This is a genomic window from Gordonia sesuvii (assembly GCF_036350415.1).
GTDB classification, from domain to species: Bacteria; Actinomycetota; Actinomycetes; order Mycobacteriales; family Mycobacteriaceae; genus Gordonia; species Gordonia sesuvii.
The window spans coordinates 225,687-281,228 of record NZ_JAZDUF010000007.1 but is presented as its reverse complement, the minus strand read 5'-3'; the positions used below and the strand labels follow the sequence as shown (position 1 = coordinate 281,228).

Annotated in this window: 60 protein-coding genes, 2 tRNA genes and 1 other RNA gene (2 of these 63 running past the window's edge); 41 read left to right on the top strand and 22 right to left on the bottom strand. The window is 66.9% G+C overall.

Annotated features, from left to right (window positions below; all coding sequences use genetic code 11):
- The 3 genes from VZC37_RS21345 to VZC37_RS21335 all read right to left on the bottom strand — a co-directional run.
- A protein-coding gene (locus tag VZC37_RS21345) for an ABC1 kinase family protein (protein WP_330435495.1) crosses the window boundary here: on the bottom strand, positions 1–435 show its 5' end (the start). 882 nt of this gene lie to the left of the window's left edge; only the first 435 of its 1,317 coding nucleotides appear in the window; its start codon is at positions 433–435; its stop codon lies beyond the left edge, outside the window.
- Between the two features lie 84 nt (positions 436–519).
- Entirely contained in the window at positions 520–1,461 is a 942-nt protein-coding gene (locus VZC37_RS21340; RefSeq protein ID WP_330435494.1) for a hypothetical protein, read from the bottom strand.
- Between the two features lie 84 nt (positions 1,462–1,545).
- Entirely contained in the window at positions 1,546–3,024 is a 1,479-nt protein-coding gene (locus VZC37_RS21335) for a zinc-dependent metalloprotease (protein ID WP_330435492.1), read from the bottom strand.
- Between the two features lie 155 nt (positions 3,025–3,179).
- On the opposite strand from VZC37_RS21335, the gene VZC37_RS21330 reads away from it, so the two are divergent.
- Positions 3,180–4,220 carry a YlbL family protein gene (locus VZC37_RS21330; RefSeq protein WP_330435490.1) on the top strand — a complete coding sequence of 347 codons (1,041 nt, stop codon included), beginning with the start codon at positions 3,180–3,182 and terminating at the stop codon, positions 4,218–4,220.
- A gap of 60 nt (positions 4,221–4,280) precedes the next feature.
- On the opposite strand, the gene VZC37_RS21325 is transcribed toward VZC37_RS21330, so the two are convergent.
- A complete protein-coding gene (locus tag VZC37_RS21325; protein WP_330435489.1) occupies positions 4,281–4,901 on the bottom strand; it encodes a PPA1309 family protein in 621 nt (206 codons plus the stop codon).
- 232 nt (positions 4,902–5,133) lie between these two features.
- Here VZC37_RS21325 and VZC37_RS21320 point away from each other — a divergent pair, with 232 nt between their 5' ends.
- The gene (locus tag VZC37_RS21320) at positions 5,134–8,094 is read left to right on the top strand and encodes a UPF0182 family protein (RefSeq protein WP_431309472.1); all 2,961 of its coding nucleotides are present in this window, start codon (positions 5,134–5,136) and stop codon (positions 8,092–8,094) included.
- 55 nt (positions 8,095–8,149) lie between these two features.
- Here the strand turns inward: VZC37_RS21320 and VZC37_RS21315 are convergent, their stop codons facing one another.
- Positions 8,150–8,443: a hypothetical protein gene (locus VZC37_RS21315; protein WP_330435485.1), complete on the bottom strand. Its 294-nt coding sequence runs from the start codon at positions 8,441–8,443 to the stop codon at positions 8,150–8,152.
- Between the two features lie 291 nt (positions 8,444–8,734).
- Here VZC37_RS21315 and VZC37_RS21310 point away from each other — a divergent pair.
- A tRNA-Met gene (locus VZC37_RS21310) sits at positions 8,735–8,811 on the top strand.
- 154 nt (positions 8,812–8,965) lie between these two features.
- Here VZC37_RS21310 and VZC37_RS21305 read toward each other — a convergent pair.
- A complete protein-coding gene (locus VZC37_RS21305) occupies positions 8,966–9,235 on the bottom strand; it encodes a DUF4235 domain-containing protein (protein ID WP_330435484.1) in 270 nt (89 codons plus the stop codon).
- Positions 9,236–9,369: 134 nt separating this feature from the next.
- Here VZC37_RS21305 and VZC37_RS21300 point away from each other — a divergent pair, with 134 nt between their 5' ends.
- The 4 genes from VZC37_RS21300 (at position 9,370) to crcB (VZC37_RS21285) (ending at position 12,867) form a co-directional block, all read left to right on the top strand.
- Positions 9,370–9,981 carry an MSMEG_1061 family FMN-dependent PPOX-type flavoprotein gene (locus tag VZC37_RS21300; RefSeq protein ID WP_330435482.1) on the top strand — a complete coding sequence of 204 codons (612 nt, stop codon included), beginning with the start codon at positions 9,370–9,372 and terminating at the stop codon, positions 9,979–9,981.
- Between the two features lie 119 nt (positions 9,982–10,100).
- Positions 10,101–11,981 carry a propionyl-CoA synthetase gene (locus VZC37_RS21295; RefSeq protein WP_330435570.1) on the top strand — a complete coding sequence of 627 codons (1,881 nt, stop codon included), beginning with the start codon at positions 10,101–10,103 and terminating at the stop codon, positions 11,979–11,981.
- Positions 11,982–11,998: 17 nt separating this feature from the next.
- The gene (gene crcB / locus VZC37_RS21290) at positions 11,999–12,502 is read left to right on the top strand and encodes a fluoride efflux transporter CrcB (protein ID WP_330435479.1); all 504 of its coding nucleotides are present in this window, start codon (positions 11,999–12,001) and stop codon (positions 12,500–12,502) included.
- Positions 12,499–12,867 (top strand): fluoride efflux transporter CrcB, encoded by a 369-nt coding sequence (gene crcB, locus VZC37_RS21285; RefSeq protein WP_330435478.1) that lies wholly within the window; start codon positions 12,499–12,501, stop codon positions 12,865–12,867. The genes crcB (VZC37_RS21290) and crcB (VZC37_RS21285) overlap by 4 nt, the downstream gene beginning before the upstream one ends.
- Before the next feature lie 47 nt (positions 12,868–12,914).
- Here crcB (VZC37_RS21285) and VZC37_RS21280 read toward each other — a convergent pair whose 3' ends face one another.
- Positions 12,915–14,138, bottom strand: a complete 1,224-nt coding sequence (locus tag VZC37_RS21280) for an acyl-CoA dehydrogenase family protein (protein ID WP_330435476.1) — start codon at positions 14,136–14,138, stop codon at positions 12,915–12,917.
- 29 nt (positions 14,139–14,167) lie between these two features.
- The gene (locus tag VZC37_RS21275; RefSeq protein WP_431309471.1) at positions 14,168–15,559 is read right to left on the bottom strand and encodes an acyl-CoA dehydrogenase family protein; all 1,392 of its coding nucleotides are present in this window, start codon (positions 15,557–15,559) and stop codon (positions 14,168–14,170) included.
- A gap of 145 nt (positions 15,560–15,704) precedes the next feature.
- On the opposite strand from VZC37_RS21275, the gene VZC37_RS21270 reads away from it, so the two are divergent.
- Together VZC37_RS21270 and VZC37_RS21265 are read left to right on the top strand one after the other, a co-directional pair.
- On the top strand, positions 15,705–16,181 hold the full coding sequence (locus VZC37_RS21270; RefSeq protein WP_330435473.1) for a DUF2752 domain-containing protein: 477 nt from the start codon (positions 15,705–15,707) through the stop codon (positions 16,179–16,181).
- A gap of 82 nt (positions 16,182–16,263) precedes the next feature.
- Entirely contained in the window at positions 16,264–16,923 is a 660-nt protein-coding gene (locus tag VZC37_RS21265; protein ID WP_330435472.1) for an MBL fold metallo-hydrolase, read from the top strand.
- A 57-nt stretch (positions 16,924–16,980) separates the two neighbouring features.
- Here the strand turns inward: VZC37_RS21265 and hisN are convergent, their stop codons facing one another.
- A complete protein-coding gene (gene hisN / locus VZC37_RS21260; protein WP_330435470.1) occupies positions 16,981–17,811 on the bottom strand; it encodes a histidinol-phosphatase in 831 nt (276 codons plus the stop codon).
- Positions 17,812–17,922: 111 nt separating this feature from the next.
- On the opposite strand from hisN, the gene VZC37_RS21255 reads away from it, so the two are divergent.
- From VZC37_RS21255 to ssrA, 9 genes are all read left to right on the top strand, one after another.
- Positions 17,923–18,324 (top strand): hypothetical protein, encoded by a 402-nt coding sequence (locus VZC37_RS21255; RefSeq protein ID WP_330435468.1) that lies wholly within the window; start codon positions 17,923–17,925, stop codon positions 18,322–18,324.
- A gap of 64 nt (positions 18,325–18,388) precedes the next feature.
- The gene (gene prfB, locus VZC37_RS21250; RefSeq protein WP_330435466.1) at positions 18,389–19,504 is read left to right on the top strand and encodes a peptide chain release factor 2; all 1,116 of its coding nucleotides are present in this window, start codon (positions 18,389–18,391) and stop codon (positions 19,502–19,504) included.
- Between the two features lie 13 nt (positions 19,505–19,517).
- Positions 19,518–20,459, top strand: a complete 942-nt coding sequence (locus VZC37_RS21245) for a mechanosensitive ion channel family protein (protein WP_330435465.1) — start codon at positions 19,518–19,520, stop codon at positions 20,457–20,459.
- Positions 20,459–21,031, top strand: coding sequence for an Rv3103c transmembrane domain-containing protein (locus tag VZC37_RS21240; RefSeq protein ID WP_330435464.1), 573 nt, complete (start codon positions 20,459–20,461; stop codon positions 21,029–21,031). Before VZC37_RS21245 ends, VZC37_RS21240 begins: the two co-directional genes overlap by 1 nt.
- Positions 21,032–21,098: 67 nt before the next feature.
- Positions 21,099–21,785 (top strand): cell division ATP-binding protein FtsE, encoded by a 687-nt coding sequence (gene ftsE / locus VZC37_RS21235; protein ID WP_330435462.1) that lies wholly within the window; start codon positions 21,099–21,101, stop codon positions 21,783–21,785.
- Positions 21,786–21,878: 93 nt separating this feature from the next.
- On the top strand, positions 21,879–22,787 hold the full coding sequence (gene ftsX / locus VZC37_RS21230; RefSeq protein WP_330435460.1) for a permease-like cell division protein FtsX: 909 nt from the start codon (positions 21,879–21,881) through the stop codon (positions 22,785–22,787).
- A 72-nt stretch (positions 22,788–22,859) separates the two neighbouring features.
- Complete coding sequence (gene smpB, locus VZC37_RS21225) at positions 22,860–23,333, top strand: SsrA-binding protein SmpB (protein ID WP_330435458.1); 474 nt, start codon at positions 22,860–22,862, stop codon at positions 23,331–23,333.
- Between the two features lie 46 nt (positions 23,334–23,379).
- A complete protein-coding gene (locus VZC37_RS21220) occupies positions 23,380–24,606 on the top strand; it encodes a glycoside hydrolase family 27 protein (RefSeq protein WP_330435569.1) in 1,227 nt (408 codons plus the stop codon).
- 128 nt (positions 24,607–24,734) lie between these two features.
- Positions 24,735–25,107: a transfer-messenger RNA gene (ssrA, locus tag VZC37_RS21215) on the top strand.
- 24 nt (positions 25,108–25,131) lie between these two features.
- On the opposite strand, the gene VZC37_RS21210 is transcribed toward ssrA, so the two are convergent.
- Positions 25,132–25,752: an alpha/beta hydrolase gene (locus VZC37_RS21210; RefSeq protein ID WP_330435456.1), complete on the bottom strand. Its 621-nt coding sequence runs from the start codon at positions 25,750–25,752 to the stop codon at positions 25,132–25,134.
- Between the two features lie 101 nt (positions 25,753–25,853).
- On the opposite strand from VZC37_RS21210, the gene pgm reads away from it, so the two are divergent.
- The 3 genes from pgm to VZC37_RS21195 all read left to right on the top strand — a co-directional run bounded on the left by pgm (position 25,854) and on the right by VZC37_RS21195 (position 28,449).
- Positions 25,854–27,494: a phosphoglucomutase (alpha-D-glucose-1,6-bisphosphate-dependent) gene (pgm, locus tag VZC37_RS21205; protein WP_330435453.1), complete on the top strand. Its 1,641-nt coding sequence runs from the start codon at positions 25,854–25,856 to the stop codon at positions 27,492–27,494.
- A gap of 58 nt (positions 27,495–27,552) precedes the next feature.
- The gene (locus VZC37_RS21200; protein WP_330435452.1) at positions 27,553–28,266 is read left to right on the top strand and encodes a DsbA family protein; all 714 of its coding nucleotides are present in this window, start codon (positions 27,553–27,555) and stop codon (positions 28,264–28,266) included.
- A 107-nt stretch (positions 28,267–28,373) separates the two neighbouring features.
- Positions 28,374–28,449: transfer RNA gene (locus tag VZC37_RS21195), tRNA-Ala, on the top strand.
- A 66-nt stretch (positions 28,450–28,515) separates the two neighbouring features.
- Here the strand turns inward: VZC37_RS21195 and VZC37_RS21190 are convergent.
- Entirely contained in the window at positions 28,516–29,106 is a 591-nt protein-coding gene (locus VZC37_RS21190; RefSeq protein ID WP_330435451.1) for a TetR/AcrR family transcriptional regulator, read from the bottom strand.
- A 60-nt stretch (positions 29,107–29,166) separates the two neighbouring features.
- Here VZC37_RS21190 and VZC37_RS21185 point away from each other — a divergent pair, with 60 nt between their 5' ends.
- Together VZC37_RS21185 and VZC37_RS21180 are read left to right on the top strand one after the other, a co-directional pair.
- Positions 29,167–31,026 (top strand): multicopper oxidase family protein, encoded by a 1,860-nt coding sequence (locus VZC37_RS21185; RefSeq protein ID WP_330435449.1) that lies wholly within the window; start codon positions 29,167–29,169, stop codon positions 31,024–31,026.
- 162 nt (positions 31,027–31,188) lie between these two features.
- On the top strand, positions 31,189–31,755 hold the full coding sequence (locus tag VZC37_RS21180) for a dihydrofolate reductase family protein (RefSeq protein WP_330435447.1): 567 nt from the start codon (positions 31,189–31,191) through the stop codon (positions 31,753–31,755).
- Between the two features lie 59 nt (positions 31,756–31,814).
- Here the strand turns inward: VZC37_RS21180 and VZC37_RS21175 are convergent, their stop codons facing one another.
- On the bottom strand, positions 31,815–32,036 hold the full coding sequence (locus tag VZC37_RS21175) for an amphi-Trp domain-containing protein (protein WP_330435446.1): 222 nt from the start codon (positions 32,034–32,036) through the stop codon (positions 31,815–31,817).
- 55 nt (positions 32,037–32,091) lie between these two features.
- Entirely contained in the window at positions 32,092–32,469 is a 378-nt protein-coding gene (locus VZC37_RS21170) for a VOC family protein (RefSeq protein WP_330435444.1), read from the bottom strand.
- 187 nt (positions 32,470–32,656) lie between these two features.
- Here VZC37_RS21170 and VZC37_RS21165 point away from each other — a divergent pair, with 187 nt between their 5' ends.
- The gene (locus tag VZC37_RS21165) at positions 32,657–33,529 is read left to right on the top strand and encodes an oxidoreductase (RefSeq protein WP_330435443.1); all 873 of its coding nucleotides are present in this window, start codon (positions 32,657–32,659) and stop codon (positions 33,527–33,529) included.
- Positions 33,530–33,555: 26 nt separating this feature from the next.
- Here the strand turns inward: VZC37_RS21165 and VZC37_RS21160 are convergent, their stop codons facing one another.
- A complete protein-coding gene (locus tag VZC37_RS21160) occupies positions 33,556–34,128 on the bottom strand; it encodes a dihydrofolate reductase family protein (RefSeq protein ID WP_330435441.1) in 573 nt (190 codons plus the stop codon).
- A 93-nt stretch (positions 34,129–34,221) separates the two neighbouring features.
- On the opposite strand from VZC37_RS21160, the gene VZC37_RS21155 reads away from it, so the two are divergent.
- Positions 34,222–34,683: a TIGR03667 family PPOX class F420-dependent oxidoreductase gene (locus VZC37_RS21155; protein WP_330435439.1), complete on the top strand. Its 462-nt coding sequence runs from the start codon at positions 34,222–34,224 to the stop codon at positions 34,681–34,683.
- Between the two features lie 27 nt (positions 34,684–34,710).
- Here the strand turns inward: VZC37_RS21155 and VZC37_RS21150 are convergent, their stop codons facing one another.
- Positions 34,711–35,622 (bottom strand): PaaI family thioesterase, encoded by a 912-nt coding sequence (locus VZC37_RS21150; protein WP_330435437.1) that lies wholly within the window; start codon positions 35,620–35,622, stop codon positions 34,711–34,713.
- A 100-nt stretch (positions 35,623–35,722) separates the two neighbouring features.
- Here VZC37_RS21150 and VZC37_RS21145 point away from each other — a divergent pair, with 100 nt between their 5' ends.
- Positions 35,723–36,325, top strand: coding sequence for a DUF1707 SHOCT-like domain-containing protein (locus VZC37_RS21145; protein ID WP_330435435.1), 603 nt, complete (start codon positions 35,723–35,725; stop codon positions 36,323–36,325).
- Positions 36,326–36,327: 2 nt separating this feature from the next.
- Here VZC37_RS21145 and VZC37_RS21140 read toward each other — a convergent pair whose 3' ends face one another.
- The 3 genes from VZC37_RS21140 to VZC37_RS21130 form a co-directional block, all read right to left on the bottom strand.
- The gene (locus VZC37_RS21140; protein WP_330435434.1) at positions 36,328–37,038 is read right to left on the bottom strand and encodes an alpha/beta fold hydrolase; all 711 of its coding nucleotides are present in this window, start codon (positions 37,036–37,038) and stop codon (positions 36,328–36,330) included.
- 48 nt (positions 37,039–37,086) lie between these two features.
- Entirely contained in the window at positions 37,087–37,425 is a 339-nt protein-coding gene (locus tag VZC37_RS21135) for a histone-like nucleoid-structuring protein Lsr2 (RefSeq protein ID WP_330435432.1), read from the bottom strand.
- A gap of 201 nt (positions 37,426–37,626) precedes the next feature.
- On the bottom strand, positions 37,627–38,442 hold the full coding sequence (locus VZC37_RS21130; RefSeq protein ID WP_330435431.1) for a hypothetical protein: 816 nt from the start codon (positions 38,440–38,442) through the stop codon (positions 37,627–37,629).
- Between VZC37_RS21130 and trhO the strand changes: the two genes are divergently transcribed.
- From trhO to VZC37_RS21105, 5 genes are all read left to right on the top strand, one after another.
- Positions 38,429–39,313 carry an oxygen-dependent tRNA uridine(34) hydroxylase TrhO gene (gene trhO / locus VZC37_RS21125; protein WP_330435429.1) on the top strand — a complete coding sequence of 295 codons (885 nt, stop codon included), beginning with the start codon at positions 38,429–38,431 and terminating at the stop codon, positions 39,311–39,313. The genes VZC37_RS21130 and trhO overlap by 14 nt on opposite strands.
- On the top strand, positions 39,310–40,398 hold the full coding sequence (locus tag VZC37_RS21120) for a CobW family GTP-binding protein (protein ID WP_330435427.1): 1,089 nt from the start codon (positions 39,310–39,312) through the stop codon (positions 40,396–40,398). Before trhO ends, VZC37_RS21120 begins: the two co-directional genes overlap by 4 nt.
- 162 nt (positions 40,399–40,560) lie before the next feature.
- Positions 40,561–41,730 carry an N-acetylmuramoyl-L-alanine amidase gene (locus VZC37_RS21115; protein WP_330435425.1) on the top strand — a complete coding sequence of 390 codons (1,170 nt, stop codon included), beginning with the start codon at positions 40,561–40,563 and terminating at the stop codon, positions 41,728–41,730.
- A 51-nt stretch (positions 41,731–41,781) separates the two neighbouring features.
- A complete protein-coding gene (locus VZC37_RS21110; RefSeq protein ID WP_330435423.1) occupies positions 41,782–42,714 on the top strand; it encodes an SDR family oxidoreductase in 933 nt (310 codons plus the stop codon).
- Positions 42,714–43,484 (top strand): fructosamine kinase family protein, encoded by a 771-nt coding sequence (locus tag VZC37_RS21105; protein WP_330435421.1) that lies wholly within the window; start codon positions 42,714–42,716, stop codon positions 43,482–43,484. The genes VZC37_RS21110 and VZC37_RS21105 overlap by 1 nt, the downstream gene beginning before the upstream one ends.
- A 58-nt stretch (positions 43,485–43,542) precedes the next feature.
- Here VZC37_RS21105 and VZC37_RS21100 read toward each other — a convergent pair whose 3' ends face one another.
- The 4 genes from VZC37_RS21100 to VZC37_RS21085 all read right to left on the bottom strand — a co-directional run bounded on the left by VZC37_RS21100 (position 43,543) and on the right by VZC37_RS21085 (position 48,131).
- The gene (locus VZC37_RS21100) at positions 43,543–44,613 is read right to left on the bottom strand and encodes a DUF6542 domain-containing protein (RefSeq protein ID WP_330435419.1); all 1,071 of its coding nucleotides are present in this window, start codon (positions 44,611–44,613) and stop codon (positions 43,543–43,545) included.
- A gap of 34 nt (positions 44,614–44,647) precedes the next feature.
- A complete protein-coding gene (locus tag VZC37_RS21095) occupies positions 44,648–45,853 on the bottom strand; it encodes a DNA recombination protein RmuC (protein ID WP_330435417.1) in 1,206 nt (401 codons plus the stop codon).
- Positions 45,854–45,891: 38 nt separating this feature from the next.
- Positions 45,892–46,452 carry a methylated-DNA--[protein]-cysteine S-methyltransferase gene (locus VZC37_RS21090; protein WP_330435416.1) on the bottom strand — a complete coding sequence of 187 codons (561 nt, stop codon included), beginning with the start codon at positions 46,450–46,452 and terminating at the stop codon, positions 45,892–45,894.
- 74 nt (positions 46,453–46,526) lie between these two features.
- Positions 46,527–48,131, bottom strand: coding sequence for a DNA-3-methyladenine glycosylase 2 family protein (locus VZC37_RS21085; protein WP_330435414.1), 1,605 nt, complete (start codon positions 48,129–48,131; stop codon positions 46,527–46,529).
- A 118-nt stretch (positions 48,132–48,249) separates the two neighbouring features.
- Between VZC37_RS21085 and VZC37_RS21080 the strand changes: the two genes are divergently transcribed.
- From VZC37_RS21080 to VZC37_RS21035, 10 genes are all read left to right on the top strand, one after another.
- On the top strand, positions 48,250–48,645 hold the full coding sequence (locus VZC37_RS21080) for a hypothetical protein (RefSeq protein WP_330435412.1): 396 nt from the start codon (positions 48,250–48,252) through the stop codon (positions 48,643–48,645).
- Positions 48,646–48,766: 121 nt separating this feature from the next.
- A complete protein-coding gene (locus VZC37_RS21075) occupies positions 48,767–49,975 on the top strand; it encodes an AI-2E family transporter (RefSeq protein WP_330435567.1) in 1,209 nt (402 codons plus the stop codon).
- Positions 49,976–50,192: 217 nt separating this feature from the next.
- The gene (gene ychF / locus VZC37_RS21070; RefSeq protein WP_330435409.1) at positions 50,193–51,272 is read left to right on the top strand and encodes a redox-regulated ATPase YchF; all 1,080 of its coding nucleotides are present in this window, start codon (positions 50,193–50,195) and stop codon (positions 51,270–51,272) included.
- Positions 51,273–51,490: 218 nt separating this feature from the next.
- Complete coding sequence (locus VZC37_RS21065; protein WP_330435408.1) at positions 51,491–51,730, top strand: putative quinol monooxygenase; 240 nt, start codon at positions 51,491–51,493, stop codon at positions 51,728–51,730.
- Positions 51,731–51,874: 144 nt separating this feature from the next.
- Positions 51,875–52,093 carry a type II toxin-antitoxin system VapB family antitoxin gene (locus tag VZC37_RS21060; protein ID WP_330435407.1) on the top strand — a complete coding sequence of 73 codons (219 nt, stop codon included), beginning with the start codon at positions 51,875–51,877 and terminating at the stop codon, positions 52,091–52,093.
- Positions 52,090–52,503, top strand: a complete 414-nt coding sequence (locus VZC37_RS21055) for a PIN domain-containing protein (RefSeq protein ID WP_330435405.1) — start codon at positions 52,090–52,092, stop codon at positions 52,501–52,503. Before VZC37_RS21060 ends, VZC37_RS21055 begins: the two co-directional genes overlap by 4 nt.
- 304 nt (positions 52,504–52,807) lie before the next feature.
- The gene (locus VZC37_RS21050; RefSeq protein ID WP_330435403.1) at positions 52,808–52,993 is read left to right on the top strand and encodes an AbrB/MazE/SpoVT family DNA-binding domain-containing protein; all 186 of its coding nucleotides are present in this window, start codon (positions 52,808–52,810) and stop codon (positions 52,991–52,993) included.
- 147 nt (positions 52,994–53,140) lie between these two features.
- Positions 53,141–53,578 carry a VOC family protein gene (locus VZC37_RS21045; RefSeq protein WP_330435400.1) on the top strand — a complete coding sequence of 146 codons (438 nt, stop codon included), beginning with the start codon at positions 53,141–53,143 and terminating at the stop codon, positions 53,576–53,578.
- A gap of 63 nt (positions 53,579–53,641) precedes the next feature.
- Positions 53,642–54,622, top strand: coding sequence for a glycoside hydrolase family protein (locus tag VZC37_RS21040; protein ID WP_330435397.1), 981 nt, complete (start codon positions 53,642–53,644; stop codon positions 54,620–54,622).
- Between the two features lie 103 nt (positions 54,623–54,725).
- Positions 54,726–55,542 carry the 5' portion of an acyl-CoA thioesterase gene (locus tag VZC37_RS21035; RefSeq protein WP_330435395.1) on the top strand. It continues 65 nt past the right edge of the window, so 817 of the gene's 882 nt are visible here — the first part of the coding sequence; it begins with the start codon at positions 54,726–54,728; its stop codon lies beyond the right edge, outside the window.

The following is a 55,542-nucleotide window of genomic DNA, read 5'->3' as shown; positions in this document are numbered from 1 at the left end:
ATCGGACCAGATGCCCTTGTGGACCTGCCCGATACTCGCCGAGGCGGCGGGTTCGTCGGAGAATTCGCGGAAGCGCTCACGCCATTTCGTCCCGAGCTGCTGGTCGAGAACCTTGTGCACCTTCGGCGCGGGCAGTGGCGGTGCTTCGGCCTGCAGCTTGGTCAGCGCCTCGCGGAACGGTTCGCCGAACTCGTCCGGGATCGCGGCCTCCATGATGGACATGGCCTGCCCGACCTTCATGGCCCCGCCCTTGAGTTCCCCGAGGACGGCGAACAGCTGTTCGGCGGCCCGCTCCAGCATCTCCTGCTGGACCTCGTCCTTGTCCCGGCCGACCATTCGTTTGCCGAGCCCGGCCGCAGCTCGTCCTGCCATTCCGATCGGCAGCGACGCGAGTCTCGCGTTCCGTCGTCCCTGCCCCCGAGCGATGTCACTCATAGCGTCCTTTCCCCACAACAGAATAGAGGACCGGCCGATCCGGTCGGCCACACACACTCCACGGATGCGTCCGGTCGGGATCGGTCAACCGGCACGAGCAGCGGCGGGCCGACACTCACACAACGGATGCGGCGGCCATTCGGTGGCCACCAACTCGGCCGGTCCCGGTCGGAACTCCAGTGCGCGGTTGAGCAGCTGCGGTGGTCGCCGGGTCGTACCCGACCCCAATGCCGCCGCGAGATCCTCGATCTGCACCTGCGCGATGGCCGCGGTCCCGCGTACGGTTCCCGCGGCCGCATGGCCACGTTGCTCGACCATCTGGGCGGCCAACAACGGCCAGTCCGGCTCCATCGTCGCGCGGTGGTGGTCGGCGCAGCGCAGGCAACTCGACAGGCCGGGCAGCACCAACGGGCCGACGACCCCCACTCCGTCCCGTACCCGGACCTGGAGGTGCGGGACACGAGCGGCGTTGAGTGCCTTGATGTTCGACGGGTCGTGCACCAGGTAGTCGGTGAGCACCACCAGGTTCGACGTCCAGCCGTCGGTGCTCGCGGCCAGCGACAGCCGGCGAATCGAGCGTCGAGGTGCCATGCCGGCGTCGGTGAGCGAGATGGACAGCAGATCGGTGATGGGGCCTCGTCCATGGAGTCGGATCCGCAGTGGTCTCACCGGCGACGGTGCCTCGACGGCGAGACCCGCGTCCGTGAGTTGCGCGAGGATCGCGCCGAGATCGGCCGCGGCGAGCCCGATCAGCTCCGCGCGGCGGACGATGTCGGCGCCCGACCGTGGTCGGGTCAGACCACGCAAGAGCGCCGCGACATCATCGGCCCGCAGCGGCGACATGAGGTCGACGACCAGACTGCGACGCGGATCGCTACCCACGTGCACGCGATTGCCGGGCCGCACCATCACTGGCGTGCCGGGGCGGATCAGCGGAAATGCGCTCCGATCGTCCGTCGGCGGCGCAGTCGCGTCCCGGGACCGGCTGTGGTCGGGAACGACATGCGGCACACCTCGATCGGACATGGCGTCACTGTGCCACCTCTCGGCGCAGGCGCCGCAGAGTTGTCCACAGGCCGGACGGCCGGTGGACAACTCTGCGTGAGCCGATCAGTCGTCGCGCTTGTCGGTGTCGGGACGATCGGGGCCGGAATCGTTGTCGTCAGCCGTGTCGTCGGATGACTTCTCGGCAGCACGTTCCTGGGCCAGCGTCGCCTCGAGTTGCGCGATCGGGTCGTCGAACGAACTCACCGCGCCGCCGATGACGCCGTCGATGAACCCGGCCGGGTTGTCGAGGTCCTCGGCGTCGGGCATCAGATCGGGGTGTGCCCACACACCGTCGCGGGTGGCGATGTCGCCGGCCTCGAGCAGCTGACGCCACAGCGCCGACGCCTCGCGGACCTTGCGCGGTCGCAACTCCATACCGACCAGGGTCGCGAAGGTCTGTTCGGCCGGTCCGCCCGACGCGCGGCGACGACGCATCGTCTCGGTCAAGGCGCCGACGCTGGGGATGCGGTCGGACAGCGCGGCGGAGACCGTCTGCTCCACCCAGCCCTCGACGAGCGCGAGCAACGTCTCGAGACGCGCCAGCGCGGCTTGCTGTTCCGGCGTGGTGGTCGGCTCGAACGACGCCGACGACCCGATCAACTCCTCCAGCTTCGACGGGTTCGACAACAGCTCCTGCGGGTCGACGTCGGAGGTCATGTCGGCGATGCCACTGAAGTCGATGCTGATGCCGCGTGCGTACTCCTCGACCGTGGACAGCAGCCGCTGCCGAAGCCACGGGACATGGGTGAACAGCCGCACATGCGCAGCCTCACGCGCCGCAAGGAAGACGATGATCTCCTGTGCGGGCTGCTCGAGTCCGTCGGCGAAGGTGGCGATGGCCTCCGGTAGCAGGACCGCCACACCTTCCGGTGCCAACGGCAGTCCGACGTCGGTGGAGGTCAGCACCTCCTTGGCCAGATGGCCCAGGCCCTGGCCCAGCTGGGTGCCGAACGCCATACCGCTCATCTGGGTGAGCATGCCCATCATCGGGCCGGCGAACTGTGCGGCCTCAGCGGGCAGGTTCTGTTCCCAGGTGCGCGACAACTGTTCGGCGACGGGGTCGCAGAGGCGCTTCCACGTCGGCATCGACTCCTCGAGCCAGGTCACCGGAGTCCACGCCACCGACTGCCGCACTCCGCTGGGGAACGTGGTGACGTCGTCGAGCCAGACCTCGGCCAGCCGCACCGCATCGGTGACCGCGTTGGTCTCCTTGTCCAGGACCGGCGTGAAGTTGCCGATCTGCTGACGCGCCAGGTTGGTCGCCACCTGATAGTTCACCGCGCCGCCACCGGAGCCGGAGGTCATCCCGGCGCCCATCCCGCTGAGCATGTTCCCGAGCTGCGAGAACATCTGCCCCAACTGGGACGGATCGAAGGACGACGGGTCGAAACCCCCACTGCCGGGCGTGAAGCCGAACGGATTCTGCGCGCCGCCGGGGGTCTCGCCGCCCGAAGATCCCTCATTCTTGCGGCGATCGTTGTCACCGCGGCGGTCGTCGTCGCCGTCGCCGGATGGGGAGAACCCGAAGGGCAGATCATTCATATCTCCACGGTACCGCCCGGTCTCGCGCTCGGCGTTCGCCTTGAGCGTACGCCGCTCAATGCCTCCGAACAGGGTGGATTGCATCCCCGCGCGGGCGTAGGGGCGCGCCCGGGCGTCGGGCTGATCAGCCGGTGAGGTCAACTACTGTGAGCGGAATGAGTCTCCAGCCCGGCCATCGTCGGATAGCGACAGTCGCCGTGACGGCGCTGGTGTTCGTGGCCCTGTTGTTCGTCGGCACCTCGGTGCAGGTCCCGTTCGTGGCCCTCGGCCCCGGACCGACGGTCAACACGCTGGGGGAACTCGACGACAAGCCGGTGGTCGACATCGCCGGGGTGCCCACCGACCCGACCACCGGCAATCTGAACCTGACGACCGTGTCGGTCACCGACGGGATGTCGCTGTTCCAGGCACTCGGGATGTGGATGTCGGGCACCTACAGCATCGAGCCACGCGACCGCCTCTTCCCGCCGGACCAGACGCCCGACCAGGTGCGGGAACGCAATCAACAGGAGATGACCGGGTCGGAGGAGAGCGCGACGGCGGCGGCCCTGCGCTACCTGGATCGGCCGACCAAGCTGGTGCTCGTTTCGGTGGCCGACGACGGTCCGGCCGCGGGGGAGCTGGAACCGGGGGACCAGGTGCTGAGCGTCGCCGGGAGTCCGGTGTCGACGACCGCCGAGATGCAGGACGCGGTGATGTCCCAGGCGCCGGGCGACCCGGTGCCCGTCGAGATCGATCGCGGCGGAGCACGCCAGACCGTGTCGGTGACCCTCGCCGCCCGACCCGACGACACCGAGGCCGGCTACCTTGGGGTCACCCCCGAGGTGGTCAATGCCGATCCCGCCCTGGAGATCTCCTACAACGTCGGCGACATCGGCGGGCCGTCCGCGGGCATGATGCTGAGCCTGGCCGTCATCGACCGGCTCAGTCCGGGCGAGCTCACCAACGGTGATTTCATCGCGGGTACCGGCACCATCGACGAAGACGGCGCGGTCGGGCCGATCGGCGGGATCACCCACAAGACCCGCGCGGCCCGCGACGCCGGCGCCTCGGTGTTCCTGGTGCCCGAACGCAATTGCGCCGAGGCGGCTTCGGACGTCCCGGACGGTCTGACCCTGGTGCGGGTGGCCGATCTTCAGGGTGCGGTCGACGCGCTCGACGACATCGGCGAAGGTCGAGACGCTCCGCACTGCTGACCTCGACGGCTCATGTCCTCCGTTGTCGTGTCAGCTCCTGATCTCACTCAGCTGTCTATGTCACGGTGTCGGGTCGTCGAAGGTGTGGGCGAGTGCGTTTCGCAGGTCGGTCGCCAGATCGTGACGGGTGAGCAGTTCGATCTCGGCCGAGGCTTCGGAGCCGTTCTCGTCGTGCTGCGCGCTGTCCGGCTGCAGGTGGAGAAGTGCCAGCGTCGTTCGGTTCCCCGGCGTCGTTCGGTTCCCCGGCGTCGTTCGGTTCCGTAGTGCGCCGACGACGAGCCGGGCGGTCCGCCGATCCGGGTGGGTGTGCGCCGCGCCGGGTTCTTCGGCGCCGGGCGGCAGCACGACGATCTCCCGGATGACGGCCGCGCCCGCGACCACCTCCGGCCAGGTCGTCGTCGCGAGCACCTGTTCGAGCGCAGTGCCCGGGTCCTCGTCGTGCCCGGCTGTGGGAATGGGTTCCTGGGCCACCGGACTGAGCACGGAATCGTCGTCCGGGTCGATCAATCCGGGCTGGGTCGCGGCCAGAACGGCGGTCGGCACGAGCGCGAACAGCATCGGTGGCAGGCCCCAGCCCTGCACGTCGACGAACTCCACGATGTCGCGCAGGGCGGCGCCGAGGTCGTCGACGGACGGGGTGGGCTCGGTGGCCGGATCGGGTTCGGTGCTCACGCGTCCCATCTTGCCGTCTCGCAGGCCGTCCCGACCCATCCGGATGTGACGTGGAACTCACCCGCGCAGCCGATCGTTGCATTGACGGTCGCGGGTGTCGCGATATGGCCCGTCGATGCGGGTCGGGACGGACCAGTACAGTTGGGTGCACGAGTCAGGCGGGCACTCATGCCGGTCGGGCCGATGTCCGGAATGAGAACTTTGGAGAGTGGGTCAGGTGGGCGTTCGCGGGCCGGCAGGTATGCCGACACTGTCGCGCAGGAGCAAGATCGCCATCGGGATCGGTGTCGCCATCCTGGTCCTGCTCTTGGTCGGACCTCGACTCGTGGGGCTCGGCACGGACTGGTTGTGGTTCTCCGACCTCGGCTACACCCGGGTCTTCTCGACGGTCATGTGGACCCGGATCATCCTGTTCCTGATCACGACGTTGGTGGTCGGCCTCTTGGTGTTCGGCGCGATCGCCATGGCCTACCGCTCGCGCCCCGTCTTCGTGCCGGCGTCGGGACCGAATGATCCGCTGGCGCGTTACCGCGCCACCGTGATGGGTCGCACCAAGTGGTTCGCGGTGATCCCCGCGATCATCATCGGCCTGCTGGCCGGCCTCGTCACCCAGGGCTCGTGGGCCACGGTGCAGATGTTCCTGCACGGCGAGACCTTCGGCGTCACCGATCCGCAGTTCGGCATGGACGTGAGCTTCTACGCGTTCGACCTCCCGTTCATCCGGTTGGTGCTGAACCTGCTGTTCGTCGTCGTGGTGATCGCCTTCCTGGCGAATCTGCTGACGCACTACCTCTTCGGCGGTATCCGCCTCGGCGGCGGTGGCGCGAACGGCAATGGCCCGTCGATCTCGACGGCCGCACGTATCCAGCTGGCCGCCCTCGCCGGGACCTTCCTGCTGTTGAAGGCGGCCGCCTACTGGCTCGACCGGTACTCGCTGCTGTCCAGCCAGCGCAAGCAGGAGATCTTCACCGGTGCCAGCTACACCGACATCAACGCGGTGCTGCCGTCGAAGCTGATCCTGATGTCGATCGCGATCATCTGCGCGGTCGCGTTCTTCGCGGGCATCGTGCTGCGCGACCTGCGCGTGCCTGCGTTGGCGACGGCACTGATGGTGTTGTCGGCGTTGGTGATCGGCGTCGGCTGGCCGCTCGCGATGGAACAGTTCTCGGTCCGGCCGAACGCGGCGCAGAAGGAATCGGAATACATAGCGCGCAACATCACGGCGACCGAGCAGGCCTACGGCATCGGGCCAGAACAGGTCACGACCCAGCCCAACTGGACCGCCGAACCGGTCAATCAGGCGACCGTCGACGCCGACGTCCCGACGCTGTCGAACCTGCGCATCCTGGATCCGAACATCGTGTCGCCGGCGTTCACCCAGCTGCAGCAGCGGCAGAACTTCTACGGATTCCCCACGCAGCTCGCGCTCGATCGGTACGAGATCGACGGCGAGATGCGCGATTTCGTGGTGGCGGTCCGTGAGATCGATCCGGGACGCCTGGTCGGGAACCAGACCAACTGGCTCAACAAGCACCTCGTCTACACCCACGGCAACGGGTTCATCGCCGCCCCCGCCAACCGGGTCAACCAGCCCGCTTCCGACGACGTCGAGGGCGGCGGCTCGCCGGTGTTCTACGTCAGCGACCTGTCGAACTTCCAGACCGACGAGTATCAGGCCGAGGCGCCCATCAAGGTCACGCAGCCGCGCATCTACTTCGGCGAGCTCATCGCCCAGGTCGATCCCGACTACGCGATCGTCGGCTCGAACAACGATCAGTCCCGCGAGTACGACACACAGGACTCCACCTACACCTACGAGGGCGACGCTGGTGTGTCGCTGAGCAACTACTTCAGCCGCCTGCTGTACTCGGTGCGGTTCGCGGAGCGGAACTTCCTGCTCTCCGGTGAGATCAACGAGAACTCGAAACTGCTCTACAACCGCGACCCGCGGGACCGTGTCGAGCAGGTCGCCCCCTGGCTGACCGTCGATTCGAAGACGTATCCGGCGGTGATGGAGGACGGCTCGATCAAGTGGATCGTCGACGGTTACACCACCCTCGACAACTATCCGTACGCGCAGCGGACCTCCCTGCAGGCGGCGACCACCGATGCGCAGGAACTGAATCAGGGGCAGACGGGCCGCACCCAGGTGAACCGCACGGTCTCCTACGTCCGCAACTCGGTGAAGGCCACCGTCGACGCCTACACGGGCGAAGTGACGCTCTACCAGTTCGACGATCAGGACCCCGTCTTGAAGACCTGGATGAACGTCTTCCCGGGCACGGTGAAGTCGCGTTCCGAGTTCGACCAGCAGGAATCACTCGCCCAGCATGTCCGCTACCCGGAGGATCTGTTCAAGATCCAACGGTCGCTGTTGACGAAGTACCACGTCACGAACCCGCAGCAGTTCTTCGAGGGCAGTGACTTCTGGTCGGTGCCGTCGGATCCGACGAACGAAGACGCCGACGCACAGGGTCTCGATCAGCCTCCGTATTACTTCGTGGCGTCGTCGCCGCGTAACGGTGATCCGTCGTTCCAGCTGACCTCGGTGCTGACCCGACTCAACCGTCCGATCCTGGGTTCGTACATGACGGTGTCCTCCGATCCCGGCTCGTACGGCGAGATCACCGTCAAGACGATCCCGACGAACATCCAGCGGGACGGTCCGCGGCAGGCGTTCAACCCGATGCAGCAGGACGACCGGGTTGCCGAGAGTCGACGCAACTTCCAGGGCAACGTCGACGTCATGTTCGGCAATCTGCTGACCCTACCCGTGGGCAACAGCGGAATCCTGTACGTCGTGCCGATGTATGCGCAGGCTCGTGGCGAGGGCACCTACCCGCGCCTGTTCCGTGTCATCACGCGATACGAGAACCGCGTGGGCTATGCGCCGACCACGGCAGGTGCGCTCTCGCAGGTGGGCATCTCCCCGCAGGGTGCCGCGCTGGTACCCGGTGAGGCGGCCCCTCCCGCTGCCGAGCAGCCCGAGGGGGAGCAGCAGCCCGACGGCGAGCAGCAGGCAGCCGTCCCGGCACCGCCTGCGGCGGGTTCCTCCGCGGAACGTGACGCCGCGCTCCAGGCGATCAGCGAGGCGCTCGACGCGCTGAGCGAAGCCCAGAGCTCGGGCAACTTCACCGCCTACGGTGAGGCCCTCGACCAGCTGAACGCGGCCGTGGAGCAGTACGAGTCACTGCCGAACTAGTGAGGATCTCCGGTCGGGTTCCGCTTCGCGATGAAGCGGAACCCGACCGGATCACTCATTCGCGATAGCGGGTGCGGTAGCGGCCGAGCTCGGCATCGGTGTTGTCGGGCAGAACCGGGCTGTGGTGATGACGGTGGCTCAGCGACATGAAGATGGCGGTGGCGCCGGCGAACGCGCCCACCATCATCAGTCCGAAGACGATCGCCAGTGCGACGTGACCGCCGGCCATCGACACCAACCACAGGGCCGCGGATGCGAATCCGACGAGCACCAGCAGATACCCGACAACGCTCATCGGGTGATTTCCGTGGCTCTCGTGATGGGGCATGTGCAGATGATGAGATGCCATCGTTCCTCCTCGATCTGAACGGTGTTCGTGTGTACACCGCCAGAATACCTTCTTGTGATTTTTGTCACAGTTGAATGTGCTCACGGGCGCGTGGTCGAGGCCGTTCTAGGCGCGGTCGTCGACTCGGCGTCCGGGTGGATTCGGGCCCGTTTTCCTGTCGCCCGTGCCCTCGTGGCGGCACCAAAGTGTCTTGCGTCACAGCGGTTTTCGCAGTTCGGCAGGAGTTTCGCGATGGCCGGCGGAGGCGATTTGCCATTGCCGCGAACGTGTGTGTAACGTTGTGTTCACCAACGCGGGGTGGAGCAGCTCGGTAGCTCGCTGGGCTCATAACCCAGAGGTCGCAGGTTCAAATCCTGTCCCCGCTACCACTGGAAGACCCACGGTTCCTGATCGGGACCGTGGGTCTTTTTCATGTGCGACGCGGGTCGTCCGTGTACACGCGGTCCGTCGACAACCCGCGTGAACCGAGGCGACCCGCGCGAGGAGAGACGCCCCGCGTGAGTCAACGGCCGCGCGGCAGGGTCACGTCGGGTCCTCGTGAGTGACCGCCTTGTAGCCGCGGGCCGCGGCACGGTCGATCGCGGCTCGTACGAGTCCGAAGATCAACCCTTGGACGGCCGCGCCGACGAGGACCTCGGTGGTCCCGTGTCGCAGATCCTTGGGATCGGGGACGTCGGGTTCATCCGAGACACGCTTCCAGATCTGACCGAACGCGGCGCCGGCGACGACGCCGCCGAGGACGCTCGTCGCGATCGACAGAGGCTTGTACATCGCCTTGGATACGGTGCTCATCGGCTCCTCCTCATCACGAACTACGCATCTGGTGAGATCGTTTACCCGACCACTTGCCGGGTAAACGAATGCCCCGACGGCGTCTGACCGACGCCGGGTTTCTCGATTCCCGCACCCGGTGCCACCATGGATACGTGGAGATCACCAGCGAGGAGCAATTGCGGGCGGTCATCGGCCATCCGCACGAGACCGTGGCGAACAAGGTCCGACCGACGCTGCAACAGATCCACATCGATTGGTTGGCGGCGACCCCGATGGTCTTCCTCGCGACCGCCGACCGTGCCGGTCGCCTCGACGTCTCGCCGAAAGGGGACCCCGCGGGTCAGGTCGTTCACGTCGTGGACGAAACGACAATTGCGATTCCCGAACGCCCGGGCAACCGGCGCGTCGACGGATTCCTCAACATCCTGCAGAACCCGCAGGTCGGCACCATTGCGGTGATCCCGGGCCGGGGCGACACCCTGCGGGTCAACGGGCGCGCACGCATCGTCGACGACGCCGACTACTTCGACCGCCTGACCGTCAAACGGTCCCGGCCCATCCTCGCCGTGGAGATCGACGTCGAAGAGGTCTTCTTCCACTGCTCCAAGGCCTTCCTGCGGTCGGATCTGTGGCGGCCGGAGACCTGGCGTCCGACCGCGCTGCCCAGCACTGCGCAGATCTCCAAGACCCTCATGCCCGAGCTCGACCTCGACGAACTCGAGAAGGCGTACGCGGAACCCGAGTTCCGCAAGTGGCTGTACTGAACGGCCGTCGGGCGACCTGAGTACGACATCACTGTGGTGAAGTGAGGCCGCGCCCTCGTCGTCGTGGTTAACCTCAGTGCGGACATGGATCGATGACGACCAGCTGTCGAGGGGACATGATGGGCCACTACCGCGAAGCGTTCGACCGGGCACGAGACGACCGCGAGGAGTTCTGGCTGGCAGCCGCCGATGCGGTGGACTGGATCTCCCCGCCGACGCGCGCGCTCGACGACTCCGCGGCTCCCTTCTACCGCTGGTTTCCCGACGGAACGCTCAACACGTCCTACAACGCGCTGGACCGGCACGTGGCCGCGGGGGCCGGCGACCGGACCGCGATGGTCTGGGATTCGGCAATGGTCGGGACGGTACGCAGCTACACCTACGCCGAACTGCTCGACGAGGTGTCGCGCTTCGCGGGAGTGCTGTCGGCGAACGGGGTCGCGGCCGGCGACCGCGTGGTGATCTACCTCCCGATGATTCCTGAAGCCGCGATCGCGATGCTCGCCTGCGCGCGCGTGGGCGCGGTCCATTCGGTGGTGTTCGGCGGGTTCGCCGCACGCGAGCTCGCCACCCGGATCGACGACGCCGAGCCGGTGGCCATCGTGACCGCCTCCGGCGGGTTGGAACCGGGACGCGCGGTGGAGTATCTGCCGATCATCGCCAAGGCCCTCGACCTGGCCGCGTCGCCACCCTCGACGGTGATCGTCAAGAATCGACCCGAGATCACCGGCGACGCATCGGATCACGACGGATGGCTGGATTGGGACGACCTGATGTCGGCCGCGTCGCCGGTCGGCCCGACGCCGGTCGCCGCAACCGACCCGCTCTACATCCTCTACACGTCCGGCACCACCGGCAAACCCAAGGGAGTCGTCCGCGACAACGGTGGCCACGCGGTCGCGCTCACGTGGTCCATGCCGAACATCTATGACATCCGCGCCGGTGATGTGTGGTGGACGGCGTCCGACGTGGGGTGGGTCGTCGGACACTCCTACATCGTCTACGGTCCGCTGCTCGCCGGCGCGACGACAGTGATGTACGAGGGCAAACCCGTCGGTACCCCCGACGCCGGCGCGTTCTGGCGGGTGATCGCCGACCACGGGGTCAACGCCCTGTTCACCGCGCCGACCGCCATCCGCGCCATCCGCAAGGCCGACCCCGAGGCCACCGAACTCGCGAAGTACGACACGTCGACGCTGCGCACTCTGTTCGCCGCCGGGGAACGCCTGGACCCGGACACCTTCGAATGGGCCAGCGCCACACTCGGCGTCCCGGTCGTCGACCACTGGTGGCAGACCGAGACGGGCTGGGCGATCGCCGCGAATCTCCGCGGCCTGGAACCGATGCCGATCAAGGCCGGCTCGCCGACCGTACCGGTGCCGGGCTACCGGGTCGGTGTCGTCGACGCCGAGGGCGCCGCACTGGGCGCGGGGGAGGAGGGCAGCATCGTCATCGAGCTGCCCCTGCCGCCGGGGACACTGACCGGCCTCTGGCGCGACGAGGAGCGCTTCGTGAAGTCGTACCTGTCGGCCTTCTCCGGGTACTACCTCACCGGCGACTCCGGATACCTCGACGACGACGGGTACGTGTTCGTGCTCGGCCGCTCCGACGACGTCATCAACGTCGCCGGGCACCGGCTGTCGACGGGCAGCATCGAGGCCGTCGTCGCGGCCCATCCGGCGGTGGCGGAATGCGCGGTGATCGGCATCCACGACGACCTCAAAGGCCAGCGACCCAGCGGCTACGTGGTCCTCAAGGCCGGCGCGGACATCGATCCGGATACATTGCGCGAAGAGCTGGTCGCCATGGTGCGTAACGAGATCGGCGCGGTCGCGACCTTCCGCGACGTGACCGTCGTGGCCGCCCTGCCGAAGACCCGGTCGGGCAAGATCCTCCGAAAAACCATGCGCCAGATCGCCGATCACGAGGAGTACGCGGTACCGTCGACCATCGAGGATCCGGACGTGCTCGCCGATCTGGCCAAGCAGCTCGGCGGGTAGGGAACGCGGGGGGGACGATGGGGGCAGAAGACCCGCCGGACGCGACATCGCGAGCCGACTCGCATCGGGAACTCCCCACCGATCCCGACGTGCTGCGTCCCCTGCACCTGCGGCCGAGCGCGATCGCGTGGGTGCTCATCGGCGGAGCATGCGGGACCGGACTGCGCTACTGGGTGGAAGAGCTTCTGCCGCACGAGGACACCGCCTGGCCCTGGGGGACATTCCTGGTGAACCTCATCGGCGCCTTCGCGCTCGGCGCCCTCCTCGAGGGACTGGCCCGCTCCGGGGAGGACGCCGGTCCGCGACGTCGGAATCGACTGCTGCTCGGCACCGGACTGTGCGGTTCGTTCACCACCTACAGCAGTTTCGCGCTCGAGATGTCGCTGCTCACCCACCGGGACGCACTCCCCGTCGCGATCGGCTACGGCCTCGCCAGTGTCTGCGCCGGGGCGCTGTGTGCATGGCTGGGGATCGTGACGGCCCAGGCGGCGGTCCCTCGTAGGCCGGAGGCGACCACGTGATCGTCATCCTGGTGATGGTCGCCGGTGCCCTGGGCGCCGGCACCCGGTTCATCCTCGACGGCGCCATCAAGCAATGGCGACCCACGACGTTTCCGTGGGCGACGCTGCTGATCAACATCAGCGGATCGTTGGTCCTCGGCGTGATCGCCGGCTCGGTGATGTTCGCGACCCTCGAACCGGACATACAGACCGTCGTCGGGACCGGATTCTGCGGCGGCTACACGACATTCAGCACGGCAAGCTTCGAAACCGTTCGGCTGCTGGAGCAGCGGCGGTCGATGTTCGCACTGTTCAATGTGCTCGCGTCGGTGCTCGGGAGCGCGGCGGCGTGCGGGTTGGGCCTGTACCTGGCGTGGGCCATGTGAGCCCTCGCCGGTCGGGTGGCGTTTCGCCACCCGACCGGCGGAGCTGCTCACTTCAGTTCGGCGCTGCTCTTGTTCAGCACACGACGCGCGATGATGAGGTTCTGGATCTGCTGGGTCCCCTCGAAGATGTCGAGGATCTTCGAGTCGCGGGCCCACTTCTCCACCAGGAGCCGCTCCGAATAGCCCAGGGTGCCGGTCAGTTCCACCACCTTGTTGGTGATGTCGGTGCCGGTCCGGCCCGCCTTGGCCTTCGACATCGACGCCTCCAGCGAGTTGGGCTCGGAGTTGTCGGCCATCCACGCGGCACGCATGGTGTGTAGGTAGGCGGCCTCGAAGTCCGACTCCATCCGGATGAATTCCGCTGCGGCGGCATGCTGATCGGCCGCGGGACGGTCGTAGTCGATCTCGATACCGGCCTCTTCGAGGATGCGTCGCAGTTCCTCGAGTGCGGCGCGCGCGACACCCACGGCCATGCCGGCGACCATGGGCCGCGTGTTGTCGAAGGTCTGCATGACCCCGCCGAAGCCCTTCTTGGTGTCGACCTCCGGCGAGCCGAGCAGGTTGTCCTTCGGGATGCGGCAGTTCTCGAATCGGATCACCGCGGTGTCGGACACGCGGATGCCGAGCTTGTGCTCGAGCCGCGCCACCTCGACACCCGGATGCTCACGCGGGACGACGAAGCTCTTGATCGCGGCCCGTCCGAGGCTCTTGTCGACCGACGCCCACACCACGATGTGGGTGGCGCGCGAACCCGCGGTGACGAAGATCTTCTCACCGTTGAGGACGTACTCGTCGCCGTCGAGGGTCGCCGTGGTCGACACCGCTGCTGAGTCCGAGCCGAAACTCGGCTCGGTGATGGCCATCGCGGCCCACACCTTGCCGAAGCTCTTGAGTTGGTCGTCGGTGGCGACCGCGGCGATCGCCGCGTTGCCGAGACCCTGATACGGGATCGTCAGCATCAGGCCGACGTCGCCCCACGAGGTCTCCATCGTGTTGATCACCGATTGCATGTTGCCGCCGTTGACCACGGCGCCTTCCGCGCGCGGCTTGTCGGACTTCTTCTGACTGCGTCCGCCGTCGGCGCCCGCGCCGGCCTGACCGGCTTCCGAGAGACCGTCGTACAGGCTCGCCAGGGTGTCGAGTTCGACGGGATAGTCGTGCTCACGCAGGTCGTACTTGCGCGAGATCGGCCGGAAGATCTCGGCGGCGGCCTGATGGGCCTGGTCGATCGTCGCGTTCAGCTTCTTGGGCAGTTCGAGATTGATGCTCATGTCAGATGTTCCTCACCGGATCCAGTCGTCTAGAGGACGACGACGCCCTCGCCGATACCTGCGCCGCGAAGGTCGCGATACCACCGCTCCACCGGATGCTCCTTGGTGAAGCCGTGGCCGCCCAGCAGCTGGATGCCGTCGAGGCCGATCTGCAGACCCTTGTCGATGGTGAGCTTGCGGGCCAGTGCGGCCTCGCGGGCGAACGACAGGCCCTGCTCGGCACGAGCGGCGCCACGCAGCGTCACCAGCCGGATCGAGTCGACCTCGGTGGCGATGTTGGCGACCATGAATGCCACCGCCTGACGGTTGGAGATCGGCTCGCCGAACGCCTCGCGCTCGTTGACGTACGGGATCACGTAGTCGAGGACGGCCTTGGCGGTGCCGGAGGCCAGCGCCGACCAGCCCAGACGCGACAGGCGCACCACGTCGCGGTACGCGGCGAAGGCGGCGTCGCCCTCGGCGCCACCCAGCAGCGCCGACGCCGGGACGGCGACGTCCTGCAGCAGGAGGCGGCCCATGCCCGCGGCCCGCACACCCATGCCGGGGTCGGCCTCGACGATCAGGCCCTTGGTGTCGGATTCGACGATGAAGAGGGCCGGGCGGCCGTCGAGCTGTGCACCGACGATGAACAGCTCCGACGAGCCCGCCGCGGGGACGAACGACTTCACGCCGTTGAGGCGGTAACCGCTGGGTACGCGGGTTGCCTTGGTGCCCAGGGCGAATGCGTCGAACAGTGGCTTGGGTTCGGCGATCACGACTGCCGACTGCGGCACGTCCTCGCCGGCAAAGTCCGGCAGGTAGGTGCGCTGCTGTTCGTCGGTGCCGAAGTTCGTGAGTGTGGTGGCCACGCCGCTCGGCGCCAGCAGCGGGAGGGCCAGGCCCATGTCGCCGTACGCCATGGCCTCGGCGACGAGGGCGTTGGTGACCACGCCGCGCTCGGTCGCCGCGCCGTCGAAGTCCTCGGGGACGTTGATCATCGTGATGCCGAGCTCGGCCGAGCGCTTCACCAGGTCGGTCGGTGCCTCGGCCGCGTTGTCGGCGTCGTAGGCGGCGGGCCGCAGGATCTCGGTGGAGAACTCGCGCACCGTCTCCGCGATCATCTGCTGCTCGTCGTCCGGGTTCAGGTTGAAGTAACCCTTGGGCGAGGTGGTCAGGCGCTTGGCCTGCCCGGATCCGCCCTGGGCGGCCTTGAATGCGCGGTTGGCCGCCCCGAGCGTCTGGAAGCCGGTCTTGGTGCCCTGGTAGGCGATGCGGTTGAGTGGCTCGCGGATCTTGTACTTGTCGGCGAACTCCGACCCGGTGACGCTCGTCAACACGCGCATCGCGGTGCCGATGAAGTTACGGGGGTGCGGGTTCTTGCCGACTGCGGAGGTGTCGCGTGGGTCGGAGTGCCGCGTTTCGGTGTGAGAGGTCATGATCACCAGCAATTCTCGGGCGGGTCGGGTGCGCACCGGGCGGTCGCACCACAATCTTACTCGTTAGTAAGTACAGACCTTACTATTCGGTAAGGAGCTTGTCACGTAGTTGCTCGAGACGATGCCGTGCCCGGCCATCTACGCTGGTCGGGTGATCGTCGACCGCCGTTCCGCCGCGTCGTCCGCGGCCGCGTATCGACGGATCGATGCCGGCTCCCGGGTGACCGCGGCGGCCCTCGGCGCGGCGGGTCTGGCCGCGCTCGCCGCGGCCGTCGTGGTGCGCCCCGACGTCGTCGGTGACGGCCCGGAGCTGTGCCCGTTCGCTCGGATGACCGGACTGCCGTGCCCGGCCTGCGGATTGACGCGCAGCTGGGTGGCCCTCGGGCATGCCGACGTCGAGGCGGCGGTGTCCTTCAATGTGTTCGGCCCGGTGTTCCTGGTGGTGGCCATCGTGGTGACCGTGTGCGCCCTGTGGTCGGCGGCCACCGGCGGGTCGGCGTTGGATCGGGTTCGTGCGGTACTGACGAGTCGCCCGATGCTCGTGGTCGTCGGGGTGTGGGCGGCGTACGGCATGGTGCGCCTCGCCGATGCCGGATTCGGCTGGGGCTGGTTCCCGGCCATCACCTGAACCGCGCACGACAAGGGTGCCGCGACGACACGGAGCCGGTCCGAGACGTGACGCGGGCGCCGATGGATAGCAGAGTGGGCATATGCAGATCACACACTTCGGTCACTCCTGCGTCCTGGTGGAGATCGACGGCACCAGAATCCTCTTCGACCCCGGCAGCTTCTCGCACGGATTCGAGGGCGTCACCGACCTCGACGCGATTCTCATCACCCATCAGCATCCCGACCACTGCGACACCGGACGACTGCCCGATCTCGTCGCGGCCAATCCGCAGGCGATGCGCTACGCCGACCCGCAGACCGCGGCACAGCTCAACGGCGACGACATCGCGGGTCCCTGGACGACCGCCAATGCCGGGTCGCACGCCCAGATCGGGGCGGTCACCGCGCGATTCACCGGGGGCCGGCACGCGGTGATCCATCCGGAGATCCCGGTCATCGACAATGTCGCCTACGTGCTGGACACCAAGTCGATGACCGGACGGTTCATGCATCCGGGCGACTCGTTCTACATCCCGTTCGAGAAGATCGACGTCCTCGCCCTCCCGTCAGCCGCGCCCTGGATGAAGCTCAGCGAATCCGTCGACTACCTGCGTGCCATGGCACCGCGCATCGCGGTCCCCATCCATCAGGCGATCCTGTCCGACGCCGGGTCCGGCGTGCACTACGGACGGCTGGCCGACATGAAGGCGCCCGCCACCGACTTCATGGTGTTGGACAAGGAATCCGCAACCGAGGTCTGACACCACCCCCGAGGTGACGCGGACGAACGCCGTCCGTGCGTCGGCGTGGGGCGGGCGTCAGGGGGCGGTCGGGGAGAGGGCGTCGAGGACCGCGTCGTGCAGTAGTCCATTGGTGGCGACCGCGCTCCCGCCCGCCGGGCCGTCGGCGCCGTCGAGGGCGGTGAACCGTCCACCCGCTTCCCGCACGATGATGTCGAGCGCCGCCAGGTCCCACAGCGACACCTCGGGTTCGGCCGCGATGTCGACCGCGCCCTCGGCGACGAGGCAGTAGTTGTAGAAGTCGCCGTACCCGCGGACCCGCCACACCGCGTCCGACAGCCCGATGAACTCGTCGCGGACTCCGCGATCACGCCACCCGGACAGGCTGGAGAACGCCAGGCTTGCCGACGAGACGTCGGCGACGCCGGACACACCCAGTCGTCGGGGGAACTCCTCGCCGTCGAACACGGCGAATGCGCCGTGGCCTGCGGCGGCCCACCACCGGCGACGCAGCGCCGGGGCGGAGACCACGCCAACCCTCGGCGTGCCGTCGACCAGAAGGGCGATGAGGGTGGCCCAGACCGGCACACCCCGGACGAAGTTCTTGGTGCCGTCGATCGGGTCCACCACCCACTGCCGGCCGGTGAGCACCGCGTCGCCGCCGAACTCCTCGCCCAGTACCGCGTCGTCGGCCCGACGAGCCGCGAGTCGTTGCCGCACCTTGGTCTCGCACGCCAGGTCGGCATCGGACACAGGTGTCAGGTCCGGTTTGTCGTCCACCCGGAGGTCGACGGCCAGGAACCGCTCCATGGTCAACGCATCGGCCGAGTCGGCGAGCGACAACGCCAATTCGAGATCATCGGTGATGGCGTACGGCTCGCTACGGCCTGCGGCGCTGTCGGGAGGCATGCCGGTAGGTTAGGCCACCGCCGTTCGGTCGACTGTGATGACGGGCGATGATGACGCGGACGCGTCGGCGAACGTCCGATTTGCCCCAGACCGACCGGTACGCTGACCGTCATGGATCTGCTCGCGATCGGTTTCACCGTCATCCTTGCGGCAGCTGTCGTCGCGTTCATCGTCCAATGGCAACGTGGTCGCAATCCACGTCCGCTGAGCGGTTCCCGCGCGGCCCAGTTCGTGCAGGGGACCTTCACGGTGACCGGCGTGAGTGAACGCCCGGAACAAGGCGACGCCAAGGGGGAGCGGTTCTGCACCGTGTCCGGCACCATCGTCGGACCGCAGACCGACCCGGCGGAGGTGTACGGCACGCTGATCCTCGGCGACCTGGATCCGTGGCCGCAGATCGGCGCGGACCTGCCGGTTGTCTACAAGCCGGGCAAGGCGACGTCGTCGTGGCGATTCGGCGAGCTGCCTCCGGCGGATCCGACCGTGCCGCCCGGTCAGGTGCCGCCCGCCTGAGGGTTTGTGCCCGAACATCGGGCGGGGAGGCCTGCGGCGTTTCGCGGCGGTAGGCTTGATTACCGTGCATCCCGACGTAGCAGCAGATCTCGAATCCATCGGCGCCACCTTGACCACGGTCGAGAAGGTGCTCGACCTCGATGAGTTGCGTCGTCGGATCGAGGAACTGGAGATGCAGGCCTCCGATCCGGATCTGTGGAACGACCAGGATCACGCTCAGCAGGTGACCAGCGAGTTGTCGCACGCACAGACCGAGTTCCGTCGCGTGTCCGAACTCCGCCAGCGTCTCGACGATCTGCCGGTGCATTACGAACTGGCCGATGCGGAAGAGGGCGACGACCGGACGGCCGCGCTCGCCGATGCGGACTCCGAGCGGGCCTCGCTGAAGGCCGACGTCGAGGCCATGGAGGTCAAGACGATGCTCGCCGGCGAATACGACCAGCGCGATGCGCTCGTCAACATCCGCTCGGGTGCGGGTGGGGTCGACGCCGCCGACTGGGCGCAGATGCTGATGCGGATGTACATCCGGTGGGCCGAGAAGCACAAGTACGGCGTCGAGGTCTACGACACCTCCTACGCCGAAGAGGCCGGGATCAAGAGCGCGACCTTCGCCGTCAAGGCCCCCTACATGTACGGGACGCTGTCGGTCGAGCAAGGCACCCACCGGCTGGTGCGGATCAGCCCGTTCGACAACCAGGGTCGCCGTCAGACGTCGTTCGCCGAGGTGGAGATCCTCCCGGTGGTCGAGACGACCGACCACATCGAGGTCGACGAGAACGAGGTCAAGGTCGACGTCTATCGCTCGTCGGGTCCGGGTGGTCAGTCGGTCAACACCACCGATTCCGCGGTTCGATTGACCCATATGCCGACCGGCATCGTAGTGACCTGCCAGAACGAGAAGAGCCAGCTGCAGAACAAGGCGGCCGCGATGCGCGTCCTGCAGGCCAAGCTGCTCGAACGCAAACGTCAGGAAGAACGCGCCGAGCTCGACGCCCTCAAGGGCGACGGCGGCTCGAGCTGGGGCAACCAGATGCGTTCCTACGTGCTGCACCCGTACCAGATGGTCAAGGACCTGCGCACCAACGTCGAGGACAACAATCCCAGCTCGATCCTCGACGGTGAGATCGACAAGTTCATCGAGGCCGGCATTCGCTGGCGTATGGCCGCTGCAGACGCCTGACATGGGACCGACCATGACGTCGCTCGCCTTCGCGCCCGGCGCGACCCAATCTGTGCTCGGACGCTTCTACGTCTGGCTCGCCACTAACGGCCTGGAGATCCTGATCTGGATTCTCGCCGGCCTGCTCATCATCAGGTTCATCCGATGGGGCGCCGACGGGTACGCCGCACGGCTCAAGACCCAGTTCGACTCCAGCGATCTGATCGTTCAGACCGAGGACGCCAAACATCGCCGTGCGCTGGTCGATGTGGTCGCGTGGACGCTGATCGTGATCGTGGCGATCATCGTCATCGTCCGGATCGCCCTCATCCTGGGCGTACCCGTCACCGGGCTCGCCGGTCCGGGCGCGGTGCTCGGTGCCGCCCTCGGTTTCGGTGCGCAACGGGTGGTGCAGGACATCCTGGCCGGGTTCTTCGTGGTGGCCGAGAAGCAGTACGGGTACGGCGACGTGGTCAACCTGACGACGACCGCGAACGGTACGGCGGAGGGCACCGTCGAGGACGTGACGCTGCGGATGACCAAACTCCGCACCGGCGAGGGCGAGGTGATCACCGTGCCCAACGGGCAGATCATCAAGGCCACCAACCTGTCCAAGGACTGGGCGCGCGCCGTCGTGGACGTACCGGTGCCCGCCGACGCAGACATCGCGCTCGTCAACGAGACGCTCGACCGGATCGGCGACGAGTTCTACGAGCAGAAACGTTGGCACGCCCTGCTGCTCGACTCGCCGTCTCCGCTCGGTGTCATCGACCTCGAACTCGATTCGATCACCGTGCGGATGGTCGCCCGAACCCTGCCCGGCAAACAGTTCGACGTGAGTCGCGCATTGCGCATCGAGATCGTGCGCGCGCTGGCCCGCGAGGGCATCACCGTGGCGCCGGGACGTGAGGTGGACGCGGGTGGCGGCCCGCCCGCGACGCTCGCCGACGAGGCCGGAAAGGCGCGTGATTCCTGATGGCCCCCAAACACAGCACCGACGGCACCCCCGGCGATGAGACTCCCGCCGACGACACGCCGACCCAGGAGCTGAAGATCGATCGCAAACCGGACACTGTGGCCGCGCGGGAGGCGGGCGCCGCCGACCGGAACACCGGCGAGAAGTCGACCGAGCCGGAGGAACGCAAGCCGATCATCCCGGAACGCTTCCGCGACTGGGGCCACGTCTACAAGACCCGCATCCGCACCAGTACCGCCGTACTCGTCATCGCATTCCTCGGCTCGGTGACCCTCTACGGGTACACCTCGCAGCGTTACGGCGTCGTCGAACCGCCGGCCGCGCCGGCGCCGCGGACCACCCAGTCGACGACCACCGAGCCCAGCTGGACTTCCACCCCGTCGAGCACATCGGTCACCTCCACGACCACCACCACGACCGACACGGTGCAGACCGGGACCGACGGTGAACCGCAGACCGGCGACACCGGCCAGGAACAGACGACGACGGAGACGACCGGGCCGCAGCTACCGCAGCTTCCGTTCCCGAATTTCGGTGGCAATCAGGAGACCACCACGGTTCCCGAGCGCTGACCAGGCGGGACACCCCGCCCCGGAACCTGAGCGATCGTCTCAGCGCCCGTGGCTACACTGGCATCTCGTGATCAAGCTGGAGAACGTCACGATGCAGTACAAGGCGTCGAGCCGGCCTGCCCTGGCCGACCTCAGCCTGGAGGTCGACAAAGGAGAGTTCGCGTTCCTGATCGGTCCGTCCGGCTCCGGGAAGTCCACCTTCTTCCGTCTGCTGCTCAAAGAGGACAAACCCACATCGGGTGAGGTGTACGTGGGGGAGTACCACGTCAACACGCTCAAGGGCCGCACGGTTCCGAAGCTGCGCCAGTCGATCGGCTGTGTGTTCCAGGACTTCCGTCTGCTGCAGCAGAAGTCGGTCGCCGACAACGTCGCGTTCGCGTTGGAGGTCATCGGCAAGTCGCCGTCGACGATCCGGCGCATCGTGCCCGAGGTGCTCGACTATGTCGGTCTGTCCGGCAAGGCCGACCGTATGCCGTACGAGTTGTCCGGCGGTGAGATGCAGCGGGTCGCGATCGCACGGGCGATCGTCAACCGGCCGCTGGTGCTGCTCGCCGACGAACCGACCGGCAACCTCGATCCGGAGACCAGCGAGGAGATCGTCGACGTCCTCGATCGGGTCAACCGCCGCGGCACGACGGTCGTCATGGCCACCCATGACCGCCACATCGTCGACGCGATGCGACGTCGCGTCCTCGAGTTCGACAACGGCCGACTGGTCCGCAACGACCCGCAAGGGGTCTACGGCATCGGCTGACCGCCGACGCCACCACGCACGAGACCGACCGCGAGGCGTCGCCTCCCGCGCCACGCTTCCGCCCTCGACTTCTGTTAGGACTGCGCACAACCCATGCGAGCGAACTTCATCATCAGCGAGGTCCTCAACGGTTTCCGCCGCAACGTGACCATGACCGTCGCCATGGTGCTGACCACGGCGATCACCCTCGGCATGTTCGGCGGCGGCCTGTTGGTGATCCAGATGGCCGACAAGAGCCAGCAGATCTTCCTCGACCGGGTCGAGATGCAGTTCTTCATCAACGACGCGGTCTCGGACGCCGACCCGAACTGTCAGGAATCGCCGTGCGCGGAACTACGGGCCGACATCGAGAACGAGCCGGGCGTCGGGTCGGTGACGTTCATCGACCGTGAGGAGGCGTTCGAGGCGGCCAAGCAGACGTTCAAGGACAACCCGGACATCGCCGACAACATCCGGGAGGGCACCATCCCGGCGTCGCTGAAGGTCCGCATGTCCGATCCGACTCAGTTCGGCCCGGTGCTCGACAAGTATTCGGGAGCGCGCGACCGTGGGGTCGACGGCGTGCTCGACCAGCGTGAACTGGTCCAGCGCATCTTCAGCGTGCTCGACGGAACCCGCAACGCGGCGTTCGCGGTGGCACTGGTGTTGGCGGTCGCCGCGATCCTGTTGATCGTGAACACGGTCCAGGTCGCGGCGTTCACCCGGCGGACCGAGGTGTCGATCATGCGGCTCGTGGGCGCCACCCGGTGGTACACGCAATTACCGTTCCTCGTCGAGGCGGTGGTGGCAGCCCTCGTCGGCGCCTTCCTGGCCATCGGTGGGTTGTTCGCGGCCAAGGTCTTCTTCTTCGACAACGCCCTGCGTGATCTGTACGGTGTGAACATTCTCGCCCGCATCGGCGTCTCCGACGTGTTGTTCGTGTCGCCGTGGCTCATCCTGGGCGGAATTCTGTTGTCAGGGATCACCGCATATGTGACGCTGCGGGTCTATGTTCGCGAGTAGCCGCACGCGTTCACAACAGGCGGATTCACGACAGGCAGACTCACGAGGAATGCCGGACAAGGAGGTGGGAACATGGTGAAGGAGAAGGGTCGCAACGTCATCGCGACCAACCGCAAGGCGCGGCACAACTACGCCATCCTCGACACCTTCGAGGCCGGGATCGCCTTGTTGGGCACTGAGGTGAAGAGCCTGCGCGAGGGCAAGGCTTCGCTCGCGGATGCGTTCGCAACGGTCGACGACGGCGAGATCTGGCTGCGTGCAGTGCACATCCCCGAATACGGAAGCGGATCGTGGACCAACCACGCGCCGCGCCGCAACCGAAAGCTGTTGCTGCACCGGCGTGAGATCGACAACCTCATCGGCAAGATCCGCGACGGCAATCTGACCCTGGTTCCGTTGTCGCTGTACTTCAACGACGGCAAGGTGAAGGTCGAACTGGCTCTCGCCCGCGGCAAGCAAGCACACGACAAGCGCCAGGACATCGCACGACGCACCGCGCAACGCGAGGTCGAGCGCGAGATGGGTCGGCGCGTCAAGGGGATGTGAGCCGGTGCACCGACAACGTGATCGTGGGCTCCTCGCCGTCGCCGCGATGATGCTGGCGTTCCTCGGTGTCGTGGCGTGTACGCCCGACCCGGAGGGGCGGATCGGGGGCGACGGGGTCGCGATCGAGGGTCTGCCCGCGGTGCCCCCGATGGGCTGGAACAGTTGGAACACCTTCGGCTGCAACATCACCGAACAGATCGTCCGCGAACAGGCCGATGCACTGGTGGCCACCGGCCTGCGCGATGCCGGATACCGCCACGTGATCGTCGACGACTGCTGGGCGGCGCCGCTACGCGCCGCTGACGGGTCGTTGCAGGCCGAGCCGAGTCGATTCCCCTCCGGTATGGCGGCTCTCGGGCAATACCTGCACGAGCGGGGCCTGAAGTTCGGCCTGTACTCCGGGGCGAGTGACCAGACGTGCACGCAGCTCCTCGGTACCTACCCTGGGTCGACCGGGAGCCGCGGCCATGAGGAACAGGATGCGCGGACGTTCGCCGATTGGCAGGTCGACTATCTCAAGTACGACTGGTGTTCAAGCGATTCCGATCATGGCGAGCAGGTCACGGCATTCACCGCGATGCGCGACGCGATCCGGGACACCGGCCGCCCGATCGTCTACAGCATCAACCCCAACAGCGGTGTCGCCGATATGGTCCCCGGCGCCGAGTTCGACTGGGGTGGCGTGGCGACGATGACCCGGATCACCAACGACATCGCACCGGTGTGGTCCACCAACGCCGACTCCTCGGGTCCGCAGGGCGTCATCGACATCGTCGACGCCGCCCAAGCGTTGGCAGCGCGGGTAGGGCCGTCGGCGTTCAACGATCCGGACATGCTCGTTGTCGGCGTCGACGGCAACCCCGGCCTCACGCTCGCCCAGCAGCGGACCCAGATGTCGATGTGGGCGATGATGGCGGCCCCGCTGATCGCCGGAAACGACCTGACCAGGATGTCGACGCAGACCCTCGACCTGCTCCGCAACCGCGCCGTCATCGCGATCGATCAGGACGAGCGGGTCAGTGCGGGTGCTCCCGTCGACGACGACGCGGAGATCTGGGCGCGCGCCATCGGGGAGAAGGGCCTCGTGGTGTCGTTGACCAACCGCGACGACCACCCGCGTCCGATGTCGGTGTCGCTCAGCAGCCTGGGACTGGTCGGCGACGTCACCGTGAGCGCGATCGACGCGTGGACCGGCCGCCGCTATCAGGCCGAGGCAGGCGAGATCACCGTCGACGTCGGCGTGAACGACACCGTGCTGCTGCAGATCGCGTGATGTCGGGATCGGCTGGGATCGGCTGCGGTCGGGAAGCCGCACAGCGGTGGGCGATCCGGACCGGGATGAAACGAGTTGCGGACGTTGTTAGACTGAAGTGCTCGTCGAAAGTCGGCGGGTGCCACCTCGGGGCTGATCGGTTTCGACTGCGTGCGTCGAGGTAGGGGAAGCGTGTCGGTGCAGGCTAGAGACCACCGTTAAGCGTCGTAGCAACCAATTAAGCGCCGATAAGAATCAGCGCGACTACGCCCTCGCTGCCTGATCAGCGACGGCTAGTCTGTCGGCCCGGGTCTGCTCCCAGCCCGGTCGCCGGCATCATCTCAGGGAGCTCACCGCTGTCGTCGGTCGCGGACGGCAACGGGACAACCAACAGCGACTGGGATCGTCATCTCGGCTTGTTCGCGTGACCGGGAGATCCGAGTAGAGGCATAGCGGACTGCACACGGAGAAGCCCTACCGAAGCGACGGAGGACCCGGGTTCAATTCCCGGCAGCTCCACGACACGGCCCTGACCCGGATCTCGGGTCAGGGCCGTTCGCGTGTGCGCACGACGGCCAGTGCCCGCCCCACGAAGTCCAGCGCGGCCCGCTGCCACAGGCCGATGTGATCGAGCATGCCGTGACCACCGTTCGGCACGGGCACATACGTGGCGTCGACGCCACGCTCGACGAGTTCGCGGACCCCCTTCTCGGTGCGAGGCGCGAGGGTTCGCTGGTCGGCGGTGCCATGGATCGCGACGACGCGGACGGCGTCATGGATGAACCGCCAATCGGCGTGCTGCCACCACGGTGCCAACGCGAGGAGGCCGACGACACGAGGATCGGCAGCCAGATGGGCACCGACGCGCCCACCCATCGAGTGGCCCACGAGAACGACCGGAACTCCCGGGTGTTCGCGAGACAGGTCATCGAGAGCCTTGCGGGCGTAAGGGATCGGGCTGTTCTGTGCCCCGTTCCAGCCGTAGACGCGATACCTCACCTGACGGACCAGGACGCGTCGGCCGAAGCGGGCGCGTAGCGACCAGGTGAACGGATACATCCGCAGTGCCGCGGGCTGCCGGGGGCTGAAGGGCTGATAACTGTGATCGGTCCCACCCGGCAACACCAGGACGATCAGTTCCACCGGGTCAGGTGCGCGTCTCAACATGCCCACTCACTCGCAGTTCCTCGACTCGGCTCGTTCGTGCCCACACTATCGGTTCGTTCGTTGCCGACGTTCGGACTGGTTCCGATGGCAGAATTGCGCTCATGGCACATCCGAGAGCAGGAACACCCGCGCTCCCCGAGGATCTGATCGATGTCGCTGCGGTCGAGCGCGCCTACTACGACACGGTGCCCGATCCCGAGGATCCGATGCAGCAAGTGCTGTTCGGTACGTCCGGTCACCGTGGGTCCAGCCTCGATGGGGCGTTCAACGAGGCGCACATCCTGGCCACCACCCAAGCGATCGTCGAATATCGGCGGTCCGTCGGTATCACCGGGCCCCTGTTCATCGGCTTCGACACCCACGCCCTCTCGAAACCCGCCTGGCGCAGCGCGCTCGAGGTTCTCACGGCCAACGAGGTCACCGTCTACATCGCCGAGAACGAGAAGTTCACGCCGACCCCGGCGGTGAGCTTCGCGATCCTGCGGTTCAACCAGGCCAACCCCGGTGTGCTCGCCGACGGCATCGTCGTGACACCGTCCCACAACCCGCCTCGCGACGGCGGCTTCAAATACAACCCGCCCAGTGGCGGCCCGGCGGACACCAGTATCACCAGCGTGGTCGCTCGCCGAGCCAACGAGCTGCTGGCGGACAAGTTGAACGGCGTCAAGCGAATTCCGTTCGAACAGGCGCGCCGCAGCGAGTACATCCGTGACTTTCCTTACACCGCAACATATGTCGACCACCTGCACGAGGTCGTCGACATGGCGGCGATCCGTGACGCCGGCATCCACATCGGCGCCGACCCGCTCGGCGGGGCCTCGGTCGGTTACTGGGCGGAGGTCGGGTTCCGCTACAACCTGGCCAATCTCACGGTGGTGAACCCGACGGTCGATCCGACCTTCCGCTTCATGACCTTGGACACCGACGGCAAGATCCGGATGGACTGTTCGTCGCCGAACGCGATGGCGTCGCTGATCTCCGCACGCGACAGCTACGACATCGCCACGGGCAACGATGCGGACTCCGATCGGCACGGCATCGTCACCCCGGACGGCGGGCTGATGAATCCGAATCACTATCTGGCGGTGGCGATCGAGTACCTGTTCACCCACCGCCCGGGGTGGCAGGCGCAGGCGGCCGTGGGCAAGACGCTTGTCAGTTCGTCGCTGATCGACCGGGTCGTCGCGGGCATCGATCGCCGGTTGCTCGAGGTGCCGGTCGGTTTCAAATGGTTCGTCGACGGACTGCTCGACGGCAGCATCGCGTTCGGTGGGGAGGAGAGCGCGGGCGCGTCGTTCCTGACCTTCGACGGCCGGCCGTGGTCCACCGACAAGGACGGCATCATCCTGGCGTTGCTGGCCTCGGAGATGCTCGCGAAGACCGGCAAGACGCCGTCGCAGCGCTATCGGGAGCTGGCCGACCGGTACGGCGAGAGTGCGTACGCCCGGATCGATGCGCCGGCGTCGAGGGCGCAGAAGGCGTTGCTCGGCAAGCTCTCCGCGGATCAGGTCAAGGCGACGGAGCTGGCGGGCGAGCCGATCACCGCGGTGCTCACCGAGGCCCCGGGGAACGGCGCGCCGATCGGCGGTCTCAAGGTGACCACGGAGAATGCGTGGTTCGCCGCACGCCCATCGGGCACCGAGGATGTCTACAAGATCTATGCCGAGTCGTTCAAGGGCGCCGACCATCTCGCGACCGTGCAGGCCCAGGCGCAGGAACTGGTGGATTCGGTGCTCGTCTGAGTGCGTTCGCGCCCGACTGCGAGACGTTCGCTTTTCCGGGTGAATTAGAGTCGGCAGGGTGAGCGAGAAGTACCAGCCGCGCGCGACGTCGAGCCGCACCACCTACATCCTCGGCGGCGTCGCCGCACTGATCGTCGTTGCTCTCGTCGTCGGCGGGCTGCTGTGGAACAGCCGCGACGACTCCGGCGGCGGTGTCGACGAGGCGGTGCTCAGCGAGAACGCGGCGCTCATCATCGGGGAGCCGTCCGCACCGCAGACGATCGACGTCTTCGAGGACTTCATGTGTCCGGCCTGCCGCGAGTTCGAACAGCAGTCCGGGACGGCGATCACGCAGGCCATCAACAACGGCTCGCTGCGTGTGCGCTACCACATGCTCACCTTCCTCGATGACAGGTCGGCCTCCGGCGACTACTCCACCCGCGCGGCGGGCGCAGCCCAGTGTGTCGGGGCGGGCGAGGACAAAGAGGTCTTCGAGAGATTCCACGCGGCGTTGTTCGACAACCAGCCCGAAGAAGGCGGCGACAGCGACCCGAGCAACGCCGACATGGCACGGCTGGCGGCGGACCAGGGAGCCTCCGCCCAGACCCGGGAGTGTGTGGCGACCGGCGCGAAGGTGGCCGAAGCGCAGGAAGCCGCGGAGCAGTCGCGTACCCAACTCGAGAAGGCCAGCGGCCAGGTCGGCACTCCGACGGTCCTCTCCGGGGGTCAACCGGTGGACGGGATCATGAACGGCACCGGGTGGCTGGACGCGTTGCTGGCCGACAACGGCTGATCTCGGGGGAACCGGCAGCGGGCGATCGGTCTGCTGGGGATTTGGTCGGAGTCGCAGCGATGGTGTAGTTTTCCCTTTGCCCTTGATGAGGGTGAACAACAGGATACGGGGCTATGGCGCAGCTGGTAGCGCACCACACTGGCAGTGTGGGGGTCAGGGGTTCGAGTCCCCTTAGCTCCACCAGAAAACCCCTCCGAACAGCATCGGAGGGGTTTTTCTATATCGTCCGCATCAATGCTCCGCGTGCCGTCAAGGTGCGTCCTTCGACTGCGGCCGCCCGACGGTGAACGACAACAGCCCGGGAAGAGTGTGCTGCACGTCCTGCGCCGAGATTGCGGGTAGCCCCTCGTGCCCGTGGATGTAGCCGATTCCGGCGTACACCAGCAGGCCCGCCAGCACGCGGGCCTCGCGCGGACTCATCTGGAGTTCTCGCAGTGCGGCGCCGACGGCGTCGAAGATCTCCTCGTCGATGCTGCGGACCGTGTGCGCGATGCTGTCGTTGCTACGCGCCCAACCCCGGATGGCGCGCTCCACCGCCAGGTGATCGTCGCTGATCAGCGTCGTTGACAATGCGGCGAGCCGATCGTCTGGCGGTAGCTCGGACAGACCTTCGAGGTCGGCGACACGTGCGCGGTTCATCCCCTGCCAGCGCACCGCCATCGCCTTCCGCAGGGCGTCGAGATCGGTGAAGTGCCAGTAGAAGCTGCCCTTGGTGACGTTCAGCGTCGTGCACAGCCGGGCGATGGTGACCGCCTGCGCGCCTTCGGAGGTGACGAGTATCAACGCAGCGTCCACCCAGTCGGTGGCGCTGAGTCGTCTGGTGTGGCGGGAGCTGGTCATGCCTCACCATACCGGTGGTATGGTTCACCGGTCTCGAAGTGGCCGAGTAGGGGGAACCGGGTGGGCCAGAACGTGAATCGTCGGCGATTCCTGTGGGGGACGGCGGCAGTCGCCGCCTCGGGTGTGATGGCGGGGCGCCTCGGTGCCGGGTCGGCGGGTGGTGATCCGCCGGCGATCAAGCTGCCGACCATCTTCCATTCGCCGGACATGCGCAAGTATGTCGACGAACTGCCGGTACCGGGCATCATCACCTCGTCGCCGACGCAGCCGATCGAGATCGTCGCGCGCAGCACCAGCACCAGATTCCACCGGGATCAGCCGAAGGTGCCCGCGATGGCCTACAACGACGAGTCCTATCTGGGGCCCACCATCGAGGCGCATGTCGGGGAGCAGACCACCGTGCACTATCGCAGCGAACTCGGTGAGCACACCTTCGCCGCGGATCTGGACACCTCGCTGCACGGAGTGGCCGATCGCTATCGGCGCCAGCCGGTCACCTCCATGCACCTGCATGGCGGCGTCACCCCGCCGGAGTTCGACGGCAACCCGGAGCGCCTGATGCTGCCTCATCACGGGACCGCGTTGTTCGAGTTCCCCAATCGCCAAGAAGCAGGCCACCTCTGGTATCACGACCACGCGATGGCGATCACGCGCGCCAACGTCTACGCGGGCCTGGCCGGGATGTACTTCCTGCGCGACGGCCATGACACCGGAAAGCCCGGCAATCCGCTGGGCCTGCCGGCCGGCGAATACGAGATCCCGCTGATCCTGCAGGAGAAGATCTTCCGCGCGGACGGACACCAGTCATTGCGCTCGACACCGATTGTGCCGCAAGGCATGTGGGAGGGTGGAGCAGTCGGCGACCGCGGTCTGGTCAACGGCAAGGTGTGGCCGACGATGACGGTCGATCGCGGGCTGTACCGGTTCCGGCTGATCAACGCGGCGTCGTTCTCGGTCTGGAATCTGTTCTTCTCCAACCGCATGCCGTTCTGGGTGATCGGCAACGAAGGCGGTCTGCTCAACGCACCGGTCCGAACCCGGTCGTTCGCCGCAGCACCGGCCGAGAGATTCGACCTCCTCGTCGATTTCAGCTCGCTGGCGCCAGGCGAGACGGTGGAACTGTGCAACGACCTGGCACCGCCGTTCCAGGCGGCCATGCTGGGTGAGGTCGCGATGTCCCGGTTCTGCCGGTTCGTCGCCGGCCCCGGTCGCGGTGACCGGCATCCGGTACCGACGACGCTGCGGGGCGGTCGGGGACAACCCGCCCGCATCCCGCCGATTGCGACACCACAGCGGGTCCGGCGGGTCAGTGTGTCGCAGCCTTACGAACTGCGCGTCCCGCCGGCCATCATGTCGCTGAACAACCTCCGCTACGCCGATCCGCAGATCGAGAAGCCGCGCGCCGGCACCACGGAGCGATGGGACATCATCAACATCACACCGGACCCGCATCCGATTCATCTGCACCTCGTCATGTTCCGCATCCTGGGACGCCGGCCGATGCGCACCGTCGAGTATCAAGCGGCAAATCCACAGCCGCCCATCGGAACCCGCTGGGCGCCGGATCCGAGCGACTTCTACGCCGGACCGATGCGCGGCCCGGCCGCGTGGGAGGCCGGATGGAAGGACACGGTGCACGCCGTCGGTGGGCATGTCACCTCGATCGTCGTGCGGTTCCCGACCGCCGACGAACTCGGGTTCGATCCGGACGCGATCTTCTCCTCCGACCCGACGCAAACGTGGACCCGGCCATCGGGTGGTCACGCGGTGGCCCCGTCCCCATCCGGACACCACCACCATGCCGGGGCCACGCCGGTGCACGGCATGGTCACCAAGGATCTCCAGGGGTACGTCTGGCACTGCCACATCCTCGATCACGAGGACCACGACATGATGTTGCGCTACCGAGTGGTGCCGTGACGTTCGGGTGGTGAGACGTCGAATCGCGCCATCGCGCGTGATGCGTCCGAGTATGGTCACGAGTACTCGCGCCCGTGATCGCACACGGCGGCCCAACGCCTCCGGGCCGACCGATCGTGACCAGATGGACCGGAACACACTGCGCGCCCAGGGAGCAATGGGATGAGAACACTTCGGTATTCGATCAACGTCACCCTCGACGGCTGCTGCCATCACGAGGCCGGTCTCCCACCGGACGAGGAGTCGATGCGGTATTGGACCGCCGAAATGGAACGGGCCGACGCTTTGGTGTTCGGCCGAGTCACCTACGAGATGATGGAATCGGCCTGGCGGAAACCGGCCTCGGGCACGTGGCCTGACTGGATGAGTGAGTGGGAGGTTCCGTTCGCCGAGGCCATCGACCGGGCGAAAAAGTATGTCGTGTCCAGCACGCTGAGCGAGGTCGACTGGAACGCCGAGCTGGTGCACGGGGACGTGGGGGACGCGATCGCGCAGCTCAAGCAGCAGCCGGGCGAGAGCCTGTGGGTCGGTGGTGTGTCACTCCCTCGCGCGTTGGCCGATCTGGGACTGATCGACGAATACGAGTTCCTCGTGCAGCCGGTGCTCGCCGGACGCGGACCGACATTGCTCGCCGGTCTGCGGGAGCAGATCCAGCTGGAGCTCGTGGAGCGCACGGAGTTGCGGTCGGGGGTGGTCGCCGTGCGATACCGACCGACTGATCCCGACTGACGTACCCCGGTTGAATGCGGCTTGTCCCCAGGTGTCGCGGGACGTCGGTAACGACGGAGCTACCAGGAGATCTCGACCTCGATCTCGGATTCCTCACCACGTTCGAACTCGATCTTCAGTTGGACCTTCGGCGGGATGTCCACGCGCACTGTCTTGTTGTTCTCCACGTAGGACACCTCGTTGTGACGCGCAATCGCGTCGGCGAGGTCACGGAGCCGCTGCGCGGCCTCTTCCCGGCTCAGCTCGGTCTTGGTCTCGTGTTCGAACAGCTCGTCGCTCATGCGTACATCTGAGCCGATGCGAATCGGCGGGTCAAGGTGTCTACGGGGATATCGCTCAGCTCAGAGCCGGCGGATCGTATTTCGGCTCGTAGATCGTGATCTCGCCTGCGCCCGGAACCTTCACCCCCACGGTGACACCCCACGGCTCCTCGGTCGGCGGGCCGGAGAACTCGGCGCCCTTCGCCGAGAGTTCGTCCATCGTCGCCGTGAGGTCGTCGCACATGAACGACACGTCGAAGCGTTGATCGGTGCCGCCCGAGGTCCCCTGGTACTCCCACGAACTGGGATGCGCGCCCAACTCGCTGGGTCCGGTCTTGAAGATCAGCCATCCGCCACCGGTGTCGACCGACGGCAAGCCGAGGACGTCCCGGAAGAAGGTGCGGGTGGCGTCTGGGTCGTCGCAGTAGATCAACGTGTGAAGTGCGGTGATCATGGGTCAAGGGTAGTCACCCAGGTCGCCGGGCCATCGTCGAAACCACGGAATAATCTCGGGCATGGGGTTGCGCGGTTGTCGAAGCACGCCTGGCCATGATGCTCGTTCTCGGCTGATGACCCAGGCCGGCGCTGAGCCGACGCTGAGGGTCGTCGGCTGGTCGTGTGGATCATCCGATCGCGTTAGCATGGGCGCGACGGAAGGGAGCCCGGATGACGCCGGCGACGCGGTTCTGATCACCGGATGCTCGAGTGGGATAGGTGCGGCCGCTGCCGCCGACCTGGTCCGCCATGGTCATACCGTGTACGCGACTGCCCGAAAGCCCGAGACGCTCCAGGAACTCGCCGAAGCCGGATGTCGAACGTTGGCGCTCGACGTCACCGACGAGGCGTCGATGAGCGCGGCAGTGGCCGCGGTCGAGGCCGAGCATGGTGCAGTGGGCGCGCTGGTCAACAACGCCGGGTATTCGCAATCCGGTGCCGTGGAATCGGTGTCGCTCGACGACATCCGACGGCAGTTCGAGACGAACGTGTTCGGACTGGTCCGCATGAGTCAGCTGGTCCTTCCCGGAATGCGTAAGGCCGGGCGGGGACGCATCGTCAACATCGGCTCCATGGGCGGCAAACTCACCTTCCCCGGCGGCGGCATCTATCACGCGACGAAGTATGCGGTGGAAGCGATCTCGGACGCGATGAGATTCGAGGTACAGGGCTTCGGCGTGCAGGTGATCCTGATCGAGCCGGGGCTGATCACCACCGAGTTCGCGAGCGCGGCGACGTCATCGATGTCGGGCCTCGACGACGGCGGCCCGTACGGGCACTTCAACAACGCCGTCGCAGACACGATGGATTCCATCTACCGCGGCCCGGTCGCCAAGGTTCTCGGTGGTGACCCCGACGACGTGGCCGCCACCATCCGCAAAGCCGTCACCGCCGACAAACCGCGGCCGCGCTACACGGTCACCGCTTCGGCGAAACTCGCCATCACGCAACGCAGGATCACTCCCGACCGGGTGTGGGATCTCGCCATGCGCACCCAGTTCTCGGTGCCGCGTCCCTGAGCCTGGCCGGTCGCACCGGTCGTCGGTCATCCATGCAGGTGCGGTCGGTACACGAGTTCTTGAATCCCGCCGTCGAGTGTCCGCGTCTCGGTGAGTTCGAGATCGAAGTCCTCGGCGCCCGCGAAAATCGGTTCGAGCCCCGATTTCCCGGTGATGACCGGATACAGCGTCACCTGAACACGGTCGACGAGACCGGCCGCCATCAGGGCCCGATTCATCGACAGGCTGCCATGCGACCGCAACGGTACCGGCGACTCCTTCTTGAGGCGTGCCACCACGTCGATCGCGTCACCACGCTCGAGTGTCGCGTCCGGCCAGTCGAGTGGGTCGTCGAGGGTGTTCGACACGACCGTCGCCGGAAGGTGCAGCATCCGTTGCACCCAGGGGTCGCTCAGTTCCGTCAACCCATCGGACAGAAAGTCGACGAAGACACGGTACGTATTGGCTCCGAACACCATTCGTTGTTCGACGTCGTACAGGGACAGTCGGTGTTCGAGCAACTGTGGACCCTGTTTGCCCCAGTACCCGGTCCAGTCGCCGCCCGCTGCGCCGAAGCCGTCGAGGCTGCTGAAAACGTCGAACGTGTAGGTGACGGACATGGCTCAACTCCTTGGTGAGGGACTTCTCATGGAGGCAGACCGTGGGCAGTGATCGAATTCATCGCCAGAGGCCCGTCGCGGAATCCTTTCGTGGTGTCCCGCCGAATCCGGAATGCCGCGTCGCGCGGATGCGTTCTGCAGGACATGGCCGCACTTGACCTGCCGCCCCGGGTTTCCGATCGGCTGGCAGCAGAGGACATCATCTGGCTCAGCACGGTGAACGCCCGGCACGGGCCGGTGCCGACTCCGGTCTGGTTCCTGTGGTTCGACGACAGTTTCCTGCTGTTCAGTCAGCCCGGCACCGCCAAGCTACGCCACATCGACGCCGAGCCCGCCGTGGCGCTCAACCTCAACGCGGACGACCACGGCGGGGACGTCGCGGTGTTCACCGGGCAGGCGCGGGTCGACGACGCTGGTCCCACCGACGAGGAATGGGCCGCCTTCACCACCAAGTACGCGCAGGGCTTCGTCTCCATCGACATGACGCCCGAGGATTTCGCACGGTCATACTCCGTTCTCGTCCGTGTCACACCGGAGCGGCTGCGCGCCTGGTGATCCGGATACGCCGGAGGTGGCGTGTCGTCAGTGTCGGTAACCGGTACGGGCAAGCGTCACCGTCGCCAGGGTGAGTGTCATGTCGTCGGCACCGGCGTCGACCATGCGGATGCTCACCACGCTGTGGTCGGTGCCGTCCCGGACCACCGTGCCATATGTTCGCGCAGGTCCGACCCGGACCTGCGCCAGGAAATGCATCTGCATGTCGATCGGCAGCAGGTCCGGTCGCATCGCCTGCGCGGCGCACTCGATCAGCAGTGCCTGCGCACCACCCATGATCGTGCCGATCTGGTTGGCCACGAACGGCGTTCGATCGAGCTCGAGGACTCCGGACGCCGGTTCCACCTCACGGATGCCGAGGCGAGCGTGGATGGGGTCGGCGATGGGTACGACCGCGCGCTTGCGAACTTGGCCGATCCACTGATCCGGCGTGTACGCGTCCGCTCCGAAAGCCGCGGAGCGGGGAATGCGGGCGAACGTCACCAACCCACGTGCGGCGAGGGTGGGGCCGTCGGGTCGGTCAGGTCCTGCATCGATCTCCGCCGCGATGTCTCGCAGGTCGCTGCGCCCGTGTGCGTCGTAGACGTCGACGGATACGACCACGACCTTCTTTCCCACCCGCGTCAGCCTGCTGTCCATGACGATCGGGCCCTCGGTGATCGGCTCGACCATGTGGAGCGCGAGATCCTGGGTGGCCGTCCAATCCGGTGCCGCGGCGACGAGTGCCGGATCCGATGCCACGAAATCGAGCACGGTCACCAGCATGCCGACGGGGGCCGTCCCGGCATGGGATCGGAGTGGGTCCGTGAGGTCGGCGCGGATGAAGGATCGTTCGGCGGATGGCTGCAGGGACACGAGCCCGAAATCGGAGGTGAAGGTGTTCGTCTCCGTCACCGCTGTCTTCACCTCGTCGGCGGTGGCCGGCGTCGTGGTGCTCATCGCCGCTCAACCGACGGCGGAAATAGTGCATGCATTTTGAGAGAATAGCATTCTCGGCGGCGATGCCCACCGACATCGGCCCGCCGATAGGGTGGCTGGCATGGTCGAGAGCAATCCCGACGACGCGGTGCGTGTCGGACACCCGGAACGTGAGCGGGCCATTTCCCTGCTGAACGACGCGTTTTCGTCCGGTTATCTCGAGATCGTCGAGTTCGAACAACGATCCGACCGAATTCTGCAGGGCCGCACCCGTGGTGAGCTCCGCGCGACCCTGGCCGACCTGCCGAACGCCAGCCTGCTGTTCCCGGTGGAGCCGTCCGGGCCGCCGGCGCAGATCGACGGCTCGGCTGCCGGCCCGGTCGAGTGGGACGCGGACTGGAGCACGGTACGGCGGAAGGGGGTGTGGCAGGTCCCGCGCAGCGTGCTGGTCACCGGGTGGATGGGCACGGTCGATCTGGACTTCACCGACGCCGTCTTCCCCGGACCGTCGGTCGACGTGCACCTGCAGGTCTCCACCGCCACGGTCAAGCTCCGCATCCGCGCCGACGACGAGGTGCACACCTCGAATCTCAAGGCATCCGGGTGGTCGACCATCAAGGACAAGGCCGGTCCGCCGCGCCGTCCCGGTGGTGCAGTGGTGGTGGTCTCCGGGTCCGTGTCGGCGATGACGTCGGTCAAGATCAAGCGCGCCGGTGCGCCATAGCCTCAGTCGCTGTCCCCGGCGACCGCGAGGAGAACGTCGGCCAACTCGACCGGTCGGCTCAAGGCGATCAGGTGCCCGCCGGGCAGGACGGTGATGTCGGCGCCGAGCCGTTCCCGGGCCTGACGACGCTGGAAATCGATGGGGAAGAAGCGATCCTCGGCTCCGCCGACGACGGTGACCGGGGCGGGCCACTCGTCGAACGTGCACACCGAACCCATGACCTCGCCCGCCTGGTCGGGTTCGCCCTGCGCCATGGCGTCCGCGACGACGTCGTCGGGCACGTCATGGAAGAAGTCGTTCATCGGGTCGATGCCGGCGCCGACGTCTCTGCCGTCCCGGACGGCCATCTCCGCCCGCGCCTCGCCTGCACCCGAATTCTCGAACCAATGGCCGGGTGTTTCGTGCGGCAGCGGGAGCATCGCGTTCACGAGGACGATGCGATCGGAGTCGATCTGTTCGGCCACCAGGGGGACGGTGAAACCACCGAGCGATTGTCCGACGACGACGGTCGTGCCCCCGGATGGGGAACCTGCGCACGCGTTGCGATACGCGTCCACGCAGGTTCGGGCGTAGGAATGGAGATCCGCGGCGGGATCGCCTGCCGGCAACTCGACTGCCACGGCGCGATGTCCCCGAGAGCGCAGTTCGGGAACGACGCGATGCCAGTACCACGCGCTGCCGCCCGCCCCGGGAATCAGCAGAAACGTCGCCATGTCGTTCTCCGACCTGCAATCGAGTGAGGCCCAGTGCGCGTGGTGCGCCTAGTGCGCGGCTTCGAACGCCTCGATGACGTTCAGCGGAATCCGGCCACGATCGCTGACCTCGTAGCCGTTCTTGTTCGCCCACTCGCGAATCGCCTTTGTCTGTTCCTTGCTGCGACCGGCCGGCACCGGGGTGGCGCGTTTCGCGGCACGGGACGTGGAGGTGACGCGGGAAACGGAGATGTATTTCGCCAGCGAATCCCGAAACTGTGCGGCGTGCTTTGCGGATGTGTCGAACTCGTAGGTCTTTCCGTCGAGGGACCACCGAACGGTCTCGTAGTCTTCGAGAACCTTTCCGTCGATGTCGTCGATGACCTGAACGATTTCCTTCTTCGCCATAGTGAACTCCGTCTTTCCTCGTCGTGACAATCTGTTCTCGCGTGAATTGGTGCGGGGTCGGCGCACCTGAGCTGTGCCATCCGGCATTTTTTCGTATTCTCGTCGGAGCACATACTACCGGTCAGAAAATGAATTGTTCCTGAGAGACTCACCATTCGTCCGGGTATGCAAAGAATTCGGCGAGTGGTAGTCGTCACCACATCAGTTGGTGGGCGCGACCGTCGTTGTCGGCGGTTGCGGTACGTCCGTACCGGTGCCGGGCGGAACAGAGGTCGACGCGGCGAGTCCGAGGAGCTCGCGCGGTGCCCGGTCGGAAGAATTGATCTCGCGGTAACCCCTTGGGGTGACTGCGAATCCGGCGTCGGAACGTGACTCGAGGCAGTAGAGGCCGGCCGTTTCCACCAGGCAGGAAAACCGTGCAATAGAGATTGTGTGGCCGAAGTCGACGATTGTGCTGCGGTAAAGAACGGGAAACTGTTCGGAACAGACCCCGTCTTCTGTGCCTTGCGTGTCGAGGGTCACGAGATTTCCCTTCCACTCGCACCCTCGTGGCACGTTCGACGGCGTCGGTCCCGACCTTTGTGTGTTGAGGCGGCACGCCAGGGTCCGGCCGTCGGCAGAACAGTTCACGGCGCGATCCGGCGGCGAGAAGTGAAAGTCGGAGGTCTCGATCAATGCCGATTCCGGTGTGGTCGAGCCCTGGTGATACCTCGAATTGTCGACGCGGGGCGCGAGCGCGATCACCCGACCGATCGTCCAATCCGGCAACGGTGCATCGGCGGTGTCCTCGATCGACTCCTCGGTCGTGGTCGAGATGCTGGTCTCGATTTCCGTTTCGGTGGACAGGACGTCGGTGGGTGGCAGCACGATCTGTGATGGTTGGGGGTCTGCGGACAACGAACACCCCGCGACCACGGTGATGAGCGCCGCGACCGCGATGACCCCGGCCGCGACCGACCACAGGCGCTCCGGGCGGCGGCCCAGGTGTCCGTACCCTTGCACTGTGTCGACCCCCAAGATCGTGTTGTTCTATGTGTTCACCCCACTCGCCGACCCGGAGGCCATCCGCCTCTGGCAGCAGGCACTGTGTGAACAGCACGGACTGCGCGGCAGGATCATCGTGTCACCACACGGCATCAACAGCACCGTCGGTGGCGACATCAGACAGGTCAAACGGTACGTCAGGGCCACCCGGTCCTATCCGGCCTTTTCCGATGCCGACATCAAGTGGTCCGACGGAACCGGTGACGACTTCCCCCGTCTCAGTGTTCGGGTGCGACCCGAGATCGTCACCTTCGGTGTGCCCGACGAGGTCCGTGTCGACGCCGACGGCGTCGTCGGGGGCGGCACCCACCTGACGCCGAGGGAGGTGCACGATCTGATCGCCGAACGCGGCGACGATGTCGTGTTCTTCGACGGCCGCAATCACATCGAGGCGGAAGTGGGCCGGTTCTCGGGTGCGATCGTCACCGACGCGCAGACCACTCGCGACTTCGTTCCCCTGCTCGACAGCGGACGCTTCGATCACCTCAAGGACCGGCCCGTCGTCACCTACTGCACCGGCGGCGTGCGGTGCGAGGTGCTCAGCGGGTTGATGCGATCGCGAGGGTTCCGTGAGGTGTATCAGCTCGACGGCGGGATCGTGCGGTACGGAGAGGAGTTCGGCGACGACGGGCTGTGGCAGGGGTCGTTGTACGTCTTCGACAACCGGATGACCGTCGACTTCTCCGACCATGCCGCCGTCATCGGGACGTGCACCCGATGTGGGTCACCGACGAAGGCGGTCGCGAACTATCCGGATTCGCTCGGGCGGGACCTCGCCGTGCTGTGCGCCGATTGCCAACGAGAGGTCGCCGACGACGCCGATCCGCAGCGCTCGGCGTCGTGAGCCGTCCGACCATCCCGGTCATCGTGGTCGCCGGTTTCCTCGGGTCCGGCAAGACGACCCTCCTGAATCATCTGCTCCGGACCGCCGACGGCACGCGAATCGGGGTGCTGGTCAACGATTTCGGCTCGATCAACATCGACGCGATGCTGATCGCGGGTCAGGGCGACGACACGGTCAGTCTGTCCAACGGCTGCATGTGCTGCAGTGTCGACGCGGACGGTGTCGAGAGTGCGCTGGCGCGATTGCTACGGCCGAAGTCCGCTATCGACGCGATCGTGATCGAGGCGAGCGGTATCGCCGAACCGCGAGCTCTGATCCGGATGATCACCGGGATGGACGACCCGCGGATGCGCTACGGGGGACTCGTCTACGTCGTCGACGCCGCCACGAACACCGAGGTCCGACGACGCCATCCGGAGATCGACCGTCACATGGAGATCGCGGACCTGGTGGTCGTGAACAAGGCGGACCTGGTCGCCGACGACGAGTTGTCGGCGGTGTGCGACGACGTGCACCGTGTCAACGACACCGCACCGACGGTGGTGACCGCCGACGGCGTCGTGGAGGCGGCGATGCTGTTCGACCCGCGGCCCCGGACCGTCGACAACGCCGCTCGCAGTCGGCAACTCACGCTCGATGAACTTCTCGAGGCGGATACCGACCAGTGCGTCGGTCACGGTGACGGTGGGCACGGTGACGGGGGGCACCGCTATCCGCACCTGCACGACGAGTTCGGCTCGGTCGAGTTCACCTCGGCACGCCCGCTGAATCCTCGCCGGCTCGCGGAATTCCTCGAACGGCCGCCGACCGGGTGCTATCGGATCAAGGGCGTGGTCGCGTTCGACGTGCCGGGGCACCGGCAGAAGTTCGTGGTCCACGCGGTCGGTGGGTTCGTCCGGGTGGAACGGCGTGGATGGGGAGGCGAGGAGCGCTCATCGAGCGTCGTCGTCATCGGGGCGGGGATGGACCGTGACGACGTCCGCCGCCGTCTCGACGCCATCGTCGTCGGCGCCGCTCCCGGGGACGATCAGCCCGACGAGCACGGGATCTTGAGTATCACGCGTCACCTGGTCACAGCTCACTAACGGTTTCCATCAGGCCTGGTCGCGAATTTTCCATTTCGACAGCTGACTGTTTCACTTGTTACAAATGTGACTGATGTGGCCAGTGTTGCGTCTCGGAAGGAGAGTGGTGGCGGCGACCGAACGAGGTCGTCCGGCACCCGATGTGTGATGACCCAGCAACGCATGACGATCCCAGGAATCACGTCCACCACGAAGCGTCGTCGGGACGCCCGGTTCCGTCGGCGCCGCGGCGCGGTTGCGGCGATATCCGCCGTCGCGCTCACCGTCGGCTCGCTCACCGCGCTGTCGGCCGGTGAGGCGACCGCGGCGCCGGCTCCGGCGCCCCCCGGCAACGCCGCGGCGGGCAAGACGATCTTCCTCGACCCCGGCCACCAGGGCAGTGCGGCCGGTCACGACCTGAACGCTCAGGTTCCCGATGGTCGCGGCGGGAAGAAGGACTGCCAGACCAGCGGCGCCACGGCCGTCACCGGCGCGAAGGAACACACCGTCAACTGGGACATCGCGCAGCTGGTCAAGGCCGGCCTCGAGAGCCAGGGGGCACGTGTGGTGCTCAGCCGACCCGACGACACGGGCTGGGGTGGCTGCGTGGACCAGCGGGCCGCGGCGGCGAGCCGATCGGGTGCGGCAGTCGCGGTCAGCCTGCACGCGGACTCGACCACCCGGGGCGCGGATGAGGGGAAAAAGGGCTTCCACATGATCGTGCCCGCGCTGCCCATCCCGGATGCCGCCGCCGACCGGGTCCAGGCCGGGGACGGGCGAAAGGCGTCGGAGACCATGCGTGACGCCTTCGTCAAGGCCGGCTTCGCACCGGCGAACTATGCGGGTGTCAAGGACGGTATCCAGACGCGATCGGACATCGCGGCCGTCAACCTCACCACGGTTCCGGCTGTCTTCATCGAGATGGGCAATCTGTCGAACCCGCAGGACGCGGCGGCGCTCTCGGGCAAGGACGGGCAGCTCAAGTACGCGATGGCCATCACCGACGGGATTCTGAACCACGTCCGCGGCGGGGCGGCACCAGCCGCTGAACCTGCGGCGCCCGCTCCCGAGGGTGCGGCCCCGAACAGCCCCGCCCCGGACAGTGCTGCCCCGAACAGTGCTGCCCCGAACAGCAACGACCCGGCAGCGACCACGCCTCCCAGCACGGAGAACGGCGCCGACCAGGGACTGGCAATCGTGATCCCGTTCGTCCAGAAGCTGCTCACCACCGAGGACCCGGCCGAGATCGCCGAACTGCTCCTCGGTGAAGGTCAGGACGTCTCGGCACAGGTTCTCAAGGCGATGCTGACCGTCGTCTATGGACTGTTCGGCGGGGAACTGCCGATCGGCTGACCCTCGGGCACGTCGGAGCCGGATCGACCACTCGGCAACTATGGTGGGGCCATGGGGCTCAAGGACCTGATCCTGATGAAGACACCGGTGCCCACGTTCGGTGGCCGGACGGTCCTGATCACCGGCGCTGCCAGCGGGATCGGCCGGGCGACGGCGGAGGCGGCCGCCCGCGAGGGGGCGCAGCTGGTGCTGACCGATCTGCACTCCGACGCGCTCGACGACGTCGTGGCCGCGATCAACCGGTCCGGCGGCGAGGTGGTGTATCACCAGGCCGGTGACATCTCCGACTACGAATGGGTGCGCGGATTCGCCCGCCAGGTCGACGCCGAGGTCGGCGTCATGGACGTCGTGATGAACATCGCCGGGGTGTCCGCGTGGGGCACCGTCGAAAACCTCGAACACCGGCACTGGCGCACGATGGTCGACGTCAACCTGATGGGCCCGATCCACGTGATCGAGTGTTTCGTGCCGCAGATGGTCCGTCGCGGGACGGGCGGACACCTCGTCAACGTGTCGTCGGCGGCAGGTCTGCTCGCCTTTCCCTGGCACGCGGCCTACAGCGCGAGCAAGTTCGGGGTGCGGGGGGTCTCGGAGGTACTGCGGTTCGACCTGCGACGCCACGGCATCGGTGTCTCCCTGGTGTGCCCGGGCGGGGTCGACACACCACTGGTGGACTCGGTCGACATCGTCGGCGTCGACCGCGACGATCCGCGCGTCAAGGCGCAGGTCGCGCACTTCCACACGATCGCGGTGAGCCCGGAGAAGGCGGCGGCGGCGATCCTGGCGGGCGTTCGCCGCAACAGGTTCTTGGTCTACACGTCCTTCGACGTCCGCTTCGGCTACTGGTGGGCGCGCAAGTTCGCGCTGCCGTACGAAGTGGTCATGCGGGTCGCCAACGACCGGTTCGATCGCCTCGCCACCATCACCAAGGAATCCGCCCGTCGGCGAAGTGAGAGCCCCGACGGCACCGACGTGACGCCCTGATGGCGGCCACCCACACCAAACACCGCGCCGACGTCGACCCGGACTTCTTCCGTGCGGAGGAGGCCGGACTGCGATGGTTGCGTGACGGCGGTGGCCCCGTCGTCGAGGTCCTCGACGTCGGCGACGACTTCATCGAACTGCAGCGGCTCGCGTCCGCGCGGCCCGGCGTGGATTCCGCTCGTGAGTTCGGCATGGCGCTGGCCCGGATGCACGATTCGGGTGCCGCACGCTTCGGGAGCGCACCCGACGGGTACGACGGCAAGCAGTACATCGGGAACCGGCGGCTGAGCTCGCGGACCCACTCCACGTGGGGCGAGTTCTACGCAGCAGAGCGGGTGGAGCCGTACCTCGCCCCGGCGATCGACGCCGGATTCCTCGGCGCCGACGACGCCGAGTTCACCCGTCGCGCATGTGCGGTGATCGCCGCCGGGACCTTCGACGACGGGGAACCGCCCGCCCGGATCCACGGCGACCTGTGGAGTGGGAACGTGCTGTGGACGCCGGACGGCGTCGTCCTGATCGACCCGGCCGCGCACGGTGGGCACCGTGAGACCGATCTGGCGATGCTCGATCTGTTCGGCTGTCCGCACCTCGACGCGGTGATTGCCGGCTACGAGGCGCAGCACCCGCTGCGGTCGGGGTGGCGTCAGCGCATCCCGCTGCATCAGCTCCATCCGCTGGCAGTGCATGCCGCCGGTCACGGGCCGTCCTACGGGACGGCGCTCGGGCGGGCCGCACGGGCGTGTGTCGCCGCGGCGGGGGAGCGCTGACGCACTCAAAAACGGCCCGTGGCGCCTGGTTCCGCCCGGGGTGGGGTGGTGATCCGGGTCAGGCCCGGTTGCGCCCGCGGGTCGATTGGTACCGGGCCGGCGCCGCCTGGCGGGCGGCCGGCACATAGCGGTCGTCATCGGCCGACCCCACGATCGTCGATGCCGGAGCGGCCACCTGACCGCCGCGCCCGTCGATCGCATCGATCTGCTCACCGGCGCCCGCTCGGAACACCGCGCCCGCGGTCGAACGCTGCGCACCCGCCGGGGCCTCCGGCCGCGGTCGGGGAACCGCCCGGTTCGGCTTCGCGGGGGCAGGGGATTCAGTGGACAAACCTTCGGGTGCGCCATTCGTCGGCGCGCGACGCGCCGGATCCTTGGCTGTCGGTTTCGACGGTCGGTCGGCGTTCTTCGGCGCCGGTCGACTCTTGCGTTCGGGTGTGGCCGTCCGCGACGTCGCAGCCCCCGGTGTTGCTTCTCTGTTCGCCGATTCCCGCTTGGCGGGCTCGCCCTTCACCGTTGCCGACCTTTTCGCCGACGGGCCCTTGGCGGTCGCGCCCTTCGCGGTTGCGGCAGGACTCGTCGCGGACTTCGCGGCCTCGTTCTTCTTCGGCTTCGCCCTGTTCCGCGGTGTGGAGCCCTCGGTGGGGGCGGTGGGACGCTTCGGTCCACCGACGCGCCGGCGATCTCCGGTGGTCGGTTCGCGGGTCAGGAACCACCGCGCGAGGACGAGCCCCAGGGTGACCACGAACGTCAACGCCATCCACGGAAAGTCGTTCGCGATCGGCAGGAGGACCTGGAAGATCAGACCTCTGACGCCGGACGACGCCTGCTCGGCGTTGAGCCCGTACAGGGTGATCACTCCGACGAGGAAGGCGATCAAGGGTGGCTGCGCGGCCGCGGTGAACAGGGCGCGCCGGCGGACCGCCAGCGCGGCGGTCACACATCCGAGGAGGTAGCAGAACTTGAACACCGCGCCGAGGCCCTCGGTGTTGCTCGCGTCGATCGCCGCACCGATGCCGGTGACCACGGTTGCCACCAACACCGCACCCCACCAGGGGACACCGCGGACCGTGGGCAGCACGGATTGCTGATCCAGCGGCACCGCTGAACGCTGTTGGGCAGAAGGCACATCTAGACGGTACCGGTTGGGCTCGTGAATTCCGCTAACCACCGCGTGATGTTGCCCATTGGTCGTCGCCGCTCGCGTCGTCGCTGGTCCGGATGCCCCCGGCGCTGCGAACGGTGATGTCGATGGGCTCGGTCGCCGCGTGGTGCGGCTCACCCTGCAATGCGTCGAGCTCGGCGAGTTTGCGCGCTGTGACGCCGACTCGGGCATCCACGGCACCGATCGTCGAATTGAACGATTCCACCGCTCGACGCAGGGAGCCGCCGAGCCGATCGAGGTGACCGAGCACCCCGCCGAGCCGGTGATGGAGTTCGGTGCCGAGCTGGTGGATCGCGGCGGCGTCGCGGGCCATCGCATCGTGTCGCCAGCCGAGCGCCACGGTCCGGAGCAGCGCGACAAGGGTTGCGGGCGTCGTGAGCACCACGTTCTTGGTGAACCCGAACTCGATCAGATCGGGATCCGCGCGAACCGCCGCCTCGAGGACCGGATCGCTCGGGACGAACAGCACGACCATCTCCGGGGTGTTCTCGAACGCCGACCAGTACGCCTTGGAGGACAGCTGCACGATGTGGGCGCGCACGGCGCGGGCGTGTTCGGTGTGCAGGTGTGCCGAGGCCTGGGGACTGTCGGCCTCGATCGCCTGGAGGTAGGCATGCAGCGGCACCTTCGCATCGACGACGATGTCGCGGCCGCCGGCGAGATGGACCACCATGTCCGGGCGGACCGCTCCGGCGGAACCGTCGGCGGTCACCTGGGTGGTGAAGTCGCAGTGACGCGACATGCCCGCGAGTTCGACGACGCGTTCGAGCTGGAGCTCACCCCACCGTCCGCGGATCTGGGGTGTGTGCAGCGCGTTGGCGAGCTGCCGGGTCTGATCGGTGAGCTGTGCCGAGGCGGCGTGCATGCCCCGGACCTGTTCGCTGAGCCCGGCGTAGGCGCTGATCCGGTGATGCTCGGTGCGCCGCAATTCGTCCGACAGCTGTGCCAGCAGGCCCCGCAGGGGATCGACGATGTGCGCGACCTGTGACCCGATCGCGGACGACTGGCGACGCGCCGCATCCTCGGATGCCGAGGACAACGAACGCGCCGCCAGATCGTGAGATGCCCGGACGGACTCCAGTTCGGCGCGGGTAGCTGCCAGTGCCGCAGTGGAGCGTGACGCCTGTGCCAACCATCCGATGACGAGTCCGGCGAGCAGACCGGCGAGTACGGCCACGATGACGGAGAAATCCATGGCCGCCATCGTGTCCGACGGGTACGACAGATTGCCGCCCCCGCGGATCAGGCGAGTGTGTACCCCTCACGTTCGAGCAGGGCCTGCTTGATCGGCAGCCCGTAGCGGAACCCGCCGAGCGATCCGTCGCTGCGCAGCACCCGATGACACGGTACGAACAGAGCGGCGGCGTTTCGGGAACAGGCGGCCGCGGCCCCGCGTATCGCGGTGGGTGTGCCCGAGAGCTCGGCGAGACGTGCATAGGTCACCGGCTCCCCGGGGGCGATCGTGCGCAGCACGGGCCAGGCCTTGCGGAGGAACGGCCCGGACTCCTGGTGGACCTCGACCACGTCGAGGGCCGCGACATCGCCCGCGTAGTACGCGGCGACCGCGTCGGTGATCGCGCCGAGGCTGTCCGCGCGTTGTGTGGCCTTCGGGCGGAGTGACCGATGGATGAGGGCGGTCAGATAGTCCGGATCGTCGGTCCATCCGGATGCGAGGACCCGGTCGGCAGCGTCGGCGAGCACCGTGAAGGTGCCGTCCGGGGTGGATACGGAAGCCCATCGGGCCGTGCTGACCGCAGGACCGGTGGCCTCGGGGGTGGAAGCCTGCGGGGTGGAGACGGTCATGGACGTCATGGTGTTCCTTCCGAGGGCTCGCCGGTGTGTGTCCGGCGAGGTGGGTTCGATCGCGTGGATGGCGATCACGGTGTCGGAGCCCTCGTGAAATGCGTCTTCGTCGACCGGTCGTGGTCCGCGTGGGACGGTGCTGTCGTCTGGTCACCCAGTATCGGCTCGGACACCGACAGGCGGTGCCGCCACAGGTGCATCGACGCGTACGAACGCCACGGTGACCAGGCGGCCTGCGCCGACGCGAGGTCCAGCCCCAGGTCGGCCGCGGCGCCCCGGACGACGAGATCGTGCTCGAGCATGATGTCGGGGTCGCCGGTCACCCGCATCGACACATAGTCGGCGGTCCACGGCCCGACACCCGGCAACGCGAGCAGTTCCGAGCGCAGGTCGTCGGAGGAGCGACCCGGGTGCAGGTCGATGTGACCTGAGGCCACGGCAGAGGCCGCGGAGACGATGGCGTCGACACGGCGGCGCGGTCCGCGCAGGACCCGGTGGCCGTGTTCGGCGATCGCCTCCGGCGACGGGAACAATCGCCACCCGTCCGCCGGCGTCGCGCCGACCACGTCGTCCGTGGGTGGGTCCCACTGCGCGCGTCCGCCGAGCTCGTCGGTCAGCCGGGCGAGATGGTGGCGGGCGGCCTTCACGCTGATCTGCTGGCCGACCATCGTGGCGATCAATGTCTGGGCGGGACTCATCGTGCCCGGGACACGCAGGCCTGGCGCGGCGTGCACGAGCGCGGCCAACGCGGGGTCGGCGGCGAGCGCCGAGTCGGTGCTGACCGGATCGGCGTCCAGATCGAGCAGACGCCGCACGCGGTTGACGGCGACACCCAGATCGCGCATGTCCAGATGGGCGATCCGAACGTCGACCCGCGACGCCGACGGCTCGACCGTCACCAACGCGGGCCCGTGCGGCAACTCGACCGCTTGCCGATGCCGCCACCCGCCACGGGCGTCGGTCGACTCGACGGCCTCCACGCCGTCCACCGCGTGCGCGGTGAGGAACCAGCGCAACCACCCGAGATGAAGAGGCGAACGATGGGCGAGCCGGAGAGTGACCTCACCGAGCGCAGCCGGTACCGCATCGCGAACGGGGGAGCCGAGGGCTCGCAGCCGTGACGGGGTGAGACCGAAGATGTCGCGGATCGTGTCGTTGAACTGACGCACACTCTGGAAGCCGGACGCAAAGGCGATGTCGGCCATCGACATCGTGGTGCGCTGGATCAGGACCCGTGCCGTCCCGGCGCGGTGAGCCCGCGCGAGGGCGAGTGGTCCGGCGCCGAGTTCCGCCGTCAACACCCGGTTGAGGTGGCGTGCGGTGTAGCCGAGATGGTCGGCGAGGCCGTCCACCCCCATGCGCTCCACCGCCCCGTCGGCGATCATGCGCATCGCCCGCGACGACATGTCGGCGCCGCAGTTCCACCGCGGCGACCCGGGCACCGCGTCGGGTGCGCAACGCCGGCAGGCCCGGAAACCCTGTTGTTGTGCGGCCGCGGCGGTGAGGACGAAGTGCACGTTCTGCGGCCGGGGAGTCTGCGCAGGGCATGACGGCCGGCAGTAGATCCCGGTGGTGCGGACGGCGACGAAGAACTGGCCGTCGAACCGGGCGTCGCGGGACGACACGGCGCGGTAACAGCTGTCGAAGTCGAGGGTCCTGGCTACGGCGGACGTTGTCACCCGTCCACTCTCGCACTCTCCGCGGCGGAAACCTGGCGGGAATCGGACATGGCGATCGGCGTCGAGATTATCGGTCAATTGAGTGACGTAGGTAACAATCACTGGCACGATGTGTCCCATGAGCGCACCGTTCGGTGGCCGTCAACGACGACGGGGCCACGAACCGACACTGTCCGAACTGCCTGCGTGGGGCCTCGAGATCATGATGGGCCTGTACGGGCCCGACACGATCGAGCGTGCCTGCGCCGAGGAGGCGACCCGTACCCCTGCGGTCGGGTCCGACCTGGCCGACGAGAACCCGGTACGGAACGCGGCGGCACGGAACACAGCGGCACGGAACACACCGGTCGCTTGTGGTGCCGATCCGGCCCCCATCGACCCCGCGTTCAGGGGTGGCCCCCCGGGTCCGTCACGTGATCCACAAATCGTCCCGCCGCCATCGCCGTTGGTGATCGAGCTCGAGGCGATCAACGAGCTGGTGAAGTATCTGGAGCGCAAGCTCAAGCGACACTGAGTCGGCGATCGCCGACGCGGCGAATATTCGTCACCGTCGGTTCACATGGTGGGCCCGATGAGTGTGTGACGATTTGGTCGTGACAGAACAATCGGGTTCAGCCGACCCTGCCGCCACGGCGATCTCCGACGAGGACGCGCGGTCCGAGTCCTATCCCACCCGCGTACAGGTCGTTCTCGCCGGTCTCCGGTCCACGTCGATCGTCAGCCTGCAGTTCGTGCTGGTCGTCGCCGCGTTCTGGGTGCTCCTCTGGGTGCTCGGCAAGCTGTGGGTGATCCTGCTGCCGATCCTCTTCGCGATCATCATCGCGACGGTGCTCTGGCCCCCGGCGCGGTGGCTCCGCAACCGTGGTCTCCCCGGTGCGCTCGCGTCACTGCTGATGATGCTGTTGGGCCTCGGTGTTCTCGCCGGCGTGGTCAGTCTGATCGTCCCGTCCATAGTCGACCAGGCCCCCGAGTTCGCATCGCGGGCGACCGACGGTGTGCGCACTCTGCAGGACTGGATTCAGGGCCCGCCGCTCAACGTGCAGGACGAACAGCTCAACAACATCGTCGACACCGTCACCCAACGCCTGCAGTCGAGCGCATCCACCATCGCCGCAGGGGTGTTCAGCGGTGTCGGCACCGCGACGTCGATGCTGGTCACCCTGTTCACCACGCTCATCCTGGTGTTCTTCTTCCTCAAGGACGGACCCAAACTCCTCCCGTGGATCGACCGCACCATCGGCCGGCCGTCCGGCACCCACATCGGTGAGGTGTTGCTGCGGATGTGGAACACCCTCGGCGGATTCATCCGCACCCAGGCGATCGTCAGTTTCGTCGACGCCGCGCTCATCGGTGCGGGCCTCTTCATCCTGGGGGTGCCGTTGGCGGCGGTGCTGATCGTTATCACGTTCCTGGGCGGGTTCATCCCGATCGTCGGAGCATTCGTCGCGGGTGCCCTCGCCGTGTTGATCGCGTTGGTGTCCAACGGATTCACCACTGCCCTGATCGTGCTCGGCATCATCCTGGCGGTGCAGCAACTCGAGGGCAACGTGCTGCAGCCGTGGCTGCAGTCCAAGTCGATGGATCTGCACGCGGTCATCGTGTTGCTGTCGGTCACGCTGGGCGGCACCCTGTTCGGCATCACCGGGGCGTTCCTCGCCGTCCCCGCCGCCGCCGCGCTCGCGGTCGTGTTGCGCTACCTCAACGAGCAGATCGCGGAACGGGCCGGCGAGACTCTCCCGCCGCACAGCACGCCGGTGACCGCGCACGTTGGCGTGCCCGACGCGGAGCCCGACGACGACGCACCCGAACCCGCCGACGACCCGGGGACGTCGAACGAGAAGTAGCGCCGACAGAACCCAGAATCCCGCCGACGGAACCCGGAAATTCGCCGACAGAACCCGGAATCCCGCCGACAGAACCCGGAATCCCGCCGACAGAACCCGGAATCCCGCCGACAGAACCCGGAATCTCGCCGACAGAACCCGGAAATTCACCGACAGAACCCTCGCGGGCACGATGCCGACGACGTCCACGGTTCATCGGCCGATAGACTGGATGCCCGTGAGTCTCACCCTCGGAATCGTCGGTCTTCCCAACGTCGGCAAGTCGACCCTGTTCAATGCGTTGACCCGCAACGACGTGCTCGCGGCCAACTATCCCTTCGCGACCATCGAACCCAACGTCGGCGTGGTGGAGCTACCCGATCCGCGGTTGAACCGGCTGGCCGAGATCCACTCCAGCGAGCGCATCCTGCCCGCGACGGTGTCCTTCGTCGACATCGCCGGCATCGTGAAGGGCGCGTCCGAGGGGGAGGGGATGGGCAACCAGTTCCTCGCCAACATCCGCGAGGCCGACGCGATCTGTCAGGTCGTGCGTGTCTTCGCCGACGATGACGTCGTGCACGTCGACGGTCGGGTCGACCCGACGTCCGACATCGAGATCATCGAGACCGAGCTGATCCTCGCCGACCTGCAGACCATCGAGAAGGCGCTGCCGCGGATGGAGAAGGACGCGCGCAAGAACAAGGACCTCGCCGAGACGGTCGCCGCCGCGCAGCAGGCCCAGGAGATCCTCAACGGTGGGAAAACCCTTTTCTCCCAGAAGGATTCGTTTGACCTGGCTGCTGTGCGGGACCTGCACCTGATGACCGCCAAGCCGTTCCTGTACGTGTTCAACGCCGACGAATCTGTCCTCACCGACGATGCCCGCAAGCAGGAGCTCCGCGATGCAGTCGCGCCTGCCGACGCGGTGTTCCTCGATGCGAAGGTGGAAAGCGAACTCCTCGAACTCGACGAGGACGACGCGCAGGAACTGCTCGACTCCATCGGTCAGGACGAGCCGGGCCTGCGGTCGCTGGCCCGCGCCGGTTTCCACACGCTGGGGCTGCAGACCTACCTCACCGCCGGCCCCAAAGAATCGCGCGCCTGGACCATCCACCGCGGCGACACCGCACCGAAGGCCGCAGGCGTGATCCACACCGACTTCGAGAAGGGCTTCATCAAGGCCGAGATCGTGTCCTTCGACGACCTCGACGCCAACGGCTCCATGGCTGCCGCCAAGGCGGCCGGCAAGGTCCGCATGGAGGGCAAGGACTACGTCATGGCAGACGGGGACGTGGTCGAGTTCCGGTTCAACGTCTAGCGTCATTAACGCATCGCGGTATTTTCTGATCGCGTGATCCGGTCGTTCGGCAACAAGGACACCGAACGCCTGTGGCGTCGTGAACGCGCTCGCTCGCTCGATCCGCGGATTCAGCGGGTCGCGCTGCCAACCTTCGTCAGGTGGGATCGGCAGAGTCGCTCGACGACCTCAGGGGCCGCAGCCGACCAGATCGAGGCAATCACGCCCCGGCAGTCCGCATGACGGGCGGGGTCGTTCTCACGGGTCTGCTCGTCTGCGCGAACACCGAGGAGGCCGATATCGTTGGGCGGCTACGGGCGCGACACATCGAACTGACGCGAGCTGAGCCGGGATGCTTGTCCTTCGATGTCGTCCGGACCGACGATCTGCTGATCTGGCAGGTTGACGAACGATTCATCGACGACGAGGCGTTCGCATTCCATCAGCAGCCGGTGCGGGACACTAGTGGCGGAGAGTGAGTGGGGCCGCGCCACTGCCGGCATACAACGCAGCTACGCAGTCACGAGCGGAGAAGGCTGAAGCGCTTGTCTCCAGCGATGGGTGGTGGTTCGTTGAGGAGTATAACTATATAGTCGGATATATAGTCGATTCGAGGGGGAGCCATGGCAATCACCAGTGTTGATTTGGATCCGCGGCTGATCGAGCGTGCCCGAGCCCTCACAGGTGAGAGGTCGAACCGGGCCGTGCTCGACCTCGCGTTGCGCAGGCTCATCGCCTCGAAACAGAAGGCTGCGATGATCGAGGGAATCGCAGGGCTGACCGACCTTGAAAGCGAGCTCGGCGCGCCCGTGGCCTCACCGAGTGATATCGAGTCTGCGTGACCGACTACCTGGTCGATAACTCGGTCTGGGCAAGGCTGGCAACCGGGGACCCGGGCGTTACTGCGAGGCTGCACCGCATTCAACGAGCGCCGGCTGACCTGTTCGTCACGTGTCCGCCCCAGGCGCTCGAGTTCTGCCACAGCGCCCGGACACGCGCCGAGCACCTGCGCTACCGCGAACAGATGTCCCTCGGATTTCCGCTTGAGCACGCGCCTGACGAATCGCTCGTGCTCGACATCCAGGCAGCACTATGGAATGCCGGGTTGGTCCGCGCAGCGGGCTCGCTCGACATCCTCATTGCCGGCTACGCCATCGTGAACGATGCGACGGTACTTGCCGCGGACCATGACTTCGAGCACATTGCGAGGGTGTCCGACTTGCAGTGCGAATACGTCGCACCCTCGCCATGACGTCTACGGTGTTGGGGCCCAATCGAATCGGGAGCTGTTGGTGCCGGCGGCAACGTCTGGTGGCAACGACGAAGGAGCCGATGGCCGCAAGGATCCATCGACCCCGCTGGTAATGGGATTCCGCTGGTAGCTAGTGCCCCGCACCGGAAATTCGTTGATGATTTCGACGTCCAGGCGGCGCCTCGCTTCGTTGGCGTCGTCGCAGGTACATCCAGTACCTGCTCCTCCGCCGCCTCGCGATGCATCCACCTGGACCACCGAACTCATGAAACGAATTTCCGGCGCGGCACACTAGCCTGTTCCCATGGAGGCCACGATCGATTCGGGCGGGCGCTTGCTCTTGCCGAAAGCACTTCGGGAACAGTTGGGGATCACGCCGGGCTCCACCGTGGACATCTCGCTGTACGGCGCGGGACTGCTGGTGACTCCGGCTGGGCGTACCGCACGCCTGGCGAAGGGGACCCGATTGGCATCTGGTCGCCGAGTCTGACACAACGGTGACCGACGATGTCATGTTCGCGTTGATCGATTCCAGTAGACGGTGAGCGTGCGTCAACGATCGCCGTGGACACAAGCGTTGCGGTGCCGTTTCTCGTTGCGTCTCACCGGTTGAACCCCGGGACATTAGCGTAGAACCATGCCCATCAAACTCGAGAACGTCGGGATCGCCGTCGAGGACCTCGAGGCGGCGATCGCGTTCTTCGTCGACCTCGGCCTCACACTCCTCGGACGCGACACGGTCAGCGGCGAATGGACCGATACGGCAGTCGGACTCGACGGCAATCACGCCGACATCGCGATGCTCCAGACGCCCGACGGCAATGGCCGCCTGGAGCTGTTCGAGTACATCAACCCCGAAGCCATCGAAACGGCGCCGACCCGGCCCAACGAGATCGGGATGCACCGAGTCGCATTCTCGGTCGACGACATCGATGCTGCCCTCGACATCGCCGCGAGGCACGGATGTCATCCGCTTCGCGGCGTCGGCACGTATCAAGACATCTACAAGCTCACCTATGTCCGCGGACCCAGCGGGATCATCGTGATGCTTGCTCAGGAACTGACGGCGAGTTGACGTTTCGCGACCCAGTCCGCCAAAGTTCTGCATCGTGTAGCACTCGTCGTCGATACTGCAGCGGTGAAGCTCTCCACGAGAAGCGCTTGTCTGATCGTCTCCGTCGTTCTGGCTGTCGCGGGAGTGCTCGTGTCGGCACCCGGGCTGAGTCACGCCGCCCCATCGGCCTGGCGGTACACGATGGTCGCGTTCAGCAACGCCAGCGACCGGGACATGGACGTGTACGAGTCGCGCGACGGCACCACGTTCCGACTCGTCAAGAGGTCCGCGTATCGACCCCCGACGGGTCGTGTGCGCGACGCGAGCATCTTCCGCAGCTCCGACGGGTTCTACTACATCACCTACACGACGGCCGACGGAGCGAATATCGGCTTCGCCCGCAGTCGTGACCGCGTGAACTGGACGTTCCTGCACCAATATCCGGTTCCGTTCTGCTGTGCGTTACTGCCGGGCACCGGTGACGGCAGAGGGTTCGGATCGTCGAGCGGACCCGGATCATCGGGCTCGGCCGGGTCGAGCGACGGGCCGTCACTGTCGCCGTTCACGACCAAGGCGTGGGCGCCGGAGTGGTTCGTCGACGGCGGCCAGGTCCACATCATCTTGTCGATGTCGACCGGCGGAGGTTTCGTCCCGTACCTGATGACGGCGATCACCCCGGATTTCCGCCTGTGGAGTCCACCGGTTCCGATCGTCGGCATCGGCGCCGACCACATCGACACCACCGTGGTCAGGGTCGGATCGACCTTCCATGCCTTCACCAAGAACGAGACGATGTCGAAGAAGAACATCGACCACGCGGTCGCGTCGTCGCATCTCGGGCCGTATCGATATGTCCCGACGGGCAATTGGGGCACGTTCGTCGAGGGTCCGGTGGTGGTTCAGCTTCCGAGCGGCGCGTGGCGGATGTATCTCGACGTCTATCGGGCAGGGAGATATGTGTACTCCGACAGCACGGACGGAATGCGCACCTGGTCGCCCGCCAAGGAGTTGCCCGGGATCTCGGGAACGGTTCGGCACATCGGTGTGATGCGCGAGCCGGCGTGACGCGACTCCGCGGTCGTGGGCGTGCGAACCGGTCATGGCCGCAGAGGCTGATGGCGTAGCGTTCGGCGCAGCGAATTCCGACACGAACGGGGAATGATCGGTCATGCCCACGAACACCGACGAGACCGCCTGGTCGCTCGACGTTCTGCTCGATCTGTTCGACGTCACGCGCACCGGGACCGACCAATTCACCGGCGAGACCGGAATCGAGGGCGAAGAAGGTCGTGTCGTGGTGGAGGGCTCGCAGGTGCTCGCCCAGGCGATCGTGGCGGTCGCCAAGCGGTTCGCCGACAAGTCGGTCAGATCGGCGCACGCCGTGTTCGCGCGGGCCGTCACGGTCGGCCCGCCGGTCGAGTTCGACCTCGACGTGGTGCACGAGGGACGTTCCGTCGCGACCGCTGTGGTCACGGCGACACAGAACGCCAAGCGGTGCGTCACCGTCACCGTGATGGCCGACGTCCCGACGGGCGACCTGATCACCCATCATGTACCACGTCCGGCGGTTGTCTCGCCGTCCGACGCCCATGCCTCCCGGATGCTCTTGCCCGGCCGCGACGTGCGCCTCGTCGATGTCACGGAGGTCAACAGCCCGGACGAGGTGGGGCCGCCGGAGTTGTACGCGTGGCTGCGCTACGAACCGGTCCCGGACCGCGACGACCTGGCCAAGGCGCTGTTGGCGCATTTCACCGGTCACCTCGGGATCTCGACAACGATGCGTGCCCACAAGGGGATCGGCACCAGTCAGGCCCATCTCACGGTGTCCACCGCCCCGATGACCATCACGGTCGGCTTTCACGAGCCGGTCGGATGGGACGGATGGATCCTCTACTCCCACGAGAGCACCCAGGTCGGTGCCGGTATGTCCTATGTGCGCGGAACCGTGCACACCGAGGGCGGTGCACTGCTGGCGTCTTTCGTCC

Coding starts and splice junctions, on each gene's coding strand:
- VZC37_RS21065 (WP_330435408.1), top strand. CDS start 51,491: ATGACGGGCGGGGTCGTTCTCACGGGTCTGCTCGTCTGCGCGAACACC.
- VZC37_RS21050 (WP_330435403.1), top strand. CDS start 52,808: ATGGAGGCCACGATCGATTCGGGCGGGCGCTTGCTCTTGCCGAAAGCA.
- smpB (WP_330435458.1), top strand. CDS start 22,860: ATGGTGAAGGAGAAGGGTCGCAACGTCATCGCGACCAACCGCAAGGCG.
- VZC37_RS21220 (WP_330435569.1), top strand. CDS start 23,380: ATGATGCTGGCGTTCCTCGGTGTCGTGGCGTGTACGCCCGACCCGGAG.
- VZC37_RS21265 (WP_330435472.1), top strand. CDS start 16,264: ATGCAGATCACACACTTCGGTCACTCCTGCGTCCTGGTGGAGATCGAC.
- crcB (WP_330435479.1), top strand. CDS start 11,999: ATGGGGGCAGAAGACCCGCCGGACGCGACATCGCGAGCCGACTCGCAT.
- VZC37_RS21135 (WP_330435432.1), bottom strand. CDS start 37,425: ATGGCGAAGAAGGAAATCGTTCAGGTCATCGACGACATCGACGGAAAG.
- ftsX (WP_330435460.1), top strand. CDS start 21,879: ATGCGAGCGAACTTCATCATCAGCGAGGTCCTCAACGGTTTCCGCCGC.
- VZC37_RS21095 (WP_330435417.1), bottom strand. CDS start 45,853: ATGGCGGCCATGGATTTCTCCGTCATCGTGGCCGTACTCGCCGGTCTG.
- VZC37_RS21180 (WP_330435447.1), top strand. CDS start 31,189: ATGAGAACACTTCGGTATTCGATCAACGTCACCCTCGACGGCTGCTGC.
- VZC37_RS21325 (WP_330435489.1), bottom strand. CDS start 4,901: ATGGGACGCGTGAGCACCGAACCCGATCCGGCCACCGAGCCCACCCCG.
- VZC37_RS21160 (WP_330435441.1), bottom strand. CDS start 34,128: ATGTCCGTCACCTACACGTTCGACGTTTTCAGCAGCCTCGACGGCTTC.
- VZC37_RS21115 (WP_330435425.1), top strand. CDS start 40,561: ATGACGATCCCAGGAATCACGTCCACCACGAAGCGTCGTCGGGACGCC.
- VZC37_RS21105 (WP_330435421.1), top strand. CDS start 42,714: ATGGCGGCCACCCACACCAAACACCGCGCCGACGTCGACCCGGACTTC.
- VZC37_RS21305 (WP_330435484.1), bottom strand. CDS start 9,235: ATGAGCACCGTATCCAAGGCGATGTACAAGCCTCTGTCGATCGCGACG.
- VZC37_RS21255 (WP_330435468.1), top strand. CDS start 17,923: ATGGATCTGCTCGCGATCGGTTTCACCGTCATCCTTGCGGCAGCTGTC.
- VZC37_RS21150 (WP_330435437.1), bottom strand. CDS start 35,622: ATGAGCACCACGACGCCGGCCACCGCCGACGAGGTGAAGACAGCGGTG.
- VZC37_RS21175 (WP_330435446.1), bottom strand. CDS start 32,036: ATGAGCGACGAGCTGTTCGAACACGAGACCAAGACCGAGCTGAGCCGG.
- VZC37_RS21340 (WP_330435494.1), bottom strand. CDS start 1,461: ATGTCCGATCGAGGTGTGCCGCATGTCGTTCCCGACCACAGCCGGTCC.
- VZC37_RS21165 (WP_330435443.1), top strand. CDS start 32,657: ATGGGCGCGACGGAAGGGAGCCCGGATGACGCCGGCGACGCGGTTCTG.
- VZC37_RS21315 (WP_330435485.1), bottom strand. CDS start 8,443: ATGGCATCTCATCATCTGCACATGCCCCATCACGAGAGCCACGGAAAT.
- VZC37_RS21280 (WP_330435476.1), bottom strand. CDS start 14,138: ATGAGCATCAATCTCGAACTGCCCAAGAAGCTGAACGCGACGATCGAC.
- VZC37_RS21060 (WP_330435407.1), top strand. CDS start 51,875: ATGGCAATCACCAGTGTTGATTTGGATCCGCGGCTGATCGAGCGTGCC.
- VZC37_RS21110 (WP_330435423.1), top strand. CDS start 41,782: ATGGGGCTCAAGGACCTGATCCTGATGAAGACACCGGTGCCCACGTTC.
- VZC37_RS21210 (WP_330435456.1), bottom strand. CDS start 25,752: ATGTTGAGACGCGCACCTGACCCGGTGGAACTGATCGTCCTGGTGTTG.
- VZC37_RS21145 (WP_330435435.1), top strand. CDS start 35,723: ATGGTCGAGAGCAATCCCGACGACGCGGTGCGTGTCGGACACCCGGAA.
- pgm (WP_330435453.1), top strand. CDS start 25,854: ATGGCACATCCGAGAGCAGGAACACCCGCGCTCCCCGAGGATCTGATC.
- VZC37_RS21090 (WP_330435416.1), bottom strand. CDS start 46,452: ATGACCGTCTCCACCCCGCAGGCTTCCACCCCCGAGGCCACCGGTCCT.
- VZC37_RS21140 (WP_330435434.1), bottom strand. CDS start 37,038: ATGGCGACGTTTCTGCTGATTCCCGGGGCGGGCGGCAGCGCGTGGTAC.
- hisN (WP_330435470.1), bottom strand. CDS start 17,811: ATGCCTCCCGACAGCGCCGCAGGCCGTAGCGAGCCGTACGCCATCACC.
- VZC37_RS21080 (WP_330435412.1), top strand. CDS start 48,250: ATGAGCGCACCGTTCGGTGGCCGTCAACGACGACGGGGCCACGAACCG.
- VZC37_RS21295 (WP_330435570.1), top strand. CDS start 10,101: ATGGGCCACTACCGCGAAGCGTTCGACCGGGCACGAGACGACCGCGAG.
- VZC37_RS21045 (WP_330435400.1), top strand. CDS start 53,141: ATGCCCATCAAACTCGAGAACGTCGGGATCGCCGTCGAGGACCTCGAG.
- VZC37_RS21245 (WP_330435465.1), top strand. CDS start 19,518: ATGACGTCGCTCGCCTTCGCGCCCGGCGCGACCCAATCTGTGCTCGGA.
- VZC37_RS21190 (WP_330435451.1), bottom strand. CDS start 29,106: ATGACCAGCTCCCGCCACACCAGACGACTCAGCGCCACCGACTGGGTG.
- VZC37_RS21240 (WP_330435464.1), top strand. CDS start 20,459: ATGGCCCCCAAACACAGCACCGACGGCACCCCCGGCGATGAGACTCCC.
- VZC37_RS21170 (WP_330435444.1), bottom strand. CDS start 32,469: ATGATCACCGCACTTCACACGTTGATCTACTGCGACGACCCAGACGCC.
- VZC37_RS21330 (WP_330435490.1), top strand. CDS start 3,180: ATGAGTCTCCAGCCCGGCCATCGTCGGATAGCGACAGTCGCCGTGACG.
- VZC37_RS21335 (WP_330435492.1), bottom strand. CDS start 3,024: ATGAATGATCTGCCCTTCGGGTTCTCCCCATCCGGCGACGGCGACGAC.
- VZC37_RS21320 (WP_431309472.1), top strand. CDS start 5,134: ATGCCGACACTGTCGCGCAGGAGCAAGATCGCCATCGGGATCGGTGTC.